The sequence below is a fragment of the Chrysosporum bergii ANA360D genome (assembly GCF_029891735.1).
GTDB lineage: Bacteria > Cyanobacteriota > Cyanobacteriia > Cyanobacteriales > Nostocaceae > Umezakia > Umezakia bergii.
The window spans coordinates 1-41271 of sequence record NZ_JANQDH010000105.1; the positions used below are offsets into that span (position 1 = coordinate 1).

39 protein-coding genes, 1 tRNA gene and 1 pseudogene are annotated in these 41271 nt (G+C 41.0%); 14 read left to right on the top strand and 27 right to left on the bottom strand.

From position 1 onward, the window contains the following. Both NWP17_RS15025 and aat read right to left on the bottom strand, forming a co-directional pair. Positions 1–549, bottom strand: a pseudogene (locus tag NWP17_RS15025) (hypothetical protein); the annotation flags it as partial. A gap of 170 nt (positions 550–719) precedes the next feature. Beyond that, positions 720–1295, bottom strand: a complete 576-nt coding sequence (gene aat, locus NWP17_RS15030) for a leucyl/phenylalanyl-tRNA--protein transferase (protein ID WP_280655683.1) — start codon at positions 1293–1295, stop codon at positions 720–722. 84 nt (positions 1296–1379) lie between these two features. Here aat and NWP17_RS15035 point away from each other — a divergent pair, with 84 nt between their 5' ends. Continuing rightward, on the top strand, positions 1380–1709 hold the full coding sequence (locus NWP17_RS15035; RefSeq protein ID WP_280655684.1) for a hypothetical protein: 330 nt from the start codon (positions 1380–1382) through the stop codon (positions 1707–1709). A 157-nt stretch (positions 1710–1866) separates the two neighbouring features. On the opposite strand, the gene rpsN is transcribed toward NWP17_RS15035, so the two are convergent. Genes rpsN through rseP form a run of 3 tightly spaced genes read right to left on the bottom strand, consistent with a single transcriptional unit; the run spans position 1867 to position 3997 of the window. Further along, on the bottom strand, positions 1867–2169 hold the full coding sequence (gene rpsN, locus NWP17_RS15040; RefSeq protein WP_280655685.1) for a 30S ribosomal protein S14: 303 nt from the start codon (positions 2167–2169) through the stop codon (positions 1867–1869). 32 nt (positions 2170–2201) lie between these two features. Further along, complete coding sequence (gene nth, locus NWP17_RS15045; RefSeq protein ID WP_280655686.1) at positions 2202–2936, bottom strand: endonuclease III; 735 nt, start codon at positions 2934–2936, stop codon at positions 2202–2204. Continuing rightward, positions 2912–3997, bottom strand: a complete 1086-nt coding sequence (gene rseP, locus NWP17_RS15050) for an RIP metalloprotease RseP (protein WP_280655687.1) — start codon at positions 3995–3997, stop codon at positions 2912–2914. Before rseP ends, nth begins: the two co-directional genes overlap by 25 nt. Before the next feature lie 204 nt (positions 3998–4201). On the opposite strand from rseP, the gene NWP17_RS15055 reads away from it, so the two are divergent. Continuing rightward, positions 4202–4723, top strand: coding sequence for a photosystem I assembly protein Ycf3 (locus NWP17_RS15055; protein ID WP_280655688.1), 522 nt, complete (start codon positions 4202–4204; stop codon positions 4721–4723). 88 nt (positions 4724–4811) lie between these two features. Beyond that, positions 4812–5105 (top strand): Asp-tRNA(Asn)/Glu-tRNA(Gln) amidotransferase subunit GatC, encoded by a 294-nt coding sequence (gatC, locus tag NWP17_RS15060; protein ID WP_280655689.1) that lies wholly within the window; start codon positions 4812–4814, stop codon positions 5103–5105. Between the two features lie 31 nt (positions 5106–5136). Here the strand turns inward: gatC and aroA are convergent, their stop codons facing one another. Then, positions 5137–6489, bottom strand: a complete 1353-nt coding sequence (gene aroA, locus NWP17_RS15065) for a 3-phosphoshikimate 1-carboxyvinyltransferase (RefSeq protein WP_280655690.1) — start codon at positions 6487–6489, stop codon at positions 5137–5139. A 313-nt stretch (positions 6490–6802) separates the two neighbouring features. On the opposite strand from aroA, the gene NWP17_RS15070 reads away from it, so the two are divergent. Then, complete coding sequence (locus NWP17_RS15070; protein WP_280655691.1) at positions 6803–7315, top strand: hypothetical protein; 513 nt, start codon at positions 6803–6805, stop codon at positions 7313–7315. Positions 7316–7400: 85 nt separating this feature from the next. On the opposite strand, the gene NWP17_RS15075 is transcribed toward NWP17_RS15070, so the two are convergent. Together NWP17_RS15075 and NWP17_RS15080 are read right to left on the bottom strand one after the other, a co-directional pair. Then, positions 7401–7985 (bottom strand): thioredoxin family protein, encoded by a 585-nt coding sequence (locus tag NWP17_RS15075; RefSeq protein ID WP_280655692.1) that lies wholly within the window; start codon positions 7983–7985, stop codon positions 7401–7403. A gap of 183 nt (positions 7986–8168) precedes the next feature. After that, a complete protein-coding gene (locus NWP17_RS15080; protein WP_280655693.1) occupies positions 8169–8384 on the bottom strand; it encodes a chlorophyll a/b-binding protein in 216 nt (71 codons plus the stop codon). Positions 8385–8529: 145 nt separating this feature from the next. On the opposite strand from NWP17_RS15080, the gene thyX reads away from it, so the two are divergent. Further along, positions 8530–9228, top strand: a complete 699-nt coding sequence (thyX, locus tag NWP17_RS15085; RefSeq protein WP_280655694.1) for an FAD-dependent thymidylate synthase — start codon at positions 8530–8532, stop codon at positions 9226–9228. Between the two features lie 65 nt (positions 9229–9293). Here thyX and treY read toward each other — a convergent pair whose 3' ends face one another. The 3 genes from treY to NWP17_RS15100 all read right to left on the bottom strand — a co-directional run bounded on the left by treY (position 9294) and on the right by NWP17_RS15100 (position 14343). Further along, the gene (gene treY / locus NWP17_RS15090) at positions 9294–12101 is read right to left on the bottom strand and encodes a malto-oligosyltrehalose synthase (RefSeq protein ID WP_280655695.1); all 2808 of its coding nucleotides are present in this window, start codon (positions 12099–12101) and stop codon (positions 9294–9296) included. A gap of 7 nt (positions 12102–12108) precedes the next feature. Beyond that, positions 12109–13947 carry a malto-oligosyltrehalose trehalohydrolase gene (treZ, locus tag NWP17_RS15095; RefSeq protein WP_280655696.1) on the bottom strand — a complete coding sequence of 613 codons (1839 nt, stop codon included), beginning with the start codon at positions 13945–13947 and terminating at the stop codon, positions 12109–12111. A 198-nt stretch (positions 13948–14145) separates the two neighbouring features. Beyond that, the gene (locus NWP17_RS15100) at positions 14146–14343 is read right to left on the bottom strand and encodes a hypothetical protein (RefSeq protein WP_280655697.1); all 198 of its coding nucleotides are present in this window, start codon (positions 14341–14343) and stop codon (positions 14146–14148) included. Between the two features lie 136 nt (positions 14344–14479). On the opposite strand from NWP17_RS15100, the gene NWP17_RS15105 reads away from it, so the two are divergent. Further along, complete coding sequence (locus NWP17_RS15105; RefSeq protein ID WP_280655698.1) at positions 14480–15430, top strand: ABC transporter ATP-binding protein; 951 nt, start codon at positions 14480–14482, stop codon at positions 15428–15430. A 41-nt stretch (positions 15431–15471) separates the two neighbouring features. Beyond that, entirely contained in the window at positions 15472–17109 is a 1638-nt protein-coding gene (locus NWP17_RS15110) for a hypothetical protein (RefSeq protein WP_280655699.1), read from the top strand. Between the two features lie 85 nt (positions 17110–17194). Here the strand turns inward: NWP17_RS15110 and NWP17_RS15115 are convergent, their stop codons facing one another. The 3 genes from NWP17_RS15115 to NWP17_RS15125 all read right to left on the bottom strand — a co-directional run bounded on the left by NWP17_RS15115 (position 17195) and on the right by NWP17_RS15125 (position 21355). Next, complete coding sequence (locus NWP17_RS15115) at positions 17195–18271, bottom strand: glycosyltransferase family 4 protein (RefSeq protein ID WP_280655700.1); 1077 nt, start codon at positions 18269–18271, stop codon at positions 17195–17197. Between the two features lie 24 nt (positions 18272–18295). Further along, complete coding sequence (locus tag NWP17_RS15120; RefSeq protein WP_280655701.1) at positions 18296–19075, bottom strand: PIG-L deacetylase family protein; 780 nt, start codon at positions 19073–19075, stop codon at positions 18296–18298. Positions 19076–19138: 63 nt separating this feature from the next. Next, positions 19139–21355 carry an NHL repeat-containing protein gene (locus tag NWP17_RS15125; RefSeq protein ID WP_280655702.1) on the bottom strand — a complete coding sequence of 739 codons (2217 nt, stop codon included), beginning with the start codon at positions 21353–21355 and terminating at the stop codon, positions 19139–19141. A 348-nt stretch (positions 21356–21703) separates the two neighbouring features. On the opposite strand from NWP17_RS15125, the gene NWP17_RS15130 reads away from it, so the two are divergent. Next, complete coding sequence (locus NWP17_RS15130; RefSeq protein WP_280655703.1) at positions 21704–22873, top strand: glycosyltransferase family 4 protein; 1170 nt, start codon at positions 21704–21706, stop codon at positions 22871–22873. Positions 22874–22892: 19 nt separating this feature from the next. Beyond that, positions 22893–24041, top strand: a complete 1149-nt coding sequence (locus tag NWP17_RS15135; protein WP_280655704.1) for a glycosyltransferase family 4 protein — start codon at positions 22893–22895, stop codon at positions 24039–24041. On the opposite strand, the gene NWP17_RS15140 is transcribed toward NWP17_RS15135, so the two are convergent. The 3 genes from NWP17_RS15140 to NWP17_RS15150 form a co-directional block, all read right to left on the bottom strand. Further along, positions 24027–24398: a hypothetical protein gene (locus tag NWP17_RS15140; protein ID WP_280655720.1), complete on the bottom strand. Its 372-nt coding sequence runs from the start codon at positions 24396–24398 to the stop codon at positions 24027–24029. The genes NWP17_RS15135 and NWP17_RS15140 overlap by 15 nt on opposite strands. A gap of 41 nt (positions 24399–24439) precedes the next feature. Beyond that, positions 24440–24703, bottom strand: coding sequence for a hypothetical protein (locus NWP17_RS15145; RefSeq protein ID WP_280655705.1), 264 nt, complete (start codon positions 24701–24703; stop codon positions 24440–24442). A gap of 209 nt (positions 24704–24912) precedes the next feature. Beyond that, positions 24913–26514 (bottom strand): mechanosensitive ion channel family protein, encoded by a 1602-nt coding sequence (locus NWP17_RS15150; RefSeq protein WP_483413725.1) that lies wholly within the window; start codon positions 26512–26514, stop codon positions 24913–24915. A 475-nt stretch (positions 26515–26989) separates the two neighbouring features. Here NWP17_RS15150 and ahcY point away from each other — a divergent pair, with 475 nt between their 5' ends. Beyond that, positions 26990–28267, top strand: a complete 1278-nt coding sequence (gene ahcY, locus NWP17_RS15155; protein WP_280655706.1) for an adenosylhomocysteinase — start codon at positions 26990–26992, stop codon at positions 28265–28267. 396 nt (positions 28268–28663) lie between these two features. Here the strand turns inward: ahcY and NWP17_RS15160 are convergent, their stop codons facing one another. The 8 genes from NWP17_RS15160 to carA all read right to left on the bottom strand — a co-directional run bounded on the left by NWP17_RS15160 (position 28664) and on the right by carA (position 36339). Continuing rightward, positions 28664–29830 (bottom strand): pyridoxal phosphate-dependent aminotransferase, encoded by a 1167-nt coding sequence (locus NWP17_RS15160; RefSeq protein ID WP_280655707.1) that lies wholly within the window; start codon positions 29828–29830, stop codon positions 28664–28666. A gap of 152 nt (positions 29831–29982) precedes the next feature. After that, complete coding sequence (locus NWP17_RS15165) at positions 29983–30372, bottom strand: hypothetical protein (RefSeq protein ID WP_280655708.1); 390 nt, start codon at positions 30370–30372, stop codon at positions 29983–29985. 157 nt (positions 30373–30529) lie between these two features. Then, on the bottom strand, positions 30530–31612 hold the full coding sequence (locus NWP17_RS15170; protein ID WP_280655709.1) for a class I fructose-bisphosphate aldolase: 1083 nt from the start codon (positions 31610–31612) through the stop codon (positions 30530–30532). Between the two features lie 620 nt (positions 31613–32232). Next, on the bottom strand, positions 32233–32532 hold the full coding sequence (locus tag NWP17_RS15175; protein ID WP_280655710.1) for a DUF1816 domain-containing protein: 300 nt from the start codon (positions 32530–32532) through the stop codon (positions 32233–32235). 98 nt (positions 32533–32630) lie between these two features. Continuing rightward, on the bottom strand, positions 32631–33599 hold the full coding sequence (gene rlmB, locus NWP17_RS15180) for a 23S rRNA (guanosine(2251)-2'-O)-methyltransferase RlmB (RefSeq protein WP_280655711.1): 969 nt from the start codon (positions 33597–33599) through the stop codon (positions 32631–32633). Between the two features lie 76 nt (positions 33600–33675). Continuing rightward, a complete protein-coding gene (locus NWP17_RS15185) occupies positions 33676–34191 on the bottom strand; it encodes a Mini-ribonuclease 3 (RefSeq protein WP_425332671.1) in 516 nt (171 codons plus the stop codon). A 466-nt stretch (positions 34192–34657) separates the two neighbouring features. Continuing rightward, complete coding sequence (locus NWP17_RS15190) at positions 34658–34996, bottom strand: STAS domain-containing protein (protein ID WP_425332672.1); 339 nt, start codon at positions 34994–34996, stop codon at positions 34658–34660. 176 nt (positions 34997–35172) lie between these two features. Continuing rightward, positions 35173–36339: a glutamine-hydrolyzing carbamoyl-phosphate synthase small subunit gene (carA, locus tag NWP17_RS15195; protein ID WP_280655714.1), complete on the bottom strand. Its 1167-nt coding sequence runs from the start codon at positions 36337–36339 to the stop codon at positions 35173–35175. A 299-nt stretch (positions 36340–36638) separates the two neighbouring features. On the opposite strand from carA, the gene NWP17_RS15200 reads away from it, so the two are divergent. After that, positions 36639–37679, top strand: coding sequence for a retroviral-like aspartic protease family protein (locus tag NWP17_RS15200; protein ID WP_280655715.1), 1041 nt, complete (start codon positions 36639–36641; stop codon positions 37677–37679). Here NWP17_RS15200 and trpD read toward each other — a convergent pair. Continuing rightward, entirely contained in the window at positions 37600–38661 is a 1062-nt protein-coding gene (gene trpD, locus NWP17_RS15205) for an anthranilate phosphoribosyltransferase (protein WP_280655716.1), read from the bottom strand. The two genes, NWP17_RS15200 and trpD, sit on opposite strands and share 80 nt — an antisense overlap. Before the next feature lie 330 nt (positions 38662–38991). Here trpD and NWP17_RS15210 point away from each other — a divergent pair, with 330 nt between their 5' ends. Further along, positions 38992–39210, top strand: a complete 219-nt coding sequence (locus tag NWP17_RS15210) for a hypothetical protein (RefSeq protein WP_280655717.1) — start codon at positions 38992–38994, stop codon at positions 39208–39210. An 86-nt stretch (positions 39211–39296) separates the two neighbouring features. Here NWP17_RS15210 and NWP17_RS15215 read toward each other — a convergent pair whose 3' ends face one another. Then, positions 39297–39482, bottom strand: coding sequence for a hypothetical protein (locus NWP17_RS15215; protein WP_280655718.1), 186 nt, complete (start codon positions 39480–39482; stop codon positions 39297–39299). Between the two features lie 160 nt (positions 39483–39642). Between NWP17_RS15215 and trmFO the strand changes: the two genes are divergently transcribed. After that, complete coding sequence (gene trmFO, locus NWP17_RS15220) at positions 39643–40956, top strand: FADH(2)-oxidizing methylenetetrahydrofolate--tRNA-(uracil(54)-C(5))-methyltransferase TrmFO (protein ID WP_280655719.1); 1314 nt, start codon at positions 39643–39645, stop codon at positions 40954–40956. Positions 40957–41000: 44 nt separating this feature from the next. Continuing rightward, positions 41001–41073 (top strand) — tRNA-Arg (locus NWP17_RS15225). Positions 41074–41271 lie beyond the last annotated feature (198 nt).

The window sequence follows — 41271 nt, forward strand, 5'->3', positions numbered from 1 at the left end:
CCAATCTTCAGGAAAAGCTCTACGGGTTCTAACTTCCAGTGCGGCAGAAAAAGCAGCGATGGCTTTTTCCACATTCTCTGCTTTTTCTCCTAATATTCTGTCACGGTAAGCAAGCCCCAGATTATTTTGCGTTCCTGCCCAATCTTCAGGAAAAGCCCTGGGGGTGTAAACAGTGAGGGCGATGTTGTAGCCTGTTATGGCAATTTCCATGTTGTGAAGTTTGTCACCCAAGGGAAATTGCCCGATCAAATTACTGAGTTCAACAATAACTGCTGTGTCGGGTTCTATTTCTGCTAGAGTATTTGTACCCCAATGACTTAATAATTCTGCAAAAATAGGATTAAGTTTATCAGTATTCCGCGCTAGTAATGGGTAAACTACTTGAGGATCACCCTCACTGGTGACTATTGCTTGCAGTAATTGTTGTAAAAATTTCCCGTAACTCCCCATAGCACTCCGGGTAAATATTGTAGAAATATGAATAGTATACAGCGCTTTTCCGCCAAACACACCCACAGCCCTACAAAACCATAAACTAGTCGGTTTCAACCGAATTCAGCTTAAGATCAGGGAATTTATTCCCTGACTCAATGATATCAGCCTGTGGTTTAAATAACATAAAATTAACTTTTGGGGTATGTTGGAAAATTCCCTGACTCAATGAGGTACATCATTAGCAAGCGGGATGCTCGCGTTACAAAACTGCTCAGTCTCAAAATTCACAGCAAAAAACAACGGCGTTGCAGGGCTTGTTGAAGTAAAACTTGATATTCCTGATCGCTAATCCCATAAGCGCCAAATCTGGCTAAATGGGGATTGATCATTTGAGCATCAAACAATACAAATTGGCGTTGACGTAATCTTTCCACCAACCTAACCATTGCTACCTTTGAGCCTTCAGTAATGCGGTAAAACATGGACTCACCAATGAAAGCACCGCCAATAACAATTCCTAAAATACCCCCAGCCAGTTGATCACCTTGCCAAGTTTCAAAACTATAAGCATAACCAGATTGGTGGAGTAAGCAGTAAACTTTTTGTAATTCCGGTGAAATCCAAGTAATTTCCCGGTCAGCACACCCAGCCACCACAGCTGGAAAGTCCCGGTTAATAGCTACAGAAAAACGCTCTTGATTGAGAACACGCTGTAATGATTTGGGGTAACGAAATCTGTCATCCAAAGGAATCAAAGTGCGATCGCCACTGGTGTACCATCTCAGACCTGTATCGTCGTTGTCCATGAGAAAGTAACCTCTAGCGTAACCGCGAATAATAGCAGCCATATCATATTGCATAATTAAGCCAATAATGGAAAAACCTCAGAGAACCCCATGGGGTGACCCTGGGATTTTCTCAGCGTGACTCTGCGTTAAAAAAAAATGACTGAAGCAATTCCGCCCATCACTTTACCACCCGCCCACAACCCTCTTCTAGAGGGTGAATGGTTACAAGACCGTTTATTGCGGTGGCTAGATACTGAATTCTTACCTGAAATAGTCAATGAAAAAATCGCCCAACGTGCGGCGCAAATTTTTGTCAGACAACGCATGGAAGGAGAAAACGACCTAGGATCTCTAGTGATAGCCATTGTCACAGAGATGCAGGGATTTGATTTTTCCAAAAGTTTCTATGGAGAATTTGCCATTGCCAACGCCGTTAGCGATCTACTGTTAGAAAGTCTAGGGATAGATCGTTGCTGTGGACAATGAATAACCATAGCAAATTCTCCCCAACTAAGGTACACCCTTAGTAAGCACAACGCCCCCAGCACAAGACGATCATTTACATTCCTATCTCACCTGTGTAACAAATGCTGTATTAACGGTCATTAGTTCTTGGTGCAAACTAACGACTAATGACCAATGACTACCAGCTGGACTTAACCACACCAGGTAAAAGGCCTTGGTGCGCCCATTCCCGCAGCACATTCCGAGACAGGCCAAAGTCTCTATATACACCTCTGGGACGACCAGTTAGCCAGCAGCGATTGCGGTGACGATTAGGAGCGCTGTTACGGGGTAGCTGCTGAATTTTCCGGTGAACTTCCAACTTATCCAAGGGAGATTCTATACTTTTGAACTCTGCCAACAAAGCTTCCCGCTTTTGGGCATACTTTTCTACTAACTTAGCGCGTTTTTTTTCGCGCTCAATCATACTCTTTTTAGCCATGACTTCTCTAACTGATTTAAAGACAGCATTTTTTATTTTACCATATCCCCATCAATTGTGGCCATACTTTGTTTAGTTGGCTCTGTCATTAATGTTTTTTTCCCAGTGGGACACAAATCACTAAGATCACAAGCCTGACAGAGGGGAGAACGGGCTTTACAAACAGCACGACCGTGATAAATCAAACGAATTGACCAATTTTCCCAATGGGGTTGGGGTAACAACTGCATTAAATCTTTTTCAATGGGAAGGGGGTCAGCAAATTTAGTTAAACCCAGGCGTTGGCTCAAACGCTTAACGTGAGTATCTACTGTTACCCCGGCATTGATACCATAGGCATGGGCTAAAACTACATTACTAGTTTTCCGTGCCACCCCTGGAAGTTCTAATAGTTGCTCCATTGTCCGAGGAACCACAGAGTCATATTTGCTGACAATCATCTGACAAGCTGCTTGGATATTCTTGGCTTTATTGCGATAAAAACCGGTAGAACGTACCAAATTTTCTATTTCAGCTAAATCAGCATTTGCCAAACTAGCCGCATCTGGAAATTTTGCAAATAAAGCTGGTGTAACTTTATTCACTCGCTCATCTGTACATTGAGCGGAAAGAATGGTTGCTACTAGTAGTTGTAGTGGGGTTGAGTAATTCAAAGAGCAAGTTGCATCTGGATAAAGACGCTGTAAGCGGCTGAGAATTTCTAAGGCCCGTTGCTGTTGAGATAAAGATTTGCGGGTGACACTCACTGGAATAATTTTTGTACCCAATCCAACTGACTGGTTTCTTTGACGATCAGAAAAATGCCTAGTCCTAAAAGTAGCACTAAACCAGTTTGCATGACACCTTCTTGAATGCGGTTAGGTAATGGCTTACCCCGCACACCTTCAATTAACAAAAATGCTAATTGTCCGCCATCCAAGGCTGGTAAGGGCAAAATATTGATAATTGCCAAGTTAATACTAATCAAAGCGCCAAAAAATAACAAACTAGCTGTGTCATTTTGGGCAATACTGGAACCAATTTGCACTATTTTAATTGGTCCTGCTACTTGACTGGCGGTTTCACCAAAGTTAGTAATTAATTGTCCAAAGCCTTGAAATGTCATAACCACCAGGCGCTGAAATTCCTTAGCACCAATATTCAAAGCCTGTCCCAAATTCCTCACAGGACGACGGATCACTTGACCATTAGGAGCCAGTCCGATACCAATAGTACCCCCTGTGGGCTTGTCTTCGGGAACTATATTCAGGGTTAGCCTTTGGTCACCGCGAGCAATTTCTAGTTGGACAGACTCACCAGGACTATTTTTAATAATGTCTCTGAAGGCCTCAACTTCCCCTAGGGCTGTACCAAATTCTTGTTCATTGGCGGCTAAAATCACATCTCCTGGTTTAATTCCCGCTGCGGTGGCCACAGAACTGACTTCAGGGGCTAGTTGTTGAATTAAAACTCCCGGTTGGCTAGCTTCTCCCACACCAATGATGCTTACCTGAGTTACCAACAGGAAATAGGCAAATATTAAATTAGCGATCACTCCGGCGCTGATGACGATCGCCCGGTCTACAATGGGACGGTTGCGCAGCAAATTTGGGTCATTGGGTGGAATATCGCTATCTGGGTCATCGTCGGGAAAGCCGACAAAACCCCCCAAAGGAAAGGCGCGGACAGCATATTCGGTTTGTGAGCCTTGGTACTTCCAGAGAACTGGGCCAAACCCCAAAGAAAAACGGTTGACGAGAATACCTTGAGAACGGGCGGCTATAAAATGTCCCAACTCGTGTACCAAGATCAGAACAGCCAAGACTGCGATCGCTGCTAAAACTGACATAGAGCAAATTAATCAAAAAATTCAGATATATTATTTCTATTGTAATAACTTAAGTTGCTAGTTATTCAAACAGGCCATTGGCTCCGCCGGTGTCGTAGGCCATCGCTCAAAGCATTTAAAGTAACACAAATCATATCTTGTACAATTTTAACTAGAGCATCTGATGAATTAGTGCCATAATTCTAGACAACTATAGAGGAAAATATGCCAAGAACACAAAAAAACGATAATTTTATTGACAAATCCTTTACAGTGATGGCGGATCTGATTCTCAAACTTCTGCCAGCTAACAGAAAAGCTAAAGAAGCGTTTGTCTATTACCGAGATGGGATGTCAGCCCAAGCAGAAGGGGAATATGCTGAGGCGTTAGAGTACTACGCGGAAGCCCTCACCCTGGAGGAAGACACTAACGATCGCAGTTATATCCATTATAATATGGGGTTGATATATGCCAGTAATGGTGACCATGACAAAGCTCTAGAAATGTATCACAACGCTATTGAATTGAATCCACGGTTACCCCAGGCGTTGAATAACATTGCCGTAATTTACCATTATCAGGGAGAAAAAGCCAAAGAAGCCGGGGACAATGAGGCTGGGGAAGCGCTGTTTGACCAAGCAGCAGATTATTGGATTAGAGCCATTCGTATGGCTCCCAATAACTACATTGAAGCCCAAAACTGGCTAAAAACTACTGGACGTATGCAAATTGACGTATTCTTTTAATGAGTTCAAACCCCCAACCCCCAAACAGTAGGGGGTTGAACTGTGGAAAAACAAGCGTATAAGAATAAAAATTAAGCATTGAGAAATTATGATTGACCGGGAACAAGTAAAAAAAGTAGCCCTTTTGGCTCGTTTAGAATTAACAGCAGAAGAAGAGCAGCAATTCACCAACCAATTGGGGAGCATTCTGGACTATGTAGAACAGTTGAATGAATTAGATGTGAGTGAAGTAACTCCCACAACCAGGGCAATTGATACGAGTAATGTAACTCGAAAAGATGAGTTACAACCATATCCTGAGCGACAAGCGATTCTTAATGGTGCGCCTGAACAAGAAGGGGAGTTTTTTAAGGTTCCCAAAATCCTCCAAAATAATGAGTAGCCATAACGTCCCCTACTCAACTACTCCCCTCCTAGTCAGGAAGCAGTTTTTTTAATGTAGTAGTGAAGTCTGGGTAGGAAATGGCTGCTGCTTCAGCACGGTGAATGGTGGTGATCCCTGTGGCTAGTAAAGATGCAATGGCCAGACTCATGGCAATGCGATGATCTGTATAACTATCTACATCAGTACCCACTAAGGGAGTACCGCCAGTAATTTCCATACCGTCGGGTAATTCGCTGACTTTGGCTCCCATTTTATTTAGTTGCTGGGACATCACTGTAATGCGATCGCTTTCCTTAACACGCAACTCAGCCGCATCCCGAATTATAGTTGTACCCTGGGCAAATACTGCCGCAACTGCTAAAATGGGTATTTCATCAATCATTCTGGGAATGATATCCCCAGCAATAGTGCAGCTTTTTAAAACACTGGAACGCACTCTTAAATCTGCCACTGGTTCCCCTGCTACTAAGCGCTGATTTTCCAGTTGAATATCTGCCCCCATCAGTGCTAAAGCTTCCAATATTCCGGTGCGGGTGGGATTAACGCCGACGTTTTCCACTACCAATTCCGAACCAGGTACAATTGCTCCAGCTACCAACCAAAACGCCGCTGAACTGATATCCCCAGGAACAATCACCTTTTGCCCATATAGTTGAGCAGGTCCTGTGACAGTAACACTATTGGTTTCTGGATCAATACTCAGTTCTGCACCAAAAGCCCGTAACATTCGTTCGCTGTGGTCACGGGAGAGAGCCGGTTCTGTAACGGTGGTTTGTCCTTCTGTTAATAAACTTGCCAATAATATGCAGGATTTAACTTGAGCCGAGGCGATGGGGGAATGATAATGAATAGGTTTAAGGACTCTTCCTTGAACTGCTAAAGGTGCTAAAGAATTACCCTTACGTCCCCAAATTTCCGCCCCCATTTGTTGCAAAGGTTTAACCACACGGGACATAGGACGCGATCGCAAGGAACTATCCCCGGTGACAGTGAAAAAACGCTCTGGATGAGATGCTAACAACCCTAACATTAGTCTCAATGTAGTGCCAGAGTTGCCAGCATTCAATACATCCGTTGATTCTTGCAATTTTCCCAAACCAATACCCTGAACTGTGACTAATTTAGTGTTCAGTTCCGAGATTTCCGCCCCCATAGCTTGAAAACAGCTAGCGGTGCTGCGGGGGTCTTCACCCAACAGTAGCCCTTGGATTTGGGTTTCTCCTTGAGCGATCGCCCCTAGCATTAAAGCCCGGTGTGATATAGATTTATCACCCGGTACACGGATACAACCTTGTAGAGATAAACCAGCGGAGGGAGGCTGGATAATTAACTTGTGAGCAAGGTCTTTTTGAGTTTCTACAGTTATGACAGCAGCCGACATGAGGTTACACTGGCTCTTGAATACACTTGAATACACCGAAAGTTTATCTAGAAACTTCCTGCCTAGTATCCTATCGCTTTTTGTGAGCGGAGATTTGCCACAATGTACCAAAATAATCATTGGTCATTGGTGGTTGGTCTATTGTTTAAATATATGATCTTTTATTTATTTTTATGTTGATTTGTTGAGCTGTTCAAATCAGCACCGTTATTTCATATCAAGGGTGTTTTACTATTTACAGGCTGATCCCCACTGCTCACAATACTGATATTAATTTTGTTTTGTTTAATCGCTGTTAGGCCTTATCGCTCTCATGCTGACCCATCACCGTAAGCCCGTATCTTTATCATTGATTTCAACTGACTTGCCATTCTGGTCTGTTGTTGAAACTGCCGGGACACTGTATCAAAAAGATACTGATAAATTTCATTTACTCTTGACAGAACCGCCCCGTATTACTTCTAAGCTGGGTAATTCTCTGAGTTCTCAAGATTTCCGTGGCGAAAATACAACCAACGCTAAACCCCCCAAGACTCCCAGAGTTTTATGGATGGAAATTTCTCCCTACCGAATCATCATGACCATGCAAGGCAACAATCAAGTTAGTTATCGTCATTTCTGGGAACAGGGAGTTTATGGAATTAGCCGTTATTGGTTACCCACTGAGTCTTTAGAACCATCACATCCTATTCGGTTACGAAACTTTACCAAAACTTTGTCACTGAATGCACATGATTTTCCAGAACACCTGCAACTGGAATATGAATTGTGGGCGGGAAAAGTCCAACTAGGAACCTACATCCTCAATCTGGAAATTAAACACTAGTAATTAATTCTTCTGGTAGTGAGAATTGGGCGGGTGTTGGCTGAGAAAGAATTTTCCTCAGACTTCAAACCACTACCCCTGTTTTCTAAGACCCAAAATAACTGGGTTCGTTACCAGGTTTCCATTTAATGTTGCAACCAATACTGGGGTTTTGTTCACTAGTAACGGGGTTATTTGCCAAAACTGCGCTAATGGCAAGGCGTAAATCAGCACCTGTCACCGGTTTATCGTTACTGGGACGGCTATCGTCTAATTGTCCTCGATACACGAGTCGGCGTTCTTGGTCAAATAGAAAAAAATCAGGTGTGCAAGCTGCTGTATAAGCCTTTGCTACTTCCTGAGTTGCGTCATAACACAAGGGAAACTTAAAATCTAGTTCTGTTGCCATTGCTTGTAAAGACTCTGGCCGATCATCTGGATATTTTTCTGCATCATTGGCACTGATAGCCAAGATTCCTAAATCACTAGAGAAGTAATCTTTTCCTAAACGAGCTAATTCTGCTTGAATATGCTTAACAAATGGGCAATGCTGACAAATAAACATTAGCAATAATGCTTTTTTATCAGCAAAACTGACCAGGGAAATTGTTTGTCCGGATACCACGTCTGGGAGATGAAAATCTGGGGCTTGTGTGCCTAGTGGCAACATGGTAGAAGCAGTTAAAACCATAAAAAATGCTGGGTCAGATAATGGACGATGAGGATAGGGGTTAATTGTTGGCCTCTATCCCTTTGTTTACTCTACTATTATTGTAAACATTAATCATGGGTACTCATGAAATTAGAGACAGAAAATATCCTGTCTCTGAATTTGTTAAATATTTGTTAAAAATTACGTTGTGAAGATTAGTATCTATAGACTTGCTAACAGACCAAAAATACCATGACCTGTGAATACTTCCAATGCTATGAGGGAGACAAAACCAATCATTGCTAAACGACCGTTAAGTAATTCAGCATAGGGAGTAAATCCAGTGCGATCGCCTTGCTCATCTACATACACTTTAGGCTCAATGGCGAAAGCGTTCATCAGACCGTGGTCGTCAACAATGCCTGTCTTATTACTCATGTAGTTTTTCCTGTGTTTTCTTGATTATGTAAACAAGTGTAACAAACATATTACTTTTTGTAAAGCATTTTAACCTAACAGATTGGCATAGGTAGTGGGGACATGATATGGTCTATAATTATACAAATAAATTGCGTAACAGCTTATGACTTGGGTAGATCCATTAGAAGATGGAAAAAGCAAAATAGAACTAATAGCAGCGCTGGGAAGCGACTTAGACATTGTTAATGATGCTCGCGCCAGCTTTGAGAAAACATCCACACAACTAAGTGATAAAGATATTAAACTCATTCATTACCTAATCAAGCACCAGCACACAAGCCCTTTTCGGGGTACTGTCTTCAAATTTAAAGTTAAAGCTCCTTTGTTTGTTTGTCGCCAATGGTGGAAACACGTCATCGCCAGCAATCATAATGATGAGCAACTAGGATGGAATGAGAAAAGCTTTCGATATGTTGAGATTGATGATAGTAGTGAATTTTATATTCCTAAAATTTTTCGCCAACAGTCCAAGAACAATAAACAAGCCAGCGAAGGTAAATTACCCGAAGATGCTAATCAGCAAGCAATAGAAATTTATACTCAACAGTGTCAAACTAGCTACCAAGCATACCGTAACCTTCTAGAGTTGGGAGTGGGGCGAGAACAAGCCCGTGGTGTATTAGTTCCCTCAGTATACACTTCTTGGGTCTGGACTGTTTCTCTGCAAGCTGTTTTACACTTTATCTCATTGCGCCGTGGTGCTGGCGCGCAAAGTGAAATTGGCGCTTATGCTCAAGCCATCACTTCCCTGATTAAACCCATAGTCCCCATATCAATAGAGGCTTGGGAAACTCATTATTAGCAAGCAGGATGCTCCCGCTAAAAGACGATCATTTAAATTTGTATCTAGCAAGTGTTTAATAAATGCTATAACTTACAGCAAAGTGCCACTGGAAAATGTTGCAGGGCTTCCCCCACTAAAATAATATTATTAGCCTTAACCATTTGGCCAGTGATGGTATTTTGCCAATGTGAAGGCGCTGCTGGTGGTAACTGAATATGTGTATCATCCCAAACTGATAAACCAAGGGGATATTCACCGGGTTGAATTAACCTAGTAAAAAAGCGTGGTGCAATGGTAATCATGGTTTGATGACCATCACTCCTAGCAAAAGCAATGATATGATCTGAATGTTTACCCCTAACTGCTAAAGGTACATAGTCACCTTGTTGAAAAACTATTAAATTTTCTTTTCTTGCCTTTAAGGCTTGGGTAATCAGAAACAGCTTAATTCTACTATCCTCTTTAGTTGCCAATAATTCATCTATTAATCTCATAATATCAGCTTGGGCTTGTTCCTTAATCATCTGGAGATAAGATTGTCTAATTTCAAAATCAACCGGACGACGGTTATCAGGATCAACCATACTAAAGTCCCAAAGTTCCGTTCCTTGATAAAAGTCTGGAACTCCAGGAGAAGTGATTTTTAATAAAGTCTGAGATAAAGAATTAAACATACCATAGTAGGCTACCTGTTTTTGAAAAGGTAGAAACTGCTGTAAAAATTGATTTTGTTCCCCAGGTTCTAAAACTGCTGTCACAAACTTAGTTAAAGCGTTTTCATAAGTTTGATTTGGTCGCAGCCATGCTGTGTAAACTTTTGCTTCTCTGGCTGCTTTCAGGACATAATCTTGAATGCGTTGGCAAAAGTCATGATATTCATGTTCAAAAAATGGAAATGCACCTAGGAGCATCTGATAAAATTGATATTCATCATTACTGTCTGGCATGGGTAAACGTTTATTAACAGTGGTTTTGTGAACACGGTTAATTTCACAAAATGCGTCAACTTGTTTTTGCCACTCCTGGGGAATTTCTGACAAAACATTTAATCTAGCCCGGATGTCTTCACCTCTTTTGGTGTCATGGGTTGAAGTAGCACTCATGGAATGTCGCCAGCGGGTGTTTCGCTGTTGATTAAAATCGTGTAAATTAGTGATACTGATACCAAAATTATCAGGATCGCCACCAACTTCGTTTAAGGAAATAAAACGGTTATAAACGTATAAGGCTGTGTCTTCTACTCCTTTAGCCATTAACGGACCTGTATACTGTTGTAATCGCATGACAAAATAAAGCCATTGCTCTTGATCCTCTGGGGTGAGATAATTTTCATATTCAAGTAGTAGCAGTTTTTCTATAAAATTTAACTCATGGTGTAGTAAGGGCAGATGTGATTTGGCTTGGTGAATCACATCTTGAATATATTGGCGATGGGTGGGTAATATACCATCTTGATTAGTGTAAGTTCGATAAATGGGAAATAAAGTCAGTATTTCCGCGATCGCTCGTTTTAAGCCATTAATGGTAAAATCATTACCGTAACGATGCTTACTAGCTATTCTTTTTAAGATGTAAGTTAAATTATCAACGTCTCCGGCTAAATTCCTTTCTAAAATTAAATGCTTTTTATTAACGGCGATTTGTTCATAAGCTGTTCTCAAGCCTGTTACATTCCAGTAAATTTGAGTAAAAGCTGCTTGGCTAGCAGTTTGACAAAACACACCATTAAGATAATTTAAAAAATCATAACCCGTAGTACCTTGAATTGACCAATGGTTAGGTAAATCTTCCCCTGGGTGTAATATCTTTTCAACAATGATGTATATATCGCCTACTTTTTCTCTCAACCTTTGTAAATACTGGGTTGGGTTATAAAGTCCGTCGATGTGGTCAATGCGTAACCCAGTAATTTGATTTTGTTTAACTAATTTAATCATCAAAGCATGGGTGTTTTCAAACACCATAAAATTTTCGACGTTTACAGATATTAACTCATTAATTGTAAAAAATCTTCTATAATTAATTTCCTCTGCGCCAACCTTCCAAAAAGCCAGGCGGTAAAACTGTTCAGAAAGTAAATTATCTAACAGGTTAAAGCTGTCTGGTTTACCTTTTTCACCATTAAAAACTTGGATATTTTCATCAATAAAGTTTTTAATTTCTCTATTATCGGTATAAAGTTCCCATAATAATCCTTTGACAAAATTAATCTGGTCTTGTCTTTCTTTTGGGTTAATATCACTAGGTATATGTTTCAACATATACAACATACCCAGGAAGCGGACAAATATGGGATTATTTCTACCTAATATTTGAGATAACTTACCGATATTCTGATTAAGAAATGTGGCGTAAGATTCCAACTTGAGGGGAAACCGCAAGTTATAATAATTCACACTCAAGCCATATTGATCATATTTGAGTTGAATTTCCCCATTTTCTAAAGATTCGCCGTAAAAGTTGCCGAGCAAAGGTGCTAAAATCGGTATCTCACCATCACCCCAACCATTCATGATGGGAGTATTCCAGGCAATGTCAAAATAATTGGCGTAAACAGAGTTAACACCGTTTTCTAAAACATCCATCAAATATTCATTTTGGCTATCATAAGCCATATGGTTAGGGACAATATCTTGTAACCAGCCCATCTGATGCTGTTTTAACGCTTCAAGTAAAGCGGTAAAATCTTCTTCTGTTCCTAATTCTGGGTTTAATTGATTGGGGTCAACTACATCATAGCCATGACTACTACCTATTCTGGCTTTAAATATTGGTGATGCGTAAAGGTCAGAAATACCTAGTTGATCTAAATATTGGATAATTTCTTTAGCTGCATTAAAACCAAATTGGTAATTAAATTGTAGGCGATAAGTTGCGGTAGGAATTCCCATAGATAAACTAACTCCTTGATTTTTGCTCTAAATATTGTTCATAAACAGTAAAACTCTGCTTTGGTATGGTTAGTTGCTGGTGATATTCGGCTGTTTCTGGTAGTTGTGAACCGCTACCTAACCAATTTTTACTAGCAGAATCTAAAATTTTTACCCAATTATTACCCGCAAACTCTTGGCTGAAGGTAACATCACAGGTATTAAAGTTCATTACACAAAATATCTGATAGTTAGGAGTAGATTTAAGCCAAGAAATCAGCTGATTTTTTTCTTGAAATTTGACTTGTAAATTTTGTCTTTGCTGTTGTAATAATGCTGGGTTTTGGCGGCGGAGTTGAATAAGTTGCTGATAAAAACGCCAGAGGACTTGATGTTTACCTGATTGGCGTTTTTGCCAGTTTAACTTACAATTGTTAAAAGTATCAGCAGACTCTGGGTCTGGTGGTTGTCCTTGAGAGTGAAAGGCGAAAAATTCTTGTTTACGCCCTTCTCTTACTGCTGCAATTAAATCCGGGTCTGAGTGACTGACAAAGTATATAAATGGCGAATCTTCCCCATATTCTTCTCCCATAAATAACAAAGGAATGTAAGGAGAAAGCAACACTGCACCAGCAGCTAGTTTTAAACACTCAAAGTTGACAATTTGCGATAATCTTTCCCCTAAAACTCTGTTACCGATTTGGTCATGATTTTGAATAGCTACTATAAATTGATATGGAGGGCGATCGCCTGTATAATTGCCGTGGAAGCGTTGGCGAAAATTTGAATATTTCCAGTCGTAAACAAAGGTATCTTGATAAGCCTTGGCTAAATGTTCACACCAGCCAAAATCTTGATAATAACCACTGCGATCGCCCGTGAGCAAAGTATATAATGAATGATGAAAATCATCACTCCATTGGGCATCAATGCCATAACCGCCTAACCGATGAGGGCGGATGATTTTAGGATCATTTAAATCACTTTCAGCGATTAGATAAAGTTTGCGTCCCCACTGCTGAGAAACTACCGCCACATTTTCCGCCAGTTCAGCTAGAAAATGTTTTGCACCAAAATCATAAATAGCGTGAACTGCATCTAAGCGTAAAGCATCAATATGAAATTTACCTAGCCAGTAGAGTGCATTTTGAATAAAAAATTGACGTACATCATAACTATGAGCATCATCAAAATTAATGGCATTTCCCCAGGGAGTACGATAAGTTTCTGTAGAATAAGTAGCAAACCGACTGGTATAATTACCTTCAGGTCCAAAATGGTTATAAACCACATCTAAAATTACAGCAATTCCCTGTTGATGACAAGCATTAACTAATTGCTTGAACTCATCAGGACTACCATAGGAATTTTGTACAGCAAAAGGATAAACCCCATCATAACCCCAATTGCGATCGCCTGGAAACTGAGCCACTGGCATAATTTCAATGGCATTTATCCCTAAATCTCGTAAATCTGCCAGTCGGGGAATAATAGCCTTAAAAGTACCGTCTGGGGTAAAAGTGCCAACGTGTAACTCATAGATAATCATAGTTTCTAAACAAACACCAGACCAATGGTCATCACTCCAAGCAAAGCTATGATTAATAACTTGGGAAAAACTATGTACACCATAGGGTTGAAAATTGGATGCTGGATCAGGTCTTGATTCACTATTATTTAATTTATATAAATAAAGAGTTCCTGGCTCAATATCTGTGCTGGCAACTTGCCAGTATGCCCCTAATTTTTCCATAGGAAGTAACCGGGGATGGGGAGAGATAATTTCTACCGCCACAGTGTTTAAATTCGGTCCCCAAACCGTAAAGTTACAAACACCATCACCCAAATAATCAGCGCCAACCTTCATAAGCTATTACGCATTGATTTTTTTTATAGCCGTTAATTTTTATTAAATACACATTTTTAATGCCATGATTTAAATTTAATTTAACTCAAACCTGCTGGTAATTATTCCATCATGCGGATGAATAACTATTGTTGAAAAAATACCTAATTCGTTAGGTGACAATCCAGTTTTAATATAAAAAAATAATCAGCATCTATCTTAAGTCGTAATCGCTTTGCGGTGCTTTGGGAGTAATTGATTATGAACAGGAGGGGGTGAGGGGGGAGGGTTGTTCTGATTTTCAATTTGATACAACTGGTAAGCCACCATTGCCATGTAGAAACTAAATACTCCAGTTGCTAATAAACATACTAGACCCAAAAACTGAACTACATCTTTCAAAATTCTTTTAGACATAATTTCAAGGTGGTAGAGTTTACTGTAAAAATACTAAGGATACTAAGCACTGTTACAATTTCTGCAACAAAACACACAAACATAATTATTATGTTACTGTTTTAATAACCGCTATAACCGCTCTACTGTAGCAGCTATGGTAAAAGAATTAGCAATTCGTACCTGTGGATTAACTAAGCAGTTTGAACGACACCTGGCCGTCAACGATGTTGACTTAGAAATCCACAGGGGTGAAGTGTATGGGTTAATAGGTCCCAATGGCTCTGGGAAAACAACTCTGATCCGGATGTTGGCTGCGGCTGAAGAACCAACTACAGGGGAAATTTATATTAACGGTCATCCCCTGCGACTTGATCACAGTAACTCTCACCTCAAGGGTTGTCTTGGCTATTTACCCGATGACTATCCTTTGTATGAAGATTTAACAGTGTGGGATTACTTAGATTATTTTGCCCGGTTGTATCGTTTGCGGCAACCACGACGGACTCAACGTTTACATGAAGTTTTAGAACTGATACAACTTGGCAATAAACGCCACAGTCTCATTTCTACTTTATCTCGGGGAATGAAGCAGCGTTTGAGTTTAGCCCGGACTATTATTCACGAACCAATTTTACTACTTTTAGATGAGCCGGTTTCTGGACTTGACCCCATCGCTAGGATGCAGTTTCGGCAAATTATCAAGATTTTGCAAGAAGCAGGGATGACAATTTTAATTTCTTCTCATGTTCTTAGTGATTTAGCCGAATTGTGTACTTCTATAGGAATTATGGAGTTGGGTTTTTTAGTGGAAAGTGCTTCACTGCAAGAACTTTACCATCGCCTGGCTAAACAACAAATTATATTATCAACTCTGGGTAGTTTAGAATCCTTGGAGAGTGAATTAAAAAATTGTCCCCTGGTGGAACATTGGCAGAAAATCCCAGGGATAAACAGCTATAAAGTCAATTTTTCTGGTACACAGGAGGATTGTGCTGATTTATTGCGATCGCTTATTTTATCTGGTATACCCGTCACTGGTTTTCACTGCACTCAAGAAGATTTAGAAAGTATCTTCTTGAAATTAGGACACAAACAAGCGTCTTGAGCAGTCAAGTTTGATTACTCTTGGTTTTTGGAGTTTTAATTATGCTCAGTTTAGGATCAAAACTCAACGAATTAAACCCCCAATTCCTCCGGGAAATTAAAGGGCGTTTAACAACTCGTAACCTGTGGTTAGCAGGATCTATATCTTTGCTTGGTCAGTTGATGTTATTCCTATATTTTCAAACCAGACTGCCCCCCAGCACCGTCAAATTACCACACAATAATACATATTGTACAGGTAAAATTGCATATGGCGATTATGGCTATAATACACCAGAATGTATTATGGACAATTATGGTAACATCATCATCAACTGGCAATTATGGTCTCAAGATATTTTTCATGCCCTCAGTTGGCTAGGAATATTTGCCATTATAGTTGTGGGAACTTATTTACTCATCAATGATTTAGCCACGGAACAACGGCGAGATACACTCAATTTTATTCGTCTTAGCCCCCAAACACCTCAAAATATTCTGGTGGGTAAAATGCTGGGTGTGCCAATTCTTTTGTATGTTACCATACTCATGTCCTTTCCTTTCCATTTATGGGCTGGTTTAAATGCCAAGTTGCCCTTAAATCAGGTTTTGGTTTTTGATGTTATTGTCCTGGTTGCTAGTGTTTTCTACTATAGTGGGGCATTACTATTTGGCTTCATAGCTTCTTGGTTGGGTGGTTTTCAGTCATGGTTAGGAGGCGGATTTATATTGGGTTTTCTGCTGTTTACCGAGCAAGCCCTAAAACACACCACAGTAGTTAACACACCCTTAGTATTATTTAGACTAATTACACCAACATATTTTATTCCCGATGTTTCAGGAAATCAGGCATTTACTGGTTTTCATTGGTTTAGCCTACCATTGGGAAATCAACTTTTCACCATCAGCAGCCTTAGTTTATTACTCTACTGCATCGGCATTTACTTTATTTGGCAATCTCTCCAACGTTGCTATCTTGATGCTAATGCTACAATGAGTAGTAAACGGCAGAGTTATTTATTAACTACTAGCTTTGTCATTATTACTTTAGGATGCGGTAATTGGCATGATGCCAGCCTAAAGGATTATTTAGTCAGTTCCATGTTTGTGTATTTGTGGTTATTTTTATATCTAATTGCTGCCCTGACTCAGAACCGCCAAACCCTAATAAATTGGGCTAGATATCACCACATTTATAGTATGCAGCATCCCCGTAAACAAAAGTTTGTTAAAGAGTTAATTTGGGGTGAAAAAAGCCCAGGTGTACTGGCGATCGCTATCAATGCTTTAATAGTTTTTACTGGTTTAACTGTAGTATTGTTGCTGCAATTCGTTTCTGTATCAGATATGCTGAGTGGTTTTGGGGCTTTAATTTTCGCTTTGAGTTTAATGGTTATCTATGCAGCCCTAGCCCAACTACTGCTATTCATGAAAAATGGGCAGAGGTTATTATGGGCAAATGGCATGGTAACTGCTGTAATTATCTTACCACCCATTCTTTTATCCATGCTCTTTTCCAGTCCTCAACATTTAACATTTGTGTGGTTTTTGTCTATATTTGCACCCATCCTCTTTTTATACCCACCAACCAATGATTCATTAAGTCTCATGACTCCTTTGCTGGCAATGCTGGCACACGCTGGTACTTTAGGTTTATTACTGTTGCAAATCAAGCGCCAATTACAAAAAGCGGGAGACTGACATACTCACCGACCTTCTAGGTCGGTGAATCTTGACAGTTCTTTGCGTCTACTTCCACTACCCTCAGTACAAGCTTTGCGGTTAGTTAAATATAAAGATTGTACTGACCCGCTAATTCATGGTACACAGTCAGTGTCTCCTCCTTCATCCGTTGAGCTTGGAAACGCTCTAAATTTTCCTGGGCGCGACATTTCCACCGGTGTAGATTTAGGGGGTTTCTTAATAATTGTGTCATGGCTGTAGCTAAATTTTCGCTGTGTTGGGGTGGAACTAAAATACCAGCTTGTCGATGATCTAAAGTTTCAGGAATACCGTCTACATCACTGGCGATAATTGCACAACCAGCTTCTCGCGCCTCTGTTAGTACTAAACCAAAGGATTCGTAATGAGAGGCCAGGACAAAAATATCGGTTGCTAACATATAGCGTTGCGGTTCCGGCTGGAAACCTTCAAAATGAATGCGGTCGCTATAAAGTGTATGTTGCACCATGGCCTCAAACAGGGAGCGATCTGGTCCGTCCCCCACTAGATATAGATGTGCTTGTGGAAATTCTGGGGCAATTTTGTTAAAAGCTACAATTAACTCAGCAATTCCTTTACGGGAATACATCCCCGCTACGGTGGTAATTGCTGGACGCTTTAGGGGTAGTGGTTGGTAATCTTTAAGGGGGCGATGTCGGGGACTATTTAACGTACCGTTAGCAACCACCCGCAACTTTTGCTTTGGTATACCACGGCGCAGCATGGAGTTAGCCACTGCATGGCTAACTGCAATTACCCCATCTGCTAATCCCATCACCACCGCACTACGCTGAAACTCATTATGTACTGTAGACAATAAGGTGTATTTATGACCCATTCTGCACAACCGGGCTATTACAACCCCCGTCATCATATGTGCATGAACAATATCCGGCTGGAACTTTTGTACAATTTGCCGATAACACCCAGCCGCTTTGATTATATTTAGCGGTTGCCTTGACTGGTTTAATTGCCAGTGTGTGACATGATAAGATGCTAATAATGCCTCATATTCTCCTCCATCTGAAACTACGGCCACATTATGACCGTCTTGGCTTTGTAAACAAGCTAAATCTACAGCCACATTGACAATACCATTACCAATCTTCTGCACATGATTGATAATATGTAATATTCGCATATAATTTTGCTCCTCGCCCTTTATTCAACCTGAAAAAAAGATTTCATAACAGCTTAAAAACTGCTGAATAAAGCCACGGGGTAGACTGTTAATTTGAGAAGTATAACAGGCGATCGCTTGCTTTTTATTTTCCTGAACTGATGTGATATCAAAACAGTAAGCCCCTGCTATATCCTGTAATTTAAGGAGAATAAATAACGGCGCTCTCCAGAATAACCAGATGGGATATTGTAGCAATTCGACTTTTATGGCATTTTCGGCGATCGCTGTCTTAATTAATTGATATGTAGCCTCATGGTCTCGATGACAATCTTTGCGGTGAGGTACATAAACCTGATCTGGTTGATAATACTGAATCAGTCCAGCAACTTGAGAAATTATCTGTTGTTTTTCTTGATTATTTAAATCTGACAAACTTCCGTCTGCTTTGGCTAAGAAGTGAATATCTGATGCTTCTACGCCTAAAATTTTTAATGCTGCTATTGCTTCTTGTTGGCGAATTGGGACAATAGTATTTTCAGCATCTGGAACTAAACCCCCTGACCCCCTTCCATCTGTGAGAAATACAACTATAACTGGTATTCCCTGTTCACGCTTGCGAGCAATCATTCCCCCACAGCCAAAAGTTTCATCATCTTGATGAGGGGAAAATACCATTGCTGATTTTTGGTTAAATTGTAAAGGTTGACTGCTACCAAATACAATCCAGCTAGATAATAGGCTAGACTGAAAATATTGTAATTGATTGAGCCAGCTATTAGGAAATATTTTTTGTAAGCGTTGTAGTTGATTTTTAACTTTCATAAATGGAGTGGTGTAATGGCTGTAGTAATGCTTATATTTTGTATCTCACGTGTTTAAGAAATGCTATAACTTCAACCGATATACAATCACTTTGGCTTTTGCGTCTTCTTCTACAAATACCAGATACTCACCATTAGCTCGCCGCATAGCACGAATTCCATAGGGGATATCAATCCAGCCACTTTCCCCCGCAACTTCTGGACCTGGTTTTAAATTTTTCACAAAAGCCCCAGTTTTGGCATTATATATATATACTTCCGCGGTTTTGACTGTCACAGCAAAAACATAGTCTCCAGCTACACTCATAGCTGCGGTGGAAACTTCCCGTTTACCAGTAGTATCATGAGGTACTACTATCCGCCACCGGGGTGTAAGATTTCCCTTACTCCAATTATCAAAACGTACAATTTCAGATCCCGCAACTTTGGTGTCATCTCCCACAGATGGATGATCTACTGTAAAACCTGACAAATACATGGTGTCAGTTTCCGGTAAATACTCAATCCTGCGCAAATCAGTAAACAGACCAGGGCTTTTTTGCTTTTCCATGGAACTATAAGTATAGATGGGATTACCATGAGCATCTATACCCTGTAAAGGATAATGGCGAATACCGTCTTTAATTCGCAAGGTTTTCCAAACATCGCCTTTAGTATCTACCCACCATCCGCCGATGTAAGGATAATCTTTACTGCTGTCGTATTCACCCTTGTCAAATTTACCGTTATTATTGCGATCGCGCCAAATCCATTCCCCCGTTTCTGGTTGCTGGGGAGGCCAAGTACCTCTAATTGATTTTCCACCAGCGCCATTAGTACCAACAAACATTCCCGAAGGTATGGCGATTTTGCCATCTGTTTTAGAATTAAAGCGATAAATTTGGAGAAAGCTGTCATACATATTGGTCAGGAAAATAAACGGTTTTCCTTGGATGCGGCGTACCCAAGTAGCATCTGGCGATGTATGTAAACGTGGATCTTGTGGATATTTAAAAGGATTTAATGTGTAGGCTTCGTAAGTCCATTGCTGACCTGGTGGGCGACTATAGTCCATTAAAAACTGTTCTTGTTTGGTAAATACACTTACTCCATCACTCTTAGGGTCAGCATCAGCGTTATCAATAAACTTTAGTCCTAGTAATTGCCATAACAGCTTTCCCGATGATGAAAACTTGCGTAAATCCGTCCCTGACTGATTAAAACCATTACTATTCACATAAATATTACCAGCTGCATCTGTACCAACTCCAGTTAAACCGTAAAGTTTTGAGTCTTTAACCTCACCAGGAACACCCCCATAAATTCCCCCCAGGCTACCCAAACTACCAACTAGCACTGGCTGATCCTTAACTTGGTAAATCAGCACGTGCTGATTGGGCCCATTTTCCGCCACCACCAGTCTATCTTGACGATCTACTGCGATGGCAGTTGGTTGGACAACATTGGTGATTTTTTGGGGTAATTGCCTACCTTCCGGGGAATAATGGACAATCTGGGCTGAATTACTGCCATTTTTGGTTTGAATAATCCATAGATTTCCTTGTTTATCAACAGTTATTCCCCCTGGTCTAGCAACATTAAAACTGCGTACTTCCTTCATTGTTTCAGTATTATAAACACGCAGTCGATTATCAGCCGCATCACTAACATATAACTCATTTCCCCTAGTTGCTAATCCAGTGACGGCACTTTTGTTACTAACAATTAACATACTTTTATCCCACCCACGTCCTTGGGGAAAGGGTGCAGATTTACCAGACAAGTGATAACGTCTCACACAATACCAAGTTATGCCTTCTGGTGGATAGTCTTGATCTTTCCTGTTGACATAATCTTGGCGCATGGCCATGTAAATGTATTTATTATTTGCGGTTATAGCTTGACCACCAAGACGATACCATCCGTGGGTATCACTCAATTTACCAATCACATCACCGTTTTTGTATATTCCCGCTTCTCTGCCCGCTTCATCCCAAATGCTATTAGTGTAAACTGTACCATCGGGTGAGACATACATTCCCTCTATATTATTTTGTACCCACTTTTCCCCACCAGGAAATGTATTACCAATCCAAGATGTTTGATAACTGGGTTGAGGGATTTTACTATTAGCCCCATCTTTGGCAATCACAATGGAAGTAATAATTATTCCCATGGTGACTACCACTACAAAATTGAATAATTTTAACTTCTGAAAATTTTTCTTTCCAGATAGCCTCTTCATATATTGACTAAGCCTGTGGCTAGTTTCGCCTAACTGTCGCATGAGTGGATGTCGCATTTTATCTTCAGTCCTGATGATGGTAGGATAAAATAGAAATAATATAAAGAACTACCAAAACTTACTTACTATCTACACATACATTTGATAATAAATAATCCTGGTTAATTTTTTCATATTCACTAAGATTTTACTAAAACAATACATTATTTTAAATATTCTTAAAATATATAAAAAATATATATATTTTTTATATAAAAAATCAAGAACTGTTGACAGTTTACTCAAAAATAGTTTATAAATTATTTTTCTTGAAAATATCTATAAATTACTGATAATGCAGATAATCCAGGATAGAAGTACTAGCAACATCCACGCTACGCTAAATATATAATAGGAGTTAAGTAGATGGAATGTAAAAACGAAAATGTTAATTCAACATCTGCATCTATTCTCACCCTGGGAATAGGCTGGTTTCCTAACAATCCCGGCGGACTAGAAAGGTATATTTATGAACTGACTCATATATTAGCAGCTAATCAAGACCAAATCGAACTATGTGGAGTTGGTTTACCAGAAACTAAATTAAATGTGCCCATTACGCTGACTAATTTGGCTAATCCAGATCAGGCAATTTGGCAACGATTGGGGTCTATTCGTTATAAATTTAAGAAAACACGAATCAGCCAACCAGATGCAATTAATTTGCATTTTGCATTATATAGCTTTCCCATTATGGATCTTTTGCCTAAAGGTGTACCCATAACTTTTAACTTTCATGGACCTTGGGCATCGGAAACTCAGCAAGAAACAGTTAATAATCAACTAATTGTTGTTCTCAAACGACGGCTAATAGAACAAAGCACTTATAATCGCTGCGATCGCTTTATTGTTCTCAGTAAAGCTTTTGGTAATATTTTACATCAACAGTATCAAATACCTTGGCAGAAAATTCATATTATCCCTGGTGGTGTAAATATTCATAGATTTCAACCTAATTTATCTCCTCAAGCAGCGCGTCAGCAGTTAAACTGGCCAGAGAATCGCCGCATACTATTTACATCCCGGCGCTTAGTACAGCGAGTTGGTATTGACAAATTATTACAGGCGCTGGCAATCATTAAACCTCAAATTCCTGATGTGTGGTTAGCCATCGCCGGTCGTGGTTATTTGCAAGCTACCCTACAACAACAGGTAAAAGAATTAGAGTTAGAAGACAACGTTAAATTTTTAGGTTTTCTACCTGATGCACAATTACCCCTAGCCTACCAAGCTGCCGAATTAACAGTTATGCCCAGTCAAGCTTTTGAAGGGTTTGGATTAGCAATTATTGAATCTTTAGCTTGTGGTACTCCTGTTTTATGTACCCCCATTGGCGGGATGCCAGAAATTTTATCGCCATTTTCCCCAGATTTAATTACTACTTCTAGCGCAGCCCCAGCCATTGCCGAAAAATTAGCACAAATACTTTTAGGAAATTTATCAATTCCTTCCCGGGAAAGCTGCCGTCAGTATGCAGTTAATAATTTTGATTGGCAACAAATAGCCCAGAAAGTGCGGCGAGTGCTTTTAGCTTGATATCAGGAAATAATAACATATGAAAATTTTGTTTTTAGATCAAAGTGGTAAACCTGGTGGTGCTGAACTTTGTTTAATGGATATTGCCAAAAGCTATGGACAGGGCGCTTTAGTGGGTTTGTTTGCAGACGGTGATTTTAGAAAGTTACTACAACAACATCATGTCCCGGTGCAAGTTTTGGCAACTCAACTTATCCCCGTTCGCAAACACAGTAATTTTCTAACCGCTTTGGCAAGTTTGAGACAAATAGCACCCCTATTAACCAAGGTAGTAATACTAGCTCAGGAATATGATATCATTTATGCCAATACTCAAAAAGCATTAGTAATTGGCGCATTAGCCAGCTTTTTAACCCATCGTCCCTTAGTTTATCATTTACATGACATTCTATCCTTAGAACATTTTAGTCGAACTAATCTAGCTATTGCCGTTACTTTAGCCAATCGGTTTGCGTCGTTAATCATTGCTAATTCCCAAGCTAGTCAAACAGCTTTTATTCAAGGCGGAGGCAAGGCTAAATTAACAGAAGTTGTTTATAATGGTTTTGATGCTAAAAATTATGCAGCTTCTGCATCTGAAGTTAAAAAATTACGACAAGAATTAAAAATAGAAGGAAAATTTGTAGTTGGACATTTTAGCCGCCTTGCTCCGTGGAAAGGTCAACATATTTTAATTGCTGCTTTGTCTGAGTGTCCGCCAGAAGTAACAGTAATTTTAGTTGGTGATGCTCTCTTTGGTGAACAAGATTATGTGCGACAACTACATGAACAAGTTACTAACTTGAAATTAGAAAACCGCGTTAAATTTTTAGGATTTCGTAGAGATATCCCCCAACTAATGGCCGCTTGTGACTTGATAGCACACACATCAACAGCCCCAGAACCTTTTGGTAGAGTGATTGTAGAGGCGATGCTATGCGGTACACCTGTAGTGGCTGCTAAAGCCGGGGGCGTAATGGAATTAGTGGAACATGGGGTTAATGGTTTTTTAGTCACACCAGGAAACATTGAGGAATTATCAGAGGTGATTAATACCTGTGTGACAACCAGAGAAACCATTGCTAAAATGGCAAATCATGCTCAGGCGATCGCTAGTCAGCGTTTTGATATGATAGCTATTAATCAGCAAATTGCTCAACTACTGTCCCAGAGGTTAAAAACCCACTAACTCACGAGACTCAACATCACTGAGTTGTTGAGCGATCGCCAATCTCGCTTCTAACTTAGCTACACTAAACTGGTTACGTAAATATTCTAAATGAGCGATAGCATTGGCTTTTTCTCCAATTAACCGCATTTGAGTGTCCATAGCCTTTTGATACTCTTGATTCACCAGCAAAACTTCAAAGCGACGAGCTTTACGTTGAGCATCATTTTTCAAATCCATATCAAAAGCAGCAATGTTATCTGCGTTACCTTCAAATCTTGAAATTTGCTGCTGTACCGCCATTAACTGAGAATCTATTTCATTTACCCGTTGGGCGGCTTCAGCGATGGCAATTGGATAATGACTTAACTGTTCCATCATATCATCTTCCTCTTTTGTGACTCAAATCTGCCCATGTTTTACGCCACTTCTCGCAGGTGGGAGGGTATATTCACTTCTGGAAGTGGTAGCGAGAGTTGTTCAGATTGAGGCGCAGCAGCCTGTTCTAAAACTTCTACTTGAATATTCACACTCACTAAATAACTACCAGAGTCAGTACCAACAACTTGAGCGATTAATTGGGCAATATCCGGACGCTTCGCAGTCAGTGGGTCACGTAGAATACACTTATCCCATTCGTGCTTGGCCGTGGGATTGAGGTTGAGAATATAATGCTTGATCATGGAACTAACCCTTTAATCCATCTTCCAGAACTCTTTTCTAGAGCCTATTTGCTCTTTACTAGGCTTTGTGAGCGCTATCCACTATTATAGTAAAATTGTTCTGAAATGGCAAGGGCTGACCGGCTGGTTACAAGTATCAAAAATTAGGGAACATGGAAAAATCCAAAATTCCCCAATCTAAAATCCAAAATCGAATAATTCACCAATGACTACTCAGATTTACCATTAACTTCCAAGTGCAGCAATTGACCGTCATTCAGCCAAACCCCTTGTTGAGGTACAGGAATAGACAATTCCGCTTGATCAAAGGTGATTTTCAAGCGACGGCGAAACTCTCGCCCCACATCCCATTGCTTGAGAGGTAGTGTCTTGATCCAAACACGAATCATGACCCCGCGATCGCCAAAATTATCTATGCCCAAAACTTGAGGTATTTCCAGTATTTGGCGTTTCCACTGGGTATCTTGACTCATTTCCAAGCCCACCTGTGTAATCAACTGCAAAGCATCATCAATGTTAGCTTGGTAAGCAACTGGGATAATTAAATCAGCCCGTGACCAACGGCTAGAAAGATTAGCCACCACTTTAATTTCACTATTGGGAATTGTAATCAAGCGCCCCTCTCCATCCCGCAACTGAGTAATCCGCAGGTTGAGATTTTCCACTAAGCCCCCCATATCTCCCACAACAATCACATCCCCCAAAGCATACTGGTCTTCAAAAATGATCAGAAAACCGTTAATAGCATCTTTGATTAAACTTTGGGAAGCCAAAGACAAAGCTACACCAATTAAACCAGCACCTGCTAACAAAGGAAGAATATCTATACCCAATGAAAGCAGGGATAGTAAAACGCCAACTCCCAGCCAAATCACAGTGGTGATACTTTTAGTCACACCAGAAAAAGTAGAAACTCGCAGTTCCATCCGTCTAGAAGCTTCTGAGTTTAATAACACACCACTGCTAATTAAAGTAGAAGTAAAGCGGTCAATGAGAGCATAGGTGAAACGGATAGCCACATAAATTCCTAACAGGATAATAGCCAACCTTAAAGGAATTTGAGCAACTGAGAGAATCCCCACCTGAAAAGCTCGCGTATGGGGAAACAGACCCAATATCAAAACAATTCCACTGCTCCAAATCCCAAATTGAGTTAATTGAAACAGTGTTTTCTTAACTGCTTGAATATCTCGGTCTTGCTGTTGATTGAGTTGACTGGTCAACTGTTGGGCATTATCTGCAATGGGCGGGATGGGGTGTTGTGAGTCATCTTTTAAACGCCTTTGCAAGTAATATACTCCCCCACTTGCTGCCATGAGCAACAGTACAACCCCACCAGCCAGTTGAACTTGGTTGATTAAAAATTCACTTGTGCGCTGTTTGGTAGCTCGTTGCAAGCCTTTTCTCACCTGTTCAGTAATTTGAATTGCCGAAATTGCTGGCTCTTCTCTTCGCAGCTTCCCATCTTCTCTCGTCACCGTCATTAGGTATTGATCATTAACATAAATTACTGGTAATCCATTTAATGTCCGGGTTTCAATCTCAACTTCAGGATTAGACGACCTTAAATAATTTTGGTGGATTTGATGGAAATTTTGTTGGATATTTCGGGAACGCTCCGGAAAGTTACTTGTTGTTGCTGCTATCTGAAATACTTGGTAGCCGTCTAAATAAATCCACCCAGAAACAATTCTGTTATCAGCATCACTACTTGCACGGGGAGATTGTAGAAAAGGCAAAATGGGAATTTGAGCCGACACTTTAGCTGTGGAAATAACAGCTATAGCCATTGAACCTGCTATTGTGACCATCACACCTTTACCTAAGATACTTTGGGCTGATATTACCCTCTTAGGTGGGTTAAATGCTTGATTAGATACTTCTAAACTAAGTATCTGCTTGGTTACAGTTGGGATCTTATCCGGGTGAATTTTGTCTAAAAACCCTTGTTTACGGTGGTAAGAAACAAATTTGGATGATAGGAATCCCTTAGCCAGCGCCAAAAATTGCCAGCGCACTTAAATACCTCCTTTGATAGATGATAATTCACTTCATCTACATCTGGGTAACAGATAGATTAGACCTGATATACTCTTAGCAAAAATTCTGTCAAAAAAGAAAAGTCAACTATGAAGCTGACTTGAAGGTTATGCAAGTTTAACCAAGAACATAGTACAATTAACAAGTTTGTTGGTGAATATAAACCAAAATCACCAATATTAGAATATCCTATTAAGGTACGTAATTATTACGTAACCTTTTTTAATCTTTCAGAGGTAATTTTTCATGACAGCAACTTCTACCCGATTAAAGCACGAGGTTAAAGACCTCGCCCTAGCTAGTTTGGGAAGACAGCGCATAGACTGGGCTGGACGAGAAATGCCCGTACTGAAGCAGATCCGCGATCGCTTTGCCCAAGAAAAACCATTGGAAGGAATTCGCCTGGTAGCTTGTTGTCACGTGACCACAGAAACAGCACATCTGGCGATCGCTCTCAAAGCCGGTGGTGCGGATGCTGTATTAATTGCTAGTAACCCCCTTTCAACTCAAGATGACGTAGCAGCTTGTCTCGTGGCCGACCACGAAATTCCTGTCTTTGCCATCAAAGGCGAAGATGCAGCCACCTATAACCGCCACGTCCAAATTGCTTTAGACCACCGCCCCAACATTATCATTGATGACGGTAGCGATGTGGTTGCTACCCTCGTTCAAGAACGTCAAGAGCAAATTGGCGATTTGATTGGTACCACCGAAGAAACCACCACGGGAATTGTCCGACTACGGGCTATGTTAAAAGATGGTGTGTTAACTTTCCCCGCTATGAACGTTAACGACGCTGACACCAAGCACTTCTTTGATAATCGCTATGGTACTGGTCAATCAACCCTAGATGGTATTATCCGGGCGACAAATATTTTGCTGGCTGGTAAAACCGTAGTAATTGCTGGTTATGGCTGGTGTGGTAAAGGTACTGCTTTACGCGCCCGTGGTTTAGGTGCTAACGTGATTGTCACCGAAATCGACCCCATCAAAGCCATTGAAGCAGTAATGGACGGCTTCCGTGTACTACCCATGTCAGAAGCTGCGCCCCAAGGTGATTTATTTATTACTGTGACTGGTAACAAGCACGTCATTCGCGGTGAACACTTCGATGCTATGAAAGAAGGCGCGATCGTTTGCAACTCCGGTCACTTTGACATTGAACTTGACCTCAAATACCTAGCAAATCAAGCCAAGGAAATTAAAACCGTCCGTCCTTTCACCGAGCAATATATCCTCAAGAGTGGTAAATCTGTAATTGTCTTAGGTGAGGGTCGTTTAGTTAACCTTGCTGCTGCGGAAGGACACCCCAGCGCGGTTATGGATATGAGTTTTGCTAACCAAGCCTTAGCCTGTGAATACCTAGTCAAGAATAAAGGTCAGTTAGCCCCTGGTTTGTATTCTATTCCCACAGAAGTTGACCAAGAAATTGCCCGTTTGAAATTAGAAGCAATGGGTATTAATATTGACACTCTCACAACCGATCAAGTTGAGTACATCAATTCCTGGACTTCTGGAACCTAATCTTAGTTGATTAATTGTTGGGGATAGGCTTGAGGGCTTATCCCTTTTTTTGTGTTTCCCGCCAACAAAGACATAGCAGCCCTATTTATTTATATATTTATTTATAATAATGCTGCTATTTCCTCCAAAGTAATTTTGAATCGTGCAAACGCTACCGTCGGGTAGACGGGAAGTTACGCCAGTAGAAGTGATGCTGGAATCCCCTCGGATAGCGTGGGGAGTGTCAAATACTCACCACTAGATAATGATTTGGCAATTTGGCATACATCCATTGATTGACAGTGGTATCTTTTAATTGTGCAAGGGGTGTAGCAGAAGTAGTCTAGATCAATTAGTCTGGACTACTCCTGCAATTTTATTTTTAGATTACTCACGCAGCTAGTCAAGCACGATCTACTAGATCAGGGAACTGACAAATTTTTCCAACCTATCCATCCCTTTTTCAATAGTAGCCATATCAGTGGCATAAGACAGACGAATATTGTTATCAGCACCAAAAGCAATACCAGGAATGACTGCTACTTGCTGTGCTTCCAACAAAGCGTTACCAAACTCCAAAGACTTTAAACCTGTTCTGCTAATATCAGGAAACAGATAAAAAGCCCCATCTGGTTTGGCACAACTTAACCCAGGAATGGCGTTGATTCTATCTAACATCACCTGTCGCCGTTGGGCGAAAGCCTGGCGCATTGATTCTACACAATCTTGAGAACTTTCTAAAGCAGCGATCGCTCCATATTGAGCAAAGGTACACACATTGGATGTACTATGTCCTTGAATAGTGGTAGCCGCGCCGATGATTTCTCCTGGTCCAGCTAAATAACCCAGTCGCCAACCAGTCATTGAATAACCTTTAGCAAACCCGTTACTAACCAAACTGCGGTTAAAAATTTCCTGACCCAGAGAACCGATACTGATATGTTTTGCACCGTCGTAGAGAATCTTTTCGTAAATCTCATCAGAAACCACAAAGATATCTGCATCTACTATCACTTGGGCCAGTGCTGTAATTTCATCCAGCGTGTAAACCATCCCGGTGGGGTTAGATGGAGAATTGAGAACAAATAACTTTGTTTTCGGTGTAATTGCTTGACGTAGTTGTTGCGGAGTAATTTTGTAACCCGTCGCCGCATCTGTGGTGACAATAACTGGGTTTCCACCTGCTAAAGTGATCATTTCCGGATAACTTAGCCAATAAGGAGCCGGGATAATTACTTCATCACCCGGATCAATCAAAGCCACCATCAGGTTAAATAGAGAATGCTTACCGCCGTTAGTAACAATTACATTCCCTGACTGATAATCAAGACCGTTCTCAGTTTTGAGTTTATGGGCGATGGCTTCCCTTAACTTTGGTTCTCCAGCCGCCGGACCATACTTGGTTTTTCCTGACTCCAAAGCTTGGGCTGCTGCGGCTTTAATATGGGCTGGAGTGTCAAAATCAGGTTCTCCAGCGCTAAAACTACAAACGTCTATTCCTTCAGCCTTCATAGCCTTAGCTTTAGCTGCAATGGCTAAGGTTAAAGAAGGTGTCACCTTACTTACTCGTGCGGCCAGCTTCATGCTTAATTTATTTGGCAAATCTCTCTCATATCTTAGGATATCTCACAATCCCCGCTGAGACTGATTTTTTTATCATTTCTGAGAATTGCCGATTTAATCAAGAACCTTACCCCCAAGCCTGAGAGGGTGGGTGACACTTTTGTGAATTTTTCCTAACCACCTCTCAAACCTTCGTCTTGAGGCATTATTTTTTCTCCTTCCTTAGTCTTATCAGGTGTCTTGATGATCACTTTTTCTTTTTTTCTTTCCTTAGTGGAATAGTACGGTTTATTTGGCTCGGTTTCTATAACCATTTTACGTTCTTTATTGGTATAATAAGGCTTAGTTATTTCTGCATTCTGTTTCTTTTCCTGATAATAACCCTCAGCCTGTGCTACAGCAGTAGGTAAGGTCATCAACCACAATAAACTAGCCAGTAATACTATGGCTAGTTGACGATGCCATTGATGAAATGTTTTTTCAAAGATTGTTTGAACTGCCAACATGGTAAAAGCCATCTCCTCAGTTTTTTCTAAACCCTTGAATATTAGGCAACCATTCATTAAAGTAACGTCTTCCTCTAGGCTGGTTAGTCATATATAAAAAGTATTAAGCTGTTGAGCAGCTAAATCCAATCATCTGTATTTCATCAACATATGCAGTACAGGCATACTATAGCTACGGTTATACAAATTCAATGCGTAATAATCGGCTTAGGCATTAAGCTATAGTCACATCTGGGGACAAGTAAACATCCTGAATTGCGTGAAACAGTTTCACACCCTCCTCAAACGGACGCTGGAAGGTTTTCCGTCCAGAAATTAAACCCGTACCCCCAGCCCGCTTGTTAATCACTGCTGTGCGAATAGCTTGGGGAAAGTCATCTTGACCAGATGCACCACCAGAATTAATTAGCCCCACACGTCCACAGTAGCAATTCAGCACCTGATAACGAGTTAAATCAATGGGGTGATCACTGGTCAATTCTGTATAGACTCGCTCATCAGTTTTGCCATAACTTTGGTTGGTCGCCCTAGCCACAGCACTGTAACCATGATTACATTCTGGTAACTTTTGTTTAATAATATCGGCTTCAATGGTCACACCTAAATGATTTGCTTGTCCTGTTAAGTCAGCCGCCAGATGATAATCTTGTTCTTGTTTAAAAGCGCTATTACGCAAATAGCACCACAGAACTGTTACCAAACCCAGTCTATGGGCGTATTTAAAAGCTTGACTAACTTCCTGAATTTGCCTAGCAGATTCCTCCGAACCAAAGTAAATTGTCGCACCTACCCCCACTGCGCCCAAGTTCCAAGCTTGTTCCACATCAGCAAATAATATCTGATCATATTGATTGGGAAAAGTAAGCAGTTCGTTGTGGTTGATTTTGGCGATAAAGGGAATTTTATGAGCATATTTACGCCCAACGCTGCCCAAAACTCCTAAAGTCGTAGCAACAGCGTTACAACCTCCTGCGATCGCCAACCTGACAATATTTTCCGGATCAAAATAAATGGGATTAGGCGCAAAAGATGCTCCGGCTGAGTGTTCTATGCCTTGATCCACTGGTAAGATAGACAAATAGCCAGTATTTGCCAGGCGACCATGAGAGTAAATTTGCTGGAGATTACCCAAAACCTGGGGATGGCGATCGCTATTACTCCAAACTCGATCTATAAAATCCCCACCTGGCAAATGTAATAAATCCTGAGAAACTTTTGCTTTATAAGTGAGTAGGTATTCTGCCTCTTTACCTAACAAAGATTGGATAGAATGGGCTTCTACAGTGCTTATATTCATTGAATTTACGAACACGGTCTTAAATTATTACTTTGGCAATTTTGGCAAAATTGCGTAAAAAAACCACAGATAAATAGACCTGTACGAACCCTAAAAAAGCATTCGAGCCGGCGAAAATTAATTTACGTTTATCTGTGGTTACAATCAATAATTAGGATTCTTGCCATGACTTCATTTTATATTTTCGCCATACTAAGTCATATACCCAAAGACACAAATTTTATCACTGATAACTAACCCAATATTGAATAGAAAATCTTTGTTTTCTGCCCTAGGTAATGATCTGTTACCCATTTAATGATGAAATACAGATTATTTGTTTATAATTTTTTATAGATTACTAAATATTCTCAACACAAGTTTTTTGCAACAAAAATCATACCATAGTTCTCAAGTTTAGCCTGAGAACCATGGAAGCCTTGAAACCTAAATTATACCTGACCGCTAAAGGCAGGCTTTACTTTGCGTTGACACACCCACCGACGGAGAAAGTCAGTGATTCTTAACGGTTCACTGGAACTTGGTACCGAAGTAGTCTGACAGTTGCTCCCCGTCCGTTTAAAGTCGTGGCGATGCCCCATGCCGACTACTCTTGTAGTATAAGACACTAAAAAGCCGCCCTAGAAGGACGGGGCTTGTATCCCATTCTTTTGGTCAATCCTTTCCCCCAAGTCTTCAGCAATGGTTAAAGTACTGGGTTTACAGCGCTTAAGATTCACGACTATTCCTTGTGCCCCTTCTAGTTCCAAATCTTCTTTGTAGCCTTTGAGAGCCACTTCAGCATCAGCATATCTGAGAAAGGGACCGAAGTAGTAAGTACAACGGGGATTTTGCGTCACAATTTCCACCCACCAAGCCAAGCCTAGGTTGTGAAATGTGTTAATCAATAATTCCTTCAGGTGATTCCAAATCGTTTTCATGGTTGTCGCCAATTTATCAATGTGGTACTGAATATTAAAGGAAAGGATATGGTGTTGTTTTTCTTTTACATTTCTTTATACTCTGTTATTGTCTTTTTTTAAAGAGGTTTTTGTAATTTATCTAGGTATAAAGTGTTTAACCACCTTTGGCGATAGATTTCATAAAGAGCCATACCTGCGGCTACCGAGGCGTTGAGACTGGGGGTTTTGCCTTGGAGGGGTATGGAAACCAAGACATCGCAGCATCGCTGTGTTAGCATACTTAGCCCTTCCCCTTCTGAACCGATAACCAGAACAATAGGTCCACTGAAATTAACTGTATGCAGTGGTTGGCTACCAGTGCTGGCAGTACCATAAATCCAAAAACCAGCTTCTTTTAATTCTTCTAAAGCACGGCTCAAGTTAACAACCCTAGCCACAGAAAATTTTTCTAAAGCACCGGCTGCCACCTTAACTACAGTAGAAGTAATCCCCGACGCTCTTCTTTGGGGAATCACCAGTCCCTGAGCGCCTATTGCTTCAGCAGTGCGAATAATTGCCCCCAGATTGTGGGGGTCGGTAATTCCTTCAGCCACCACAATTACTGGTTCAGTCACAGATTTAGCTTGAGCAATTAAATCAGGCAACTCAATGTAATCGTGGGGGGCTACTTGTGCCGCGATTCCTTGGTGATTAGCCCTATCGGTGATTTGATCTAAGCGTCTCGGCTCTACTTCATCAATCACCGTGCCATTTTCCTTAGCTTGCAGCAGTAAATGATGAAAACGGTGGTCGTAACGCAGACGAGTAGTAATCCAAATGCGGTTCAGTCTCCGCTCACTTTCCAAAGCACTCAGTACCGGATGGCGACCGTAGATCAGGTCACTATCTTCTGGTGGTTTTGAGACTGGTGATGAATGGGAGTCAATGCGATGTGGACTTGCGCCCATGGAAACGTGCTTTTTATCCCTGTCGCTCACGCGGGGACTGCGAATAGAGCTAGTTATTACACGCTTGTGCTTGAGTTTCACTGGTTGCCCACGATTGGGTTCACTAGGTGTCTGGATTTTTTTCGGTTTACTGGTCATATCAGTTTTGGGTACAGTTGATTGGGTGGACTCGATTCTTTAAATTTATTGGACTCCACGAGCATTGAGTGATCCACTATTTCTCTAGATGGAGTTTTTGCAACAGTTCGGTTAAACGTTGAGGATCAGTGAGATAAAGGTAACCAATTAAGGTTTCTAAACTTGTTGCCTCTTGATAAACTTTAGGATCAACCCGCTTAGGTCGTCCTGAAGCAGCATTACGGCCACGACGGACAATTTCTAACTCGGCTGGCTTCAGATGCGGAATCAGCGATCGCAAGTGTAGCGCTTGTGTTTCTGCTCTTACCTGTGCTACTACCAAACAGTGGTAGGTTTTTGTCTGCTGCATTGGCAACAGATAGAACATCCTAACATACAATTCATAAATTGCATCACCTATATAAGCTAAAGCCAAAGGCGAAATTTGTTGTATTTGTGACTTAGAGATGTGTAGAGGTAATATCCCAGTGGTGGGCAAAAGCAGTTGATGCCAACAAGAATCCCCTGTGGGTTTTTCTTGTCCATCCGATAGCTCTTTTTCCTCTGGGGTCACAGATTGATCTTTCCTTAAAAAACTACGCTTGGCAGGCATCTTCAGGAAGATTTCATTTATTGATGATTTCTCAAGCCAGCCATGTTGATACAAATAATACAATGGGGACTGTCAACATAACCACCATGTGTACAAGAATGAGTACGAGTGCTTAGAGATTTCTAAAATTTGCTCGCCGTTAATATTTCGGTCAAATATTACTTACTGATTTTAACCTTTTTTCTGGGCAATTTAACTGGAGGAGTAATAATTAGCCTTTATTACTCTACTGAGGTACATCAGTAGGCAAACCAGAAGCCCGGACTACAAGATTTATATCATTGATATTATATATGTATCTTACTAAGCGCTGTCATTGATTGAGAAATATTTACCTTTACCCGTAAAACTTCACAATTTTTAAACCTCTCTCGCCGGGAGAGAGGTCTTTTGTCAGCGTTAGAAAAATTTAAGCTACCCACATAATAGATAGCCGAGTGCACCTGTTGAGATCAAGCCCTTAATACTACTTGATATTTTCTAAAGCCGCATCAACTGAAGTTTGCATGGCTAGAAAATTCTCTAAGCGAACAAGCTTGACCGTTTGAGTAACCCGGGGGTTGGTGACAATTTGCAAAGTACCTTCGGCAGTTTGAGCTTGTTTAGCTAGTTGCACCAGAGCGCCTAAGCCAGAGCTATCCACAAAGTCAATTTGTGAAAGATCCAGAATAATATGCTTTGGACCGTCATCAATTTTATTTCCAAGTACCTTGCGAAACGTCGGCTCAGAAAATGCGTCTAACAAACCTGTGAGGCGGAATAGCTGACAGTTATCCCGGACTTCGTGAGTGCCTCTCAGGCTCACGGTTAGCTTTAGTGATTCAGCAATAATTCCCTCCTCATGGTTAAAGTGAACGCTCAAGTATAGATGGTTTTAGCACAAGTTGTCTACAATCTACTGGTATACAGGGATAGGGGCATGGGTAGATGGATAATTAATCGCTTTTGTCTTTTCCCTGGTGGCCTATTTCCCTTTTTACCTTAACTTAGCTGTTGAAGATGACCTGACCGTGCTGTTCGCATGGCCTGAACAAATTGCTCAAATAAGTAGTCAGCATCATGAGGTCCAGGACTGGCTTCTGGGTGATACTGAACAGAGAATACAGGCAGAGACTTATGACGTACCCCAGCAACGGTGCGGTCATTGAGATTCAGGTGGCTAATTTCCACAACCCCAGCAGGTAAAGAATCTGGGTCAATAGCAAAACTGTGGTTTTGGCTGGTAATTTCCACTTTTTGCTGTAGACCTGCGGGCTGATTTAAACCACGATGACCAAATTTTAGTTTATAAGTTTCTGCCCCAAGGGCGTGACCTAAAATTTGGTGTCCCATACAAATGCCAAACATGGGTTTTTGACTTTGCAGCAATGCTTTAGCCGTGGCAATGCCTTCAGTCACGGCGGCTGGGTCACCGGGTCCATTGGAAAGAAAAATCCCATCTGGATTGTATTTGAGAATTTCTGGTGGTGGTGTATCCACAGGAACAACAACCACTCGGCAACCGTGACTGGCTAGGCGACGCAGAATATTACGTTTAACACCAAAGTCCAGGGCAACAACCGTTAAAGTTTCCTCCTCACCTTCCACAGACTGTGAATTAAATTCCCAAGGGGGAATAGTGCCATCGGTCCATTCATACACAGTGGGAGTGGAAACTTGACGCGCCAGGTTTAAACCAGCCATGCTAGGGGCTGCTAGTACCTGCTCTAACAATTCTCCCTCATCCAGAATTGATGTGGAAATACCACCATTCATGGCTCCTAACGTGCGAATCTTGCGGGTGAGAGCGCGGGTGTCAATGCCGTAAATACCGGGTATTTGGTGCTGATTCAGGTAATCAGGTAGGGATTGTGTGGAGCGCCAGTTACTAGGACGATAACAAATATTGCGAGCGATCGCCCCTTGCACTTGGGGGCGATGGGATTCTTCATCTTCAACATTGATCCCAGTATTCCCCAATTCGGGATAGGTAAAAATGACAATTTGTCCGCAATAACTAGGATCAGTCAGGACTTCTTGATATCCAGTCATGCCAGTGTTGAACACCACTTCCCCGATTTTGGTTCCTGTTGCACCAAAAGACCAACCGCGATAAGTAGTTCCATCTGCTAAGACAAGTAGAGCTGGTATTTTCTCAGATAGGGGCATAAGTGATTGAAACAAGATTAGGGTTAATATTGGACATGGGCACTAGTCCCGGTTAAGTGTAGCAAAGCTTGGCCTTAGTTATAGTGGGAGAATAATTTTTGGTGGTGGTTGGTTAATTTTTTCTTGAATATTCACTAGTTAACAGTAAGCAGTTTTTAGCCCCCAATTTAGCTAATACTGCCAATATTAATTATCTCATGTGCAACTCCCCGCACTTTATTTTCCTTGATTCAGTCATAATCAGTAACAATACACAAATATATTTACAGTCCCTTAGCCGTCTAAAATTGAAGTTAATTATGCTTCAGTCGTTTTTATCTCGCGCCACTCTGATCCTTATCTCTAGCACTCTGGCAGTTTTGGGTGTTGGTTGTCATGACAAAAAACATAGTTCTGGGATCATTAACAATCACACTACTGCTGTCAGTCACCACTTACCAGCGCCTTCTTCTGTAATATACACACCAACACCGAAAGCGCTACCATCCTCACAAGCTGAAATGATTTTCTTTGAAATGGGTTTAGATAAAGGTATGGGGGCTTGGAGTATTAGTCAATCAGCCCAATCCTTAGATGATTGGAAGTTGGTAATCGGTCAGTACCAAGAAGCCATCGCCCTGATGAAAAGAGTGCCCAGGGAAAGCCCAGAGTTTGCCACAGCCCAGTCCAAAATTTCTGAATACCGCAAATTAATCAAAACTGCCCGCCAAAAAGCTAATACTCCCCTAGTCGCGTCCCCAAAGGCTGATAATAAAAGCATTGTGGTGGCTGTTCCCCAACCTCAAACTCAGCCTTCAGTTCCTATCTTCACTCCACCTGCATCAACACCACAGTCACCAGTAAAACCCATTTCCCCCCTCTCATGGGTAGCCCCCGAAAAACAAGTATTTATTGCCCCCATCAAACGACGCATAGGCGGCACACCGGTTGTAGAAGTGACTTTCAATAACCAGCATAAATTTGAGATGATTGTGGATACAGGAGCCAGTGGTACAGTCATCACCCGAGAAATGGCCTATGCCTTAGTAGTCCTCCCAGTGGGAACCACCAAGGCAAATACTGCCAGTGCCAGGAAAGTAGAATTTCCCATTGGTTATGTTGATTCCATGGCGGTTGCTGGGGTAACAGCCAATAAAGTAAGAGTGGCCATCGCCGGACCAGAGCTAGAAACCGGATTATTAGGGCATGACTTTTTTGGTAACTATGATGTCACCATTAGACGGGATGTGGTGGAGTTTAGACCCCAATCACCATCACAAGTTAATTCTTTAGAAACTGAACTAGCTGTTCCAGTTTTTCCCAAGCCAAACCGCTCTGAAGAATTTCCCTGGACAAACTGACACCTTGAGCATGGTCTAATAAAGGAATTACTCCCGCAACTTGTAGAGCGAAGGAAGCATTTAAAGCTACAACGTCCTGTTGTGCCTGAGTTCCCTTACCTTGTAAGACTGCTTTGAGAATTGCTGAATTTTCTTGCACATCCCCGCCCTTCAGTGCCGCTATAGGGGCAGTTGTTACACCTACTTCTTCTGGATTGACAGTAGTTAAATTAACTTTACCTTCTGATAAAACTGCCACATCAGTTATATCTCCCAACCCGGCTTCGTCTAGTTTTTCTCGCCCATGGAGAACAACTGCTTTTTGTTTACCTAAATTATATAAAGCTTGGGCAACAGTTGTTAAAAGTTTGGGAGTAAATAGCCCTACCACTTGCCCAGAGGGAAACAAGGGATTAACTAATGGCCCTAATAAGTTAAATATTGTTCGTACTTTTAATGTTCTTCGCAAACCAGCAACAGATTTGAGTGCTGGATGCCACCCAGGGGCAAACAAGAAAGTGATCCCTACCTCTTTTATTGCCTCTTGCACTTTTTCACTAGAAGCACTTAAATTAACTCCCAATGCTTCCAAAACATCTGCGCTACCTGTGAGACTTGACATGGAGCGATTGCCATGTTTAGCCACTGGTACACCATAAGCAGCAGCAACAAAGGCAACCGCTGTGGAAATATTAAAAGTTGATGAACCATCCCCCCCAGTGCCACAGGTATCTATGATATTGTTGAGAGCCGTAGTGTTGATTGCTGTGGATTGGGATTGTAATACCTCAGCCATCCCCGTTAACTCGTCGGCAGAAACACCTTTAAGGTTCAGCGCTGTTAAAATTGCTCCTGATAACTCTGGTGGAACCGCTTCAATTAACCAGCCCTGCATCAATTCACTAGCTTGAACACGAGATAATGATTCACCATCCATTAATTGTTGCAGCAGGATATGCCAGCTAGGGGAAGGTTCTTGAGTAGGAATTGAGAAAGTTGTCATAGTATTACTTTGGTTTTCGAGTGTAGCTCTGTTGAAGATATGGGAGCTATCCTACCGAAAATTGACCACTATCACGACTAATTTTCGGCAATGTGGCAGGAGTATCTTACATCACCATCAAAGCTGCTTGATGGATTTTGTCAACCCTAAGTCTTAGTCGGCTTTTGTTTTCTGGTCTTTGAACATCTCTGGACAGTTTGGTTAAGATTCCGTTAAAACAGGTGATGAAATCAATAAGCTTTGGTGAAGGTGAGGAAATAGTTATTGATATTACGTATAATTTAATTCGTAGGACATAATTGGTAGGACAGATATATTGGGGAGGAAACATTGTATACATCTGACAAGATTAGAGTTGGTGATAAAGTCTTGGTATTCCATCCAGAATATGTGAGCGGAAAAGTGGGCGTAGTTCGTGGAAGTGAGTCAAAATCAATTAACACAGCTAAAGAACGCTGGATTATCCAAGTAGAATCTGAAAATCGTGATAATATTTTAGTCTCACTCAACCCAGAAGAGTTTCACAAACTTAGCCACACAATTAAGTAATTTGACCAAACTTTTTCTTTTTAAAAAAATGTAGGGACATGAGTATTCATGTCCCTAATAATGCGGTAATTATGGCTAATAATATTTCACCACCATAAATTTGCTAGGAAATAAGAGTATAGGGACACTACCACCCGTGGTGATATATATTCACTAATGGGGGCTGGTTTCATGTCCCGGTAGTCCAGCAATTGAACTAAAATTAAATAGGCGATCGCTAACAAAATAGAAATAGCACCTGTAATAATTGCAACTATTTTTGAACGGTTCATCAGTATTTCCTGTGGTTATGTTGGTGGGGATGAGTAAAACTATAATTTAAGTGCAAGTTTGCAAGTTTGTGTAAAATTGGTATAACAGAAAATATATCATCTTAACATGAGCAACCAGGCATTGCCCGCCAATTAAAATTAGGTAAATAGTATTATAAACATGGATAAACAACCAATACAAGTAATTGGAGGTGGATTAGCTGGGACAGAAGCGGCTTGGCAAATAGCCAGGGCTGGAATATCGGTAATTCTCCATGAAATGCGCCCAAAACGCTATAGCCCAGCCCATCATACAGAACATTTGGCGGAATTAGTATGTAGTAATTCCTTTGGGGCAATGGCAAGCGATCGCGCCACAGGATTATTACACGAAGAGTTACGACAACTCAACTCCATTGTCATTGCCAAAGCCGATGAACACTCTGTTCCTGCTGGTGGGGCTTTGGCTGTAGACAGAGGACAATTTGGCCAAGACTTGACAGCAACTGTATCTAATCATCCTTTAATTGAATTTCGCCGGGGTGAAGTACAATCTATTCCTGATGGCATCGTGGTTTTGGCAACAGGACCATTAACTAGTCCCGACTTGGCATTGGATTTACATCGCTTCACAGGTATGGAATACCTCAGCTTTTTTGATGCTGCTAGTCCCATTGTGGTGGGAGAATCCATTAACCATGATATTGCTTTTATGGCATCCCGTTATGACAAGGGTGAAGCCGCTTATTTGAACTGTCCCATGAATAAGGAGCAATATTTGCGGTTTTGGTCAGAACTCCGTCAAGCTGAACAAACGGAACTAAAAGGTTTTGAACGGGAAACGGCGAAATTTTTTGAAGCTTGTTTACCCATTGAAGAACAAGCACACCGGGGAGAAGATACCATGCGCTACGGTCCCCTTAAGCCGGTGGGGCTGTGTGATAGTCGCTCCGGAGAACGTCCCTATGCAGTGGTGCAGCTACGCCAAGAAGATAAAGCTGGTCAACTTTGGAACATGGTGGGATTTCAAACCAACCTGCGCTGGGGCGAACAAAAGCGAGTTTTTCGCCTCATTCCGGGTTTAGAAAATGCCGAGTTTGTACGGTTGGGAGTGATGCACCGCAACACCTTTATTAATGCTCCTCAATTAATCTACCCCACTTTGCAATTTAAACAGCGTCCAACTTTATTAGCCGCAGGACAGTTGATTGGTACTGAAGGCTACACCGCAGCTGCAGCTGATGGTTGGTTAGCAGGAACTAATGCAGCCCGCATCGCTTTGGGTAAGGAACCGTTAACAGCACCACCAACTACTATGATGGGGGCGTTGTTAGAATTTATTAGTTCGGCTTCACCAAAACATTTTCAACCAATGCCGCCTAATTTTGGCATATTACCTGATTTAGGGGTAAAAATTAAAAGTAAGCCAGAGCGTTATGGGCGTTATCGCGATCGCTCTTTAGCTGATTTAGCCAGTTGGAAAAATCAGTTTTGATCTACCGATTATTTATAAACTTGTGCTATAATAAAAAAAAATTAGGGCGCGTGGCTCAGTGGATAGAGCAACAGATTCCGGTTCTGTGGGTCGGGGGTTCAAATCCCTCCGCGCTCGTTTAGTGTTTATAAGACTTTCAAGCATTATCAGGCATAGCCATAAAACCCTATAACCTGAGTTTATACCATTTTTATAAAAAAGCAACATACTACGTAAAGTAATTTTGTGTAATACGTACATAAGTACTATAACAAGTTGATATAAATATGGGATAATAATATTAGAGGCTACAACCCTTACTGTATAACAGTTACA

Coding starts and splice junctions, on each gene's coding strand:
- rlmB (WP_280655711.1), bottom strand. CDS start 33,599: ATGACCAGTAAACCGAAAAAAATCCAGACACCTAGTGAACCCAATCGT.
- NWP17_RS15080 (WP_280655693.1), bottom strand. CDS start 8,384: ATGAGTAATAAGACAGGCATTGTTGACGACCACGGTCTGATGAACGCT.
- NWP17_RS15075 (WP_280655692.1), bottom strand. CDS start 7,985: ATGGTTTTAACTGCTTCTACCATGTTGCCACTAGGCACACAAGCCCCA.
- NWP17_RS15035 (WP_280655684.1), top strand. CDS start 1,380: ATGACTGAAGCAATTCCGCCCATCACTTTACCACCCGCCCACAACCCT.
- carA (WP_280655714.1), bottom strand. CDS start 36,339: ATGCCCCTATCTGAGAAAATACCAGCTCTACTTGTCTTAGCAGATGGA.
- NWP17_RS15100 (WP_280655697.1), bottom strand. CDS start 14,343: ATGTCTAAAAGAATTTTGAAAGATGTAGTTCAGTTTTTGGGTCTAGTA.
- NWP17_RS15110 (WP_280655699.1), top strand. CDS start 15,472: ATGCTCAGTTTAGGATCAAAACTCAACGAATTAAACCCCCAATTCCTC.
- NWP17_RS15115 (WP_280655700.1), bottom strand. CDS start 18,271: ATGCGAATATTACATATTATCAATCATGTGCAGAAGATTGGTAATGGT.
- NWP17_RS15160 (WP_280655707.1), bottom strand. CDS start 29,830: ATGAAGCTGGCCGCACGAGTAAGTAAGGTGACACCTTCTTTAACCTTA.
- rseP (WP_280655687.1), bottom strand. CDS start 3,997: ATGTCAGTTTTAGCAGCGATCGCAGTCTTGGCTGTTCTGATCTTGGTA.
- thyX (WP_280655694.1), top strand. CDS start 8,530: ATGACTTGGGTAGATCCATTAGAAGATGGAAAAAGCAAAATAGAACTA.
- NWP17_RS15175 (WP_280655710.1), bottom strand. CDS start 32,532: ATGAAAACGATTTGGAATCACCTGAAGGAATTATTGATTAACACATTT.
- trpD (WP_280655716.1), bottom strand. CDS start 38,661: ATGACAACTTTCTCAATTCCTACTCAAGAACCTTCCCCTAGCTGGCAT.
- treY (WP_280655695.1), bottom strand. CDS start 12,101: ATGGGAATTCCTACCGCAACTTATCGCCTACAATTTAATTACCAATTT.
- NWP17_RS15125 (WP_280655702.1), bottom strand. CDS start 21,355: ATGCGACATCCACTCATGCGACAGTTAGGCGAAACTAGCCACAGGCTT.
- NWP17_RS15070 (WP_280655691.1), top strand. CDS start 6,803: ATGCTGACCCATCACCGTAAGCCCGTATCTTTATCATTGATTTCAACT.
- NWP17_RS15105 (WP_280655698.1), top strand. CDS start 14,480: ATGGTAAAAGAATTAGCAATTCGTACCTGTGGATTAACTAAGCAGTTT.
- NWP17_RS15145 (WP_280655705.1), bottom strand. CDS start 24,703: ATGATCAAGCATTATATTCTCAACCTCAATCCCACGGCCAAGCACGAA.
- gatC (WP_280655689.1), top strand. CDS start 4,812: ATGATTGACCGGGAACAAGTAAAAAAAGTAGCCCTTTTGGCTCGTTTA.
- NWP17_RS15150 (WP_483413725.1), bottom strand. CDS start 26,514: ATGGTCACAATAGCAGGTTCAATGGCTATAGCTGTTATTTCCACAGCT.
- NWP17_RS15140 (WP_280655720.1), bottom strand. CDS start 24,398: ATGGAACAGTTAAGTCATTATCCAATTGCCATCGCTGAAGCCGCCCAA.
- NWP17_RS15170 (WP_280655709.1), bottom strand. CDS start 31,612: ATGAATATAAGCACTGTAGAAGCCCATTCTATCCAATCTTTGTTAGGT.
- NWP17_RS15215 (WP_280655718.1), bottom strand. CDS start 39,482: ATGAACCGTTCAAAAATAGTTGCAATTATTACAGGTGCTATTTCTATT.
- rpsN (WP_280655685.1), bottom strand. CDS start 2,169: ATGGCTAAAAAGAGTATGATTGAGCGCGAAAAAAAACGCGCTAAGTTA.
- NWP17_RS15135 (WP_280655704.1), top strand. CDS start 22,893: ATGAAAATTTTGTTTTTAGATCAAAGTGGTAAACCTGGTGGTGCTGAA.
- NWP17_RS15165 (WP_280655708.1), bottom strand. CDS start 30,372: ATGAATGGTTGCCTAATATTCAAGGGTTTAGAAAAAACTGAGGAGATG.
- aat (WP_280655683.1), bottom strand. CDS start 1,295: ATGCAATATGATATGGCTGCTATTATTCGCGGTTACGCTAGAGGTTAC.
- NWP17_RS15200 (WP_280655715.1), top strand. CDS start 36,639: ATGCTTCAGTCGTTTTTATCTCGCGCCACTCTGATCCTTATCTCTAGC.
- treZ (WP_280655696.1), bottom strand. CDS start 13,947: ATGAAGGTTGGCGCTGATTATTTGGGTGATGGTGTTTGTAACTTTACG.
- aroA (WP_280655690.1), bottom strand. CDS start 6,489: ATGTCGGCTGCTGTCATAACTGTAGAAACTCAAAAAGACCTTGCTCAC.
- NWP17_RS15120 (WP_280655701.1), bottom strand. CDS start 19,075: ATGAAAGTTAAAAATCAACTACAACGCTTACAAAAAATATTTCCTAAT.
- NWP17_RS15130 (WP_280655703.1), top strand. CDS start 21,704: ATGGAATGTAAAAACGAAAATGTTAATTCAACATCTGCATCTATTCTC.
- trmFO (WP_280655719.1), top strand. CDS start 39,643: ATGGATAAACAACCAATACAAGTAATTGGAGGTGGATTAGCTGGGACA.
- NWP17_RS15185 (WP_425332671.1), bottom strand. CDS start 34,191: ATGCCTGCCAAGCGTAGTTTTTTAAGGAAAGATCAATCTGTGACCCCA.
- ahcY (WP_280655706.1), top strand. CDS start 26,990: ATGACAGCAACTTCTACCCGATTAAAGCACGAGGTTAAAGACCTCGCC.
- NWP17_RS15055 (WP_280655688.1), top strand. CDS start 4,202: ATGCCAAGAACACAAAAAAACGATAATTTTATTGACAAATCCTTTACA.